Source organism: Algoriphagus sp. PAP.12 (assembly GCF_026652115.1).
Classification (GTDB): Bacteria; Bacteroidota; Bacteroidia; order Cytophagales; family Cyclobacteriaceae; genus Algoriphagus.
Genome location: NZ_JAPPSQ010000003.1, coordinates 57,672 through 115,342, shown reverse-complemented (window position 1 = coordinate 115,342; position 57,671 = coordinate 57,672). Strand labels below are relative to the sequence as shown.

Genomic DNA, 57,671 nt, shown 5'->3' with positions numbered 1-57,671 from the left:
AAGGCTGTTTAAGAAAAATACTGTTGAGGCATAATATTTTATTTTCGGAATAATAACCTTACCTTTGTAGCTGTTTTAATTAATTTAGCTAAACATGTATTTAACATCAGAGAAAAAACAAGAGTTGTTTCAAAATCATGGACGGTTAAAATCTGCTACTGACACAGGATCTCCTGAGTCTCAGATTGCTCTGTTCACTCACAGAATCAAGCATTTGACTGAGCATTTGAAGTCAAATAAAAAAGATCACTCCACAAGACTTGGCTTATTGAAGCTAGTAGGTAAGAGAAGAAGCTTGTTGGACTACCTTCACAAGAAAGATATCGAGCGATACAGATCAATCATCGCCGAACTAGGAATCAGAAAATAATCCTTGGTAAGGTTCTCTTTGTTGAGAACCTTACTTTTTTTCTTTTTAAGCTGGATGCCTTTATTTTTAAAACGAAAGAAGAATTACTAATAATTACTTATGTTACCAAACTTAATCACTAAGACCATCACCTTGTCAGATGGTAGAGAAATCACCATCGAAACCGGAGCTTTAGCCAAACAAGCAGATGGTTCTGTAGTAGTACGGATGGGGAAGGCCATGTTATTGGCTACAGTTGTTTCAAAGAAAGAAGCTCAAGAAGGAGTAGACTTTTTACCACTATCTGTTGATTACCAAGAAAAATTCGCTTCCTCAGGAAAAATCCCAGGAGGCTTTTTGAAAAGAGAAGGAAGACTTTCCGATTATGAAATTTTGATCAGCCGTATAGTTGATCGAGCGATCAGACCTATTTTCCCGGATGATTATCATGCGGATACCCAAGTAGCAATCACCCTAATGTCTTCTGATGAAGATGTGCTACCTGATGCATTGGCTGGATTGGCTGCATCTTCAGCTTTGGCTGTTTCTGATATTCCTTTCAATGGACCTATTTCAGAAGTCAGAGTTGCGAAAATTGATGGAACATTGGTCATCAACCCAAGTCCATCTGAATTGGAAAAAGCATCTTTGGAATTCATCGTTGCTGGTTCTTTGGATTATATTTTGATGGTGGAAGGTGAAGCTAACGAAATCTCTGAGGACGAGATGGTAGAGGCTTTACAATTTGCCCACGAAGAGATCAAAAGACATTGCGAGGCTCAAATCGAGTTGACCAAATTGGTTGGTAAAGAGACCAAAAGAGAGTATTGTCATGAGAAATCTGACGAAGCTCTTTACGAAAAAATGAAAACTGAATTGTATGAAAAATTGTACGATTCTGTAAGCAAACAAATTGCTAATAAATCCGAACGTTCTGAATTGGTGAAAGCCATTAAAGATGAGTTCGTTGAAAGTTTGGGAGAAGAGCATGAGTTTGAAGCTAGCTTGATCGGACCTTACTTCCATAAAATCCATAAAGAAGCTGCCAGAAACCTGACTTTGAATGAAAAGAAAAGACTGGACGGAAGAAAATTAAATGAAGTAAGACCTATCTGGTCTGTTGTTGATTACCTTCCTTCAGCTCACGGTTCTGCAGTTTTCACAAGAGGTGAAACTCAATCTATCACCACATGTACTTTGGGTACCAAAATGGATGAGCAGATGATTGATGGTGCTGTAATCTCAGGTTACAACAAATTCTTTTTGCATTACAATTTCCCAGGATTCTCAACAGGTGAAGTTAAGCCAAACAGAGGTCCAGGTAGAAGAGAGGTTGGTCATGGTAACTTAGCCATGAGAGCTTTGAAAAAGGTTCTTCCACCTGAAACTGAAAACCCATACACTATCCGTGTAGTTTCTGATATTCTTGAATCCAATGGTTCATCTTCCATGGCTACAGTTTGTGCTGGTGCTTTGGCAATGATGGATGCTGGTGTTCAAATCAAAGCTCCAGTAACTGGAATTGCAATGGGAATGATTTCTGATTCGAAGACAGGGAACTATTCTATTCTTTCCGACATTCTAGGAGATGAAGATCATCTAGGTGATATGGATTTCAAAGTAACAGGTACAGCAGCGGGTATCACTGCTTGTCAGATGGACTTGAAAGTTGAAGGATTGGATTACAATGTTTTGAAAGAAGCATTGTATCAAGCGAAAGAAGGTAGATTACACATCTTAGATGAGATTTCTAAAACTTTGGCTGCTCCTAAAGCTGACTTGAAGCCTCATACTCCAAGATCTTTCACTATGTTCATTCCTAAGGAATTGATCGGTGCTGTGATCGGACCAGGTGGTAAAGTAATCCAAGAGATGCAAAAGGATACGAACACTACGATTGTAATCGAAGAGATTGACAATCAAGGAAAAATTAACGTATTCTCTGCAAATCAAGAAAACCTAAATGCAGCTTTGGCACGTATCAAAGCTATAGTGGCTCAGCCGGAAATCGGAGAGACCTATACTGGAAAAGTGAAGAATATTCAACCATTTGGCGCATTTGTGGAATTTATGCCAGGTAAAGATGGTTTACTTCATATATCCGAAATCAAATGGGAACGTTTGGAAAGCATGGACGGTGTCTTGGAACCAGGAGAAGAAATTATGGTTAAGTTGATAGACATTGACAAAAAGACTGGTAAATTCAAGCTTTCTAGAAAGGTTCTATTGCCAAAACCTGAAAAACAGGAACCAAAAAAGGAGTCTTAAGTTTCTATTGATTAAATTCATTAACTTAATTTCAAATACATCAATCAAAATTCTGAATGAGGCAGCTAAAAATTAGCAAACAGATTACCAATAGAGAGTCCCAATCATTGGACAAATACCTTCAAGAGATTGGTAAGGTGGATCTGTTAACTGCAGACGAAGAAGTAGTGTTAGCCAAGAGAATCCGTGAGGGCGATCAATTGGCATTGGAAAAATTAACCAAGGCAAACCTTCGATTTGTGGTTTCTGTAGCCAAGCAATATCAGAACCAGGGTCTTTCTTTGGGAGATTTGATTAATGAAGGAAACCTAGGTTTGATCAAAGCTGCACAGCGTTTTGATGAGACTCGTGGTTTTAAATTCATCTCTTACGCAGTATGGTGGATCCGTCAGTCAATCCTTCAGGCTTTGGCTGAGCAGTCCCGTATCGTAAGACTTCCATTGAACCGAGTTGGTTCATTGAATAAAATTTCCAAAACTTTCAGTGAGTTGGAGCAAAAGTTCGAGCGTGAGCCATCTCCAGAAGAACTGGCTGAAGTATTGGAAGTCACCGCCTCTGAGGTGGTAGACACTATGAAAATTTCCGGTCGTCACGTATCTATGGATGCACCTTTTGTACAAGGTGAAGAAAATAGCTTGTTGGACGTATTGGAAAATGATGGTGATGAAAAGCCAGATGATGGTCTAATGAATGATTCTTTGAGAAAGGAAGTTCAGAGAGCCTTGTCTACTTTGACACAAAGAGAAGCTGACGTGATCACTTTGTACTTTGGTTTGAATGGTGAGCATGCCATGACGCTTGAGGAAATTGGAGAGAAGTTCAATCTGACTCGAGAGCGTGTAAGACAGATCAAAGAAAAGGCGATTCGAAGGCTGAGACATACTTCTAGAAGTAAGACATTGAAGCCTTATCTAGGATAATTCAAAAAAGGGGTTTCAGACCCCTTTTTTTATTTTTACCCATTTCAAAATTACTAACTGGATTCCCATGAGATAAATATCACTTTTGGGAATTTTAACATATAGTAGTTTTGTTGCCAATTAAGAAATATCAAAATTTACCCGATTTAACGAATCCCGTTGATGAGTCAAGAAATTGAAAAAGTTAAAGTTCTGATTATTGGATCAGGACCAGCAGGCTATACTGCAGCTATTTATGCTTCTAGAGCAGGCTTGAATCCAGTTTTATACACAGGAGGGCAGCCAGGTGGTCAATTGACGATCACCACAGATGTTGAAAATTATCCTGGCTATCCAGATGGTATCATGGGTCCTGAAATGATGGAGGATTTCAGAAAACAAGCTGAAAAATTCGGTACGCAAGTCCGTTATGGATTAGTTACAGCAGTAGATTTTTCTGCAAGACCACATGTAGTTACGGTTGATGATCAGGTGACTGTTCATGCTGACACAGTAATTATTTCTACTGGTGCTTCAGCTAAATGGCTAGGATTGGAAAGTGAAACCAGATTGAACGGTAGAGGAGTTTCTGCTTGTGCTGTTTGTGATGGATTTTTCTTCCGTGGTCAAGAAGTGGCCATTGTGGGTGCTGGAGATACAGCATGTGAAGAAGCTTCTTACCTGGCAAATATTTGTAGCAAAGTCTACATGCTTGTAAGGAGAGAAGAAATGAGAGCTTCCCAGATCATGCAAAAGCGTGTTTTGAACAATCCTAAGATTGAAGTCCTTTGGAATACAGAGACTGAAGAAGTCTTAGGTGACCAGGAAGTGACCGGTATGAGGATTTTGAACAATAAAACAGGGGAAAAGAAAGAAATTGAAATTTCTGGCTTCTTTGTTGCTATTGGTCACCAACCAAACACCGAGGTATTCAAAGATTTCATTCATATGGATGAATCAGGGTACATCAAAACGATTCCAGGAACAGCCAAAACAAACATTGAAGGAGTATTTGCTTGTGGCGATGCTCAAGACAACGTTTACAGACAGGCAGTGACTGCCGCCGGAACAGGATGTATGGCAGCTTTGGATGCAGAACGGTATTTGGCCGAAACTGAAAATCACTAAAAGAATTCATGCGGTATCTCAAACTGATACTTATTCTAGGAATATTTTTGAGCATTGGACTAACTGAGTCCAATGCTCAAATTTTTCCTAAGATTATAAAGAAGAATACTTCTACCACCCCAGTAACACCTCAAGAGAGAAAGAATATTGAGCTGAGAGGATTTGATCAAGAGTCATATTTAAGGACTCTTTCTACTGTTACTGACTCTTTGATTTTTGAAAATAATGTGAATCTTGGAAAAGTCAGATCCATTATTTCAGAAGATCAAAATGTGATGATTTGGGCACCGACGAATCGTCTGGTAAAAGTTTCTGAACAAATTCAGATTGATAGTATCTGGGTAACTGCCTACGAATATTACTCCGCTTGGGATTCTAAAAAAGTTGATATCTATAATTTTGATATCAAGGACTTTCAGGATTCTGTCAACATCAGGCTTTACGACCCATTCTTTGGTTATGATTGGAAAATGCCTTTGGATGATGAGACTAGGAAGACATCAGGATTTGGTTATCGCTGGAGAAGATGGCATTATGGAACTGACCTAGATTTGGATACCGGTGATCCTGTTTACAGTACATTTGACGGGATTGTCAGAGTCAGATCATACGATAGATATGGTTGGGGATATTATGTTGTTGTGAGACATAAAAATGGTTTGGAAACACTTTATGGTCATTTATCCAAATTCGTAGCAGAAGTAGGACAGGAGGTAAAAGCGGGAGATATCATTGCCAAAGGTGGAAGTACAGGAAGAAGTACTGGGTCTCATCTTCATTATGAAATGAGGTATAGAGGACTCGCATTTGACCCCGAGAATGTTTATGATTTCGGGGAGTATAGGATTAAAAATCAGCTATTTACCATAACTCCAGAAACGTTTTCGCACATTGCTCAAGCAAGGGCAAGAGCTTATCACCGAGTGAAAAGTGGAGATACTTTGGGTTCAATTGCAAGAAGATATGGAGTGTCAGTTAGTGCATTGACTCGAATGAATGGTATTTCTTCTCGCAGTATATTGAGAATTGGTCAAAACCTTCGGGTAAGATAAAATAATTATGAAACTGGATATTTTAGTTTTTGCTGCACATCCCGATGATGCAGAATTAGGTTGTTCAGGTACAATTGCTGCTCATGTAGCTAAAGGACATAAAGTTGGTATCGTTGACTTCACAAAAGGGGAGATGGGTACCAGAGGTACGCCTGAATTACGAGTCGAAGAGGCTGAAGAAGCTGGTAGAATCTTGGGGTTGTCTGCTCGTGAAAATATGGGGTTCCAAGATGTGTATTATAAAGATGATGAAGCTCATCAGCTTGAACTGATCAAAATGATTCGAAAATATCGTCCAGAGATTGTTTTGGCAAACGCAATTCGTGATCGGCACCCAGATCATGGAAAAGGAGGTAGTTTAGCTACCAATGCCTGTTTTATGAGTGGATTGAGAAAGATAGAAACCAAGTTGAATGGTGAGTCTCAGGAAGCTTGGAGACCAAAATTCGTCTATCACTATATTCAGAACAATTACATTGAGCCTGACTTCGTGATGGATATCACTCCATTTTGGGATACCAAAGTGAAAAGTATTCTCGCATTCCAGTCTCAGTTTCATGATCCAAATAGCAAGGAGCCAGAGAGCTTTATTTCTACACCTGATTTCTTGCCTTTTATTGAAGCAAGATCCAGAGAAATGGGACATAAAATCATGAAAACCTACGGTGAGGGTTTCACCGTAGAGAAAATGATTGGAACAGACGATTTATTTGATTTAAAATAATTATGGCGCAAGGCGGGAGATAGTCCAACTTCCGCTTTCATTTTTTTCGAACATGATGCGGTCATGTAACCTGCTTGGACGTCCTTGCCAAAACTCCAATCGCTTTGGTAATATTCTATAGCCACCCCAATGAGGTGGACGGGTGATTTTCTCTCTTTGAAATAAACCCTCAAATTCAGCCTGCTTTTCATTTAATACTTCTCTAGATCCAATCTTTTTACTTTGAGGAGAAGCCCAAGCACCGATTTGTGAACCAACTGGTCGACTGAAATAATATTCATCAGAAAGCTCATCACTTACTTTTTCCACTCTTCCCATGATCCTTACTTGCCTTTCTAATTCAGGCCAGAAGAAAGTAAGGGAAGCTTTTGGACAAGCTGCTAATTCTTCACCCTTTTCACTTGAATAGTTGGTGAAGAAAACAAAACCGTAATCAACATCCTTCAAAAGAACGATCCTTCCATTAGGAAAACCATCTTTTCCGAGTGTGGAAAGAGTCATTGCATTCACTTCCAGAACTTTAGAGTCTATTGCTTCTTGGAACCAAGCGCTGAATTGTTGAAAAGGATCCTTGTTTACATTGTTGATATCCAATGACTTAAGGCTGTAGTCTTTACGTATTGATGAAATGTCCATGGTAGATGGGGCAAAAGTATTTTAACAGAATAAAAGTACGATGACCATTGCATTTATAAAATTTAGACATATATTTTTCCTTTCATAAATTCCAACTTGGTGCCTATGAGTGAAGAAAAAACTCCAAACCCCAATGTCGGTGATTTGTTGATCTCCGAACCCTTTTTGCAAGACGAGAACTTTTCACGTTCAGTAGTTTTGCTTTGTGAGCATAATGAAGACGGAAGTTTTGGCTTAGTTTTCAATAAACCATCCATACTTAGAATAAATGAAATTCTAGAGGATTTTGATTTTCTTGACTTAGAGGTTTATGTAGGTGGTCCAGTTGAGCAAAATACGCTTCACTATGTTTATTGGGGAAATAAGGAGTTGGAAGGAAGTATTCAGATTGGAGAAAATCTCTGGTGGGGAGGTGATTTTGAGGAGTTGGTATCCAGATTGAAAACAGGGACCTTTGATCTAGAAAACATCCGCTTTTTCTTGGGATATTCTGGATGGGCTCCTGGCCAATTAAAAGATGAATTAACTGAGGATACTTGGATTATTTGTAAAGAGGAGGTCGATAGGGAGACCTTTCACCTGACTCCTGAAGAATTGTGGAGAAATCTTTTGAAAAACATGGGAGGGGAGTTTAAGGTAATTGCAAATTATCCCATGGACCCAAGATTAAATTAGGCAAAATCCCTACTTTTGCCCATATTGCCTTGAAATAGTTCCGTTTTTATGACCGAGAAAAGTAATGATTTGTCCGACAAGGACAAGGTGACCCAAGCTTCTGAAAATTCAGAGGTAAAGGGTAAAGAACAAGAAGTAGAAAATACATCCACAGAAGAGGTTTCTCCAGAAGAAACCGTGGAAGCTCCTAGCCCTAAGGAAGAGCCTGTTGCAGAAGAATCTGTAGCAGCCGAAGCGTCTTCAAGTGAAACTCCAGCTAAAGAAGAGGAAGCTACTGAAAAAGAAGTAGTTGACTCTGTTGATTCTGAGGAAGAATCTTCATCTGATGATGAGGAAGAAGAGGAAGAACACCATGAAGAAGAATTGGACTTGGAAGGTCTTTCCAAGGCTCAACTTTTGAAACTCATCAAAGAAAAATTGGGTGAGGGATTGAGTCCTTTAAAATTGGATAAGACTGTTCATGCTATAAAGGCTGCCTTTGATGAGTTTACATCTAAGGAGAGAGAAGAGGCTTTGGAAAAATTCAAAGCTGATGGCGGAGCAGAAGACGATTTTGATTTTAGACCTTCCGATGAGGAAAGGGATTTCAATACCTATTATTACGAATTCAAGAAGCAAGTTTCCTCAATCCGTAAGGAGGCTGAGAAGCAAAAGGATAAAAACTTGGAGGTAAAAACTGAAATCTTGAATAAACTTCGAGAGTTGGTTGATGGAGAGGAAACCACTTTGAGTATGAATGCCATCAAGGCTATTCAGGAAGAGTGGAAATCGGTAGGACCTGTACCTTCTTCACAAAACAGAAGTCTATGGGCTAATTACAATGCATTGATGGACCGATTCTATGATAACAGATCGATCTACTTTGAGTTGAAAGAGCTTGATAGAAAGAAAAACTTGGAGAGTAAGTTGGAGTTATGTGATAAAGCAGAAGCTTTAACTGAAATTGCTGATTTGAAAGAAGCGATTAAAACTTTAAATGAACTTCATGAAGAATTCAAGCATATAGGTCCAGTTCCAAGAGAGGATCAAGAGGCGCTTTGGCAACGATTCAAAACTGCTTCAGATGCAGTTTATGACAGAAGAAAGGAATTCTATGAGGGTCAGAAAGAAGTCTTCAAGAAAAATCAAGTTGAGAAAGAAGCTTTAATCGAGAAATTGGCCGTATATGCTGATTTCAAGGCAGATAGAATCAAGGAGTGGAACTCCAAAACCAAGGAGATTCTAGAAATACAGAAAGAATGGGAAAAAATTGGTCCTGTACCTAGAGAATCTGGTAGAGAGATCAATAAATCATTTTGGACTGCATTTAAGAAGTTCTTCCACAATAAGAACATGTTCTTTAAGGAGCTTGATGAAATCAGAGCTACTAACCAAAGTAAGGCAGAGGGTCTCATCGAAAAAGCTGAAGAGTTGAAAGACTCAACAGATTGGCAAAATACAGCTAATGCTTTGATTGGGCTTCAACAAGAGTGGAAGAAACTAGGTCCAACTCCAGAAAAGAGCAGAGATAGCTTATATAAGAGATTTAAGGCTGCATGTGATACGTTCTTTGATAATAGAAGAAACTCCAATAAGCAGGCTAATTCTGAGTATGAGGCAAACTACAAGAAGAAGCAAGCAATTTGTGAATTGATCGTAAGTGCTGCTGAAGGAAATCCAAGCGAAGATGAATTGACTGGTTTGGTTGATCAGTTTAATGAAATTGGATTTGTACCTAGAAAGAACATGAAAGATATCCAAGCTCAATTCAAGGAAGCTGTGGATGTTTATTTGGAGAAGCTAGATGATGGCTTTGACAGAGAAGATTTCTTGTTCCGTTTGAATTTGAACCGTATTCAATCTGATCCTAATGCCAATAAGACTTTGAATAAAAAGGAGCATGGTATCAGAAAGCAGATTTCGGATTTGGAAAACAATATTACTCTTTGGAAAAACAACTTGGAGTTCTTTGCAGCTTCCAAAACTGCAGATAAATTGAAAGACCAGTTTGATGTTAAGATTCAGAAAGCTGAAGATGAGATCGAAAAATTGAAAAAGAAGCTTTCGATCTTAAGAGAGTTTTAAAATTTTTCTCTCTCAGAATAAGGAAGATAGGAGATAGTTCTAAATTTTAATTTCTGAGAGTTTGGAGTGAATAAAGGGAAGGCCTATATTTGCACCACGTTAAAGGAAAAAGCCTCTTTAGCTCAGCTGGTAGAGCAACTGACTTGTAATCAGTAGGTCGCTGGTTCGATCCCGGCAAGGGGCTCAAAAAACCACTCAGAAATGGGTGGTTTTTTGCTTTTATGGAGTTTTTTAAATTAAAGAAAGGATATTGAATTTTTTGTTTACTCCTCTATTCTCCAACAATTGATACTTATTACATTGGGCAAACCACCCATCTAGAGGAGAGGTTAGTTCAGCATAAATATCGTTTTAATCTTCTTTATTCAATATTCCTCATTCTTCATTGAATATTTATGGAACTTACTATTTCCTCCACTATTCCATGAATCTTTCAATTATCCCTTTGTTTAAAATTTTAAGCTTTACGTTTAATCTTTCTTGAAATTTTTACGCAACTGGTTGCCCTCAACAAGGAATAATCCCATAATTTGTAGATCCTTTTAATTGGAAGGATTGGGATTCCTGATCCGAAAGAATTTTAACCCATTACCATTATGCGTTTTAGCAATAAGGCCCTTGTTGTATCTGCTTTGATTTCTGGTATTGCTTTTTCATGTGAGCAAAAGAGGTCTCCCTTTGATGTAAGCCCTGCCGAATCAATGGATCCTTCTAGATTGGAAGAACCATTCCCTGTAGTACAGTTGCCGGAAGGAATTGATATGGAATCTCCTATTTGGAAAGGGATTGATTTGAGTCCCAAACCGCCAGTAGTTCCTCTTTCAGCAAATGAGCAGAAGAAATCTTTTGTACTGCATCCGGGATATCAAATTGATCCTGTTCTTTCTGAGCCTCAAATCAAGGAGCCAGCCGCCATCCAATTTGATGGCAATGGTAGAATGTATGTTTTGGAGTTAAGGACTTACATGCAGGATTTGGATGCAAATGGAGAGCTATTACCAACCTCCCAAATTTCAAGATGGGAAGACTTGGACGATGATGGGGTTTATGAAACGGGAACAGTATTCTTAGATAGCTTGGTATTTCCTCGCTATGTGGTTCCATTTGGCCCAAATAGTATTCTTTCCATGGAATCCAATGAGGATCATGTTTACAAATACACGGATACAGATGGAGATGGTCAGGCGGATAAAAAAGAACTCTTTGCATCCGGACTGGGAAGATCTGGGAATGTGGAACACCAAACGAGCTTTTTAACTTGGACATTGGACAATTGGATGTACAGCACCTATAATTCCAAGAGAATCAGATGGACTCCAAACGGCGTAGTGATTCAGGAACCCAGTGGTAATCCATGGGGGCAATGGGGAGTAACTCAGGATAATTATGGTCAGCAGTGGTTTCAGGATGGGGCAGGAGGAGTTCCTCAAGGTTTTCAATTCCCAATTGTTTATGGAAATTTCAGTGTAAAAGGTGGCTTGAAAGAAGGATTTAGAGAGCCATTCAGTTTGGTGAAGCTTTTTGACTTCCAACCAGGTATGCAAGAGGCAAAACCTGATGGTTCATTGAGGAATGTTACAGGGGCTGCTGGAAATGATGTTTTCCGGGGAGATCGTCTTCCTGCTGACCTTGTCAATCAATATATCTACGGCGAGCCTGTAGGACGTATAATTCGCCGTATTGAGACGGAAAAGGTAGAAGGACTGTCATACCTTCAAAATGTTTACCGTGAAGAACAGTCTGAATTCATTCAATCTACAGACCCTTTATTTAGACCTGTAGATATGGCTACAGCTCCTGATGGCACGCTTTATATCGTCGATATGTATCGAGGCATTATCCAAGAAGGGGAGTGGACTCAGGATGGAAGTTACCTTCGAACTAAAATTCAGCAGTATCAAATGGATGATGTCATTGGAAATGGTAGAATCTGGAGATTGAGCTATGAAGGAATGCCAAGAAATACCGAAAAGCCTAGAATGTATGATGAAACCAGTGCGGAGTTGGTTAAGCACTTAGAACATCCCAATGGATGGTGGAGAGATATGGCTCAGCAGATCATGGTCATGAGACAGGATAAATCGATAGCCCCTGCTTTGGAAGAAATGGCTAATAATTCTGAAAATGAATTGGCTCGAATTCATGCTATTTGGACTTTGGAAGGTCTTGGAGAATTGAAAGCTGAGTTGGTTCAGTCTTTAGTCAAAGATTCAAGCCCTAAGGTTCAAATGCAGGCAATGAGAGCTGGAGAAACTTTATACAAGTATGGAAATAAGAGTTTGGCTGAGATTTATCGTGAAGGAACCAAAGATCCAAATGTTGATGTAGCGCTTCAAGCCCTTTTGAGTGCATATATTTTGAATATAGATGAGGTGGAAAGCCTGATACAATCCACCATGAAATTCAATTCAGCAAATGGTATTCAAGTTATTGGAGCTCAATTATTGGAAAAGATGGAAGAAGCCAGAAAAGTGGCGAATACCAAATTTGCTCCTGAAGAACAGGCTTTGTTCGTTCAGGGTAAATCTATTTTTGATAGTTATTGTTCTACTTGCCATGGTCCAAAAGGACTCGGATCACCAGCTGGTGAAGGCAAATTAATTGCTCCGGCTTTCTCAGGTTCTCCAAGGATCCAGGGGCATCCAGAGTATGCCGTTAAAACCCTTTTGCATGGTCTTACAGGTGACATTGAAGGAAAAATGTATGAAGGTGTCATGATTGCCATGAATTCCAACGATGATAAGTATATCGCGTCTGTGATTTCATATATCAGAAATGATTTTGGGAATAGCGGAAGCTTTGTGACTCCTGAATATGTGGCCAAGATTCGTCAGGAAACAGCAGATAAAGAGGGAATGTATACCTATGAAGAACTATCAGCTGGAATTCCTAAAGCTTTGACAGCTTTGGATACTTGGAAAGCAACAGCCAGTAGTACAGCTTTAAGAGGTGTTGGTTCCACCAGAGATGCTTCCTATGGCTTTTCTTTCAAAGGTTGGAAGACAGATGGTAATCAAGAAGCTGGTATGTGGTTCCAGGTTGAATTACCAGAAGCTAAAATATTGACTGAAGTTCAATTTGATTCAGGAAATGAAGAATTCCCAGTAGAATATCAGGTATTGGTTTCCAATGATGGTACCGAATGGACTGCTGTTACAAAAGAAATTGGTCTTCCTGGAGTAAACTCTTCAAGCTGGGATGCTACAGAAGCTTTCAAATACTTGAAGATTCAAACCACTCAAAGTGGTGACAAAGCTTGGTTTATGAAAAATTTGACTTTGTTTGCTCGTTAGGCTTTTGAATAAATGAATTTGTTGGAAGGAGTGGAGTAATCCACTCCTTTTTTATTTGGTATTTTTGATATTTGTCAATCAACTATTTTGCTTAGGTTGTTTGAACTTAATTTTATTATTGTTTCATTTGGATATAATAGAATATTATTTAATCCAACCCAAAATGCCATGAAACTCAAAAACTACACATTCCTATTCAGTTTAGTATTTATTTTTTCTTTGATGTCCTTCCATTTGCCTTCCAGTGTGGAAGAGTCTTTTGATGGAAAATGGGAAGTTTTGGTCAAAGATACTCCCCAAGGAAATGCGACGATCCCTATGCGTTTTGAAACTGTGGACGGTGCGACAAAAGGCTATTTTTTGGAAACTCCAGATGGAGAGGAAAAAGCAATGTCTTCAGTAACAATTAAAGAAGGTAAACTGACAGCTTATTTTACTATTACTGGCTATGACGTGTATATCAGCCTTCAAAAAATAGATGATGACAATGCTTCTGGTTCATTGATGGATATGTTTCCTGCTGAAGGGAAAAGAGTCAAATAATTCCATTCTCTTAATGCCAAAAAAAGGCAGCTTGAAACCAAGCTGCCTTTTCCAATTCATATTAAACCCAAATTATTTTTTCAAAGTAAATTCTGGAAGGTATTTGATCTTTCCACCTTCCATGGCTGATTCATGAGCCAAAATACCTACACAAGTAATGTTGGCAGATTGTCTTGCATCTGGATAAGGAGCTCTTTCTGTATATAGTGCCGAAAGAAACTCATGAACCAAATGTGGATGTGAACCTCCGTGACCTGAACCCTGGATAAAGGACAAGTGTTGATTGTCATCAGAGTCATACACTCCCTGTGTGGTAAATCCAGCGATTTCATCCGGCAGTAAATGCGCGTAATCAGGGATTTTTACTTTCTCAGGAACCTCACCTGTATGGATTACTGAGTCTTCATGCTCGATCAAAGTCCATTCGAAGGACTTTTCAGAACCATAGACATCAAAGCTTTCTCTGTATTGACGTGCTGTATTGAATAGAGATCTGGTCACTTCTGCAGAAAGATCAGAATCTTTCATTTTGATATGACAAGTCTCAATGGCAAATGGAGAACCGTATTTAGGAATCAGGTTTTCATCAATCGTTCCTGATCCGAAGCATGAAACGTATTCAGCTTCACCTTTAGGCAATGCCAAAACAGGTCCTACGCAGTGTGTGGCATAATGCATAGGAGGGAGCCCTTCCCAGTATCCTGGCCAGCCTGCCATTTCTTGTTGGTGTGAACCTCTCAAGAATTGAAGTTTACCCAATTCTCCTTTCTCATACATCTCTTTGATGAAAAGGAATTCCCGGCTATAAACCACTGTTTCCATCATCATATATGTCAATCCAGTTCTTTCACATTCTTCTACGATCTTTTTACAATCTTCAACAGAAGTTGCCATTGGAACTGTACATGCCACATGTTTGCCTGCCTGAAGCGCCTTAATGGACTGCTCTGCGTGATTCTGGATCGGAGTATTGATATGAACTGCGTCGATGTCTGGGTCTTTTAGCAATTCGTCGTAATCGGTATATACTTTTTCGATTCCGAAAGCCTTACCGATTTCCTCTGCTTTCTCTTTATTTCTTTGGCAAATTGCATACATGTTTGCCCATGGGTGCTTTTGGTAAATCGGAATAAATTCCGCTCCAAAACCCAAGCCGATAATTGCTATGTTGATTGGTTTCTTACTCATAATCTATTTTAAAAAAGGGTTATTGTATGGTTAATTGACTCTTATTCTGCTGCCCAGGATTTTAGAAATTCATATCCTTCTTTGGCAAAACCATCTTGACTTGGAACCAATGGTTTCCAGATACAAACTGCTCCAGCAAGTTCTTTCACTTCCGGAGTAAAGCTTTCGATGGAGATCGTTCCTTTGTAATTGACAGCTTCCAAGCCTCTTTTCCAAGCTGCCCAGTTAGTCTGCCCAGTTCCAGGAGTTCCTCTGTAGTTTTCGGAAACCTGAACATGGATCAATTTGTCACCAACAGTTTTGATAGCTTCTTCGATGCTTGGCTCCTCGATATTCATATGAAATCCATCCAAAAGAGCTTTGGCTTCTGGCTCATTGATATCTGTGATCAATTGCTTGAGTTCTCCAGCTGTATTGATTAGGTCGGTTTCAAATCGATTTAAAGTTTCGATTGCTATATCCAATCCCTGAACTCTGGCTCTTTCACAAACTTTTCTCAAGTTGGTAACTGCCAAATTCCATTCGACTTTCTTCTGCTCAGGAGAAACCAATCTTGCTTTTCCCACAGCTGAATACATTGGGCCAGCTACAAAACCGGCACCTAATTGGGCTGCGATATCAAAGCATCGATCTAGGTAATCAAAACAGGTCTGATGAAACTTAGGATCCTCATTGGTCAAATCACGTGTAGGTCCAAATGCCCCGCAAATAATGGGCGCTAACCCATTACTTGCTAAAGCATCTGCTACAACAGGTATGTTTATTAAGTCAGGATCTTCTACAGGGATTTCCACTGCATCATATCCGTATTCTTTGATCTTAGGAAATAGAGCTATGGTTTCTGAGTTAAAAGGGGAGGTCCATAACCAAGTACTGACTCCAAATTTTACGTCTAATGCCATTTTACTCTACGATCATTGTTCCAAACATAATTCTCCAGTGTCCAGGGACTGTACATACAAATGGATATTCTCCTGGCTCTGTAGGTGCAGTGAAGACGATGGTTTCTACTCCTTCAGGATCAACCAGCGCAGTTGCCGCAATCACTTCAGGGATATTTGGAACATAATTTTGTTCAGCTCCTTTTGGATCTCTTGCCAATTCATCAGCAGCTTTACCGATGATTTCCATGGTGCCTTTTTTACCTATTACCAGGTTGTGCTGCATGAAATCAGGGTTTTCTACATCGATTGTTACTTGAGAGCCTGCTTTCACAGTGAAAGTAGACTTGTTGAATTTCATCTCATGAGGAACAACAGCGATTTTCACCATAGAAGTACCATTGGCATTGGATGCTGAGGTATCTTCTGAGCCAGAAGCCATTCCAGAACCAGGTTTTTTCAAGCCCAGAGTAGATTTGTTACTTAATCTACCGTTGAACCACCAAGTTCCTTCGTATTTACCAACCACATATCGACTGTCATTGGTACCAGCTCTTACTCGGCTAGGTGTCAATTCTTCTGTAAACAATCCGGCAGTTTTTCCTTTTGCTACTTCAGCTCCATCTATTTTAAGCGTCATAGATCCATCTTCTACCAAAGTTGCATCGATAGTAAACAATTCTTCAGGAAGTCCTTTTGGAGAGCTGATGATGGTTTGCTTTTCATTCTGAGCTACTGCGAAATACAATCTGTCATCCATGACGTATAAGCTATAGCCATTCGTATTATTTCCTTGAGCTACCAAAACTCCTTCCAAAGGATCATTCGCCTTGGAAATCATCATTCGGATAGAGATTTCTTTTCCTCTCGCATCTGGAGGGAAAAGGATGGAGTTACGCTGATCCAAAGGATATTGCTCACTAACCAAACCTCTTGCAATTTTCTCAGTCAAAGTCAATTCTTCCTCTTTGTCAAATGCAGGATCCAAGTCAACAAACTCTGTTGGATGAGCTAAAACAGCTGAGAAAATGGCTTGTGGCAAATAAGAATCGTCGGCGTTTTCAGCATTTGCAGCAGCTTTTACCAATTGCTTGGAGGCTTCTTCGGAGAAAGGCATTTCTGAAAGTGTCAAGAATGCATATTTTCTAGTATGAAGATCTTTATCCTCTAGGATTCCCGAACCCAAAATAGCTTTCAAAGTTTCTTGAGTAGGAGGAAGGACTCTCAACGCATTCTTTCTAACTCCAGCTGATGGATGCTTCAAAGCTTTCTCCACAATCATATCTGCTTCTCTATTACTTCCATCCAATTGGCCTAGACCATGCAAAGCCCAAAGAGCATTGATTGCAGGACCATTGATTCCGATTTCGTCAGTGGACTGATCAGAAATGATTTTATACAAATCAGAAAGGACTTCAGTGTTTTTGTTTTCTACGATCAAACGCTGAGCAGTCAATCTCCAGAACATATTTTCGCTCTTCAGTGCCTCAATAAGCTCTGAGTTGGAAGCATCTTTCAGGTCGAAAGTTTTGGATGGTGTACCACCTTTATAAACTACGCGATAGATTCTACCATGTTGACGGTCACGCATCGGGTTGATATAGGCATTACCTTCTCCATTTTCCCAGCCTCTAGGAGTTGGGTTGTGCTGGATAATAAAGTTATACCAATCAGCTACCCAAAGTGCTCCATCAGGACCTACTTCTGCGTGAACAGGAGAGAACCACTCGTCTGAACTCGCTAGAATATTGAATTTGTTCTTTTCGGTATATCCAGAGCCATTTGCATTGATTTGGGCATTGTGAAGCACACGTCCAGTTGGCTCAGCTACGAAAGCAATTTTGTTCCAATAAGATTCAGGGAAACTTCTAGCAGTGTAGAAATTGTGTCCAGCAGCAGCAGTATAAGATCCATGCCAGTCAACCTGTCTCAAGAATGGAGTCAAATGAGGCATATCATAGTGGGTATCGATACCATGAACTGTATTAGCAGATCCTTGGTAAATAGGTCTCTTGATATACTTATTGGCCATGGAGTAATACACTGAGTGTTGTCCGTTGGCAGTAGAGATAAAAGTTTCGAAATCTTCGGTGAAACCCAATCCCCATGTGTTGTTGGAGGTATTTCCTAGGTATTCCAAGTTTTCGCCAGATGGCTCAAATCTATAAACACCTTGTCCAAAAGAATGTCTTTGGCCGCTTACTTCACCATTGAAGCCAGAGTAACCTAAAACTCCCCAAACTTTATTATCAAATCCGTATTTCAAGTTAGATGGACCTGCATGAGTATCTGATTTACCCCAGCCAGTCATTACTACTTCTTTTACATCTGCTTTGTCATCTCCATCAGTATCTTTCAAGAATACAAAATCCGGAGCCATAGAGATCAAAACACCCCCGTTAACTGCCATAATAGAAGTAGGGATATTCAATCCTTCTGCGAAAATGGTCACTTTATCAGCTTTGCCATCCCCGTCGGTATCTTCCAAAATTTTGATTTTGTCATCGCCTCCTTCTTTTCTGATTTCATTTGGATAATCAGTGGTCTCGATCACAAACAATCTACCTCTTTCATCCCAAGTCATCGCAATTGGGTTGATGATCATTGGTTCAGAAGCAAAAAGCTCCAATTCAAAGCCAACAGGCACCTGAACCAATTTCATGCTCTCTTCTGGAGAAAGTGGATGCTGGAATCGTGGAGCTGGATCTCTTTTTTCGTAGTTAGGAATCTCCGCATCTTCGAAAGTAGGAGTAGGGATATTGTAAGCAGTCAATAGCTCATTGACTTTATCACCTACAGCCCATAGAATACCATTTGCTACAAGCTGCTGGAATTCTTCTTTTTCCCATGTTTTTTCATTGTGCCCATAGGCAGTATAAAATACACGTCCTTTTCCTTCATCACGGGTCCAAGTGTAAGGCTCACGATGGTCACCTTCCACTCGCTCCATTAATACATGCATGTCAGGATTTACTTTGGAATGGACATAAGTCTCATCCCAAGTTTCAAATTCCTCAATTCCATCCATGATAGGATGCTCAGCATCTATTATATCCACAGTAAAATCTCCCACACCATGTGTGCTAAATTGCCCTCCGACGGCTGATATGTACCAATCAGAATTTTGGAAGCAAAAAGAGGCGCTGTGAACAGGAATTAAAGCTTTACCACCTTGAACATAGTCCTTCAGAGCAGATTCTTGATCTGGGGAAATTTGGTCGTGGTTGGCATAAATCATCAATCCGTCATAGTTGGCAAGGGTACCTGGATTGAGGTCATTGGGATCGGTTGTGTAAGTTAGGTTGATCCCTTTTTGAAAAAGAGGAGTTTCTAAATACATCATCAATTTCTCAGAATTGTGATGTTCACTCTCGTGTCCTAAAACCAAAATCTCCACTCTACGTGGCTCGGTCATGGAAAGGAAGCTCTGCTCTTTTTTGCAGGCGAATAGCAGGGTCAAGAAGGCTAAGACAATGAAACCTCTAAAACCCGATTTGTTGTAATTACTCATCCTTTGGGTTTATGAATTTTTTTAGGCTACTATATTCCTAATTTTAGAAGAGGAAATCCAACTGTATACTTTTAAATTCTGACTGTTTTTTGATATTTATTTTTACATTGTAAGCAAATCTTATCAATAATCAGGAATGAAACCTGTTCAAAAGTCAAGAATTCCAGCAAATAAAGCGTTTATAATCAGGGAGTTAATTGCTCCATACTTTGATAATAAGTGGCATTTTCATTCTGAGTTTCAGCTCTTTGTGGCTTTGAAAGGGAAGGGTACCCGATTCATCGGCGACAATATGCAGTCTTTCGAGGAAGGAGACATGGTCATGACCGGTCCCAACTTGCCTCATCTCTGGAGAAATGACCTTGAATATTTTGATTCCAATTCAGGCTTGGAAACCCATGGGATCGTCATTTATTTTCCTGATACGTTTTTAAACAACTCGGTATTTAAGCTTGAAGAGTTCAGTTTTATCTCCTCATTGCTTCATAGGTCTTCCCGAGGAATTCAGATTACCGGCAAAACCAATTTGGAGGTTACTAGCCTGATGAAGGAGCTTTTGGAAATTGAGGGGATTGAAAGTATCATCCACTTATTGAAGATTTTGCAAAAAATAGCCGTTTCAGAAGATTGTAAACTGATCACAGAGGCTACCTATATCAACACCCATAAGGAATCAGAAAAAGATCGGATGGGGATGGTTTTCGATTTTGTAATGCACAATTTCAGGGATAAAATCTCCTTAAAAGAAGTCGCTGATATCTGTAATCTCTCAGAAAGTGCTTTTAGCCGCTATTTTAAAAGTAGAGCCAATCAGTCCTTTTCAGATTTTCTAAGCCAAATCAGGATCAATCACGCTTATAAATTGCTGCAGGACGAATCCATGAATATCAGTCAAATCTGCTACGAATGCGGATTTTTCACTCTTTCTAACTTTAATAAGCAATTTAAAGAGCGAAGCGGTAAGACTCCTATAGAATATAGAAAGGAATTTACCACCCGCTACTAAACCTATATAAGGAGTTAGGCTTTGAATTTTTCCTGAATCCCGTCCAAATAGGTCGAGCTCACCGGAACAGTATGACCTTTCAGATGCAATTGATGTCTTTCAATGCGATTGACCAATTGGGCATTTGCCAAAAAGGATCGATGAGTCCGGATAAAATAGGAGGGCAGCTCCTGTTCCACCTGGGCCAAAGTCATTCTGCTGATTACTTTTTGATCTGCCAACTGGAAATTCACATAATTTGCTTGGGACTCACAATACAAGAGATCCTGAAAATCTACCCGAACGCTTCCCTCATTGGTTTTCACAAAAATATGAGAAGGCTCATTGCCGGGTTGAAGAGAAAGCCATTCCTGTGCTTTTTGACAAGACTTGAGAAATCTGGAAAAGGAAAAAGGCTTTAGCAAGTAATCCAAGGCATCCAGTTCAAATCCTTTCACCGCAAAATCAGAATAAGCTGTGGTGAAAATTACCTGGGTTTCCGCAGGAAGTAATTCTGCCAAATCAATACCCGAGATATCAGGCATATTGATATCCAGAAAAACTAATTGAACGGGACTGGCTTTCAGATATTCCAATCCCTCAACTGCATTGGTAAAGTATTCTTTTACTTCTATAAAAGGAACTTTGGAGGCGTGCGATTTGATCACCTCCAAAGCAAAGGACTCGTCGTCGATGGCTATTGCCGTCAGCATAAATTAATGTAGTTGGATGGAAAAATGTACAAAGAAATCAGAGTCATTGGAAACAATACTGAGTTCGTGTTTATCAGGATAGGTCAATTCTAGTCGTTTTTTGACATTTTCTAAGCCTATTCCTGATTCTTCACGGTCCTGTTCAGATTTAGATTTTTCTGGGTGAACGCTATTCACTACATCCAAATGAAGAGATCCGGCAATGCATCTCAAATTGATTTTGATCCAGGATTTCTCCTTGGAACTGATTCCATGTTTGAAGGCATTTTCTACAAAAGGAATAATCAGCATGGGAGCTATGTTCCCTGAACATTGGTTTTCATTGATCTGAATATCTACGTCCAGATTTTTCTGAGCTCCAAAACGAAGCATCTGCAGGTCCAGGTAGTTTTTTAGATAAGTGATTTCACGGCTAACCGGGATTTGAGGCATTTGATTTTCATGCAACATAAAGCGCATCATATCTCCAAGCTTCTGAATTCCATCAGATGTCTTTTCTGCATTTTCCATCAAAGAACTCGCATAAAGAGTGTTTAAGGCATTGAACAAGAAATGCGGATTGATCTGAGAACGCAAAAAGTCCATGCTGGCATTTCCCTGATTGACTTGGGTGGTCAAGGTCGATATTTGACCCACAAATGAATCGTATTTTTTGAAGATCATATACATCAATGGATACACAATCAGCAGTAGGAATGCAACTACACCGATTCCGGCTAGAAAAATCAACTCATTGTTGTCTTCAGCTGAAAAAACAAAAAAGACAAAAAGAATGATGGTCACCAGTCCCCAGTTAAACCAGCGGGACTTTTTGATTTTACCTTCCAATTTGTTTTTGTAAACCAAATAGTACTGATAAATGCCCAAAATCAGAATTCCCGGGACTACCATTCCCAATATCACCAAAGGACCTGGATTGGTTATTGGAATCATTTGAAACAAAAACAGGATGGTAAACAAGTAAATTGTAAATAGACGGGTGATATTATAGACTTGGAAATCCCTGATTTTGGGAGGAGTAAGAGCTTGTTCTAGGATATAAGCAGTTATTAAATAGGAACCATAAAGTACAATGGCCCCTACATAAAATGTCGGAAAAGGGGAATTAATTAGACCGGAATTGTATCCGAAAAGGATGGAAATAAATAGGCTGACAAGTCCAATTAATATGGTATAAAGAATGATTGGAAGAGGTTTTTGGTTGCTTTCATATTTTGGAATCAATACCATGTGAATCAAGTGGAAAGCAACAAATAAAGCTACGGGTACTACCAATCGGGAAATAAATTTGAAAATTACAATATTGGAGTTTTCATATAACCCGGGTCTATAACCAAATAAATTGAATAAAAAGATGCAAAGGAAGGCAAGGGTGATCACCCACCATTCAATCTGTCGAAAGTCTAAACTTTTGTTTTTCATGAGATTAGCTGAAAGAAACTAGCGTGAATAATTGATACAACAGCGCCAGAAGCATCAAAAATAAGTATCCACGGTTGGAATCCTTTAGATGGTTAGGTGTTTCGCTGCTTTTTGTTTTCATGAAACAAGAATACAGCATACCGACTCCTTACTCAATTAGGTGGGATGAAATAGGGGATAGGTGGGATGGAAATTTATAGTCCATAGTTATTAGACTTTGGTCCATGGATAAATTTGAAAGTAGTAAATGGTTTTGACTTAAGCCCAAAGGACCGCAATTTCCCCAGGTAGCGCAAGTCTCCTGACTTGTGCTGGAATACATTACAGTTTTTAACTGCTGATATTGCTGAAAATTGATTTAGTTTTTGGACTTTTTGCAAAGAAAAGCAGTCAGGAGACTGAATAATGATAGGTCCAAGTCAGGAGACTTGAACCAAAGTAAGATTTAAAACCCCTAAAACCTAAAAAGGATACATCTCCAAATCGATTCCCCATAAAACAGGTAATAGGAAGTAAACCATCAGGGTTACCAGGATAATGGACAGGATATTGAGCCAAAAGCCGGCACGTACCATGTCTTTCATCTGCAGGAATCCCGAACCAAAGACAATCGCATTGGGAGGGGTGGCAACGGGTAGCATAAAGGCACAACTTGCTGCCAATGTTGCTCCAACCATCAATCCAAAGGGATGCAAATCCAGTTTGATAGCCACAGAAGCCAAAATAGGCAATAACATGGAAGCCGTTGCCACATTGGAAGTGACTTCAGTTAAGAAATTTACCGAGGCAATGATGACTAAAAGCAAAATGAAGAATCCAACACCTTCTATTAAAGTAAAGCGCTGACCGATCCACTCGGCTAAGCCGGTTTCCTTAAATCCTTCTGCCAAGGCCAAACCGCCACCAAAAAGGATCAAAACTCCCCAAGGAATCTTTTCAGCAGTTTTCCAGTCCAATATTCGACCTTTCTTTTTAGAATCAGGAAGCATAAAGAGGATCACAACACCCGTCAATACGATGATCGTGTCATCAATTCCAGGTATATAGATCGAAAGAAAAAAGCTTCTGGTGATCCAGGCCAAACAAACCAATGAGAAGACAATCAATACGTTTTTTTCCTCGTAGGTCATTTTACCCAATTCCTTTAAACGATCAGAAACGATGGATTTGGCATTTTCCAGGTTGAATCGACGGGGGAGAGGATTGGCGAAATTCACCAGGTAATACCAACAGATAAAAATCAGAATCACGGACAAAGGAAAGCCAAATAGCATCCATTCATTAAAACCAATCTGGTAATCGTATAAATCTGAAACCACCGCGGCTAAAATCGTATTAGTTGGAGTTCCGATCAAAGTTGCCAAACCACCAATAGAAGCACTATAGGCAATTCCTAGCATAATATTTTTGCCCAGTTTGTCTCCAAGCGCTTCATTTTCAGCACCAAATTGGCTTTGGAATTGCTTGACAACAGCCAAACCTATCGGTAACATCATCAAAGAAGTAGCTGAATTGGAGATCCACATGGAAAGAAATCCTGTGGCAAAGATAAAACCTAATACTATAGTTCTCAGATTGGTTCCAATCAAATTAATGATCGATAGGGCGATTCTACGATGCAAATTCCATTTTTCAATCCCTGTAGCCATCAGAAAACCTCCCATATAAAGCATTACTGTCGGATGCATATAGTTGGCAGAAACACTTCCAATCTTGAGAATTCCCATTGTTGGCATCAAAACTAATGGCAAAAATGCTGTAGCAGCAATAGGCAAAGCTTCGGTAATCCACCAGATGGCCATCCAGACAGCCAGTGCCAACATGGATTGAGCTTGAGGATTCAAATCTGGAGACTCTACCAAAAAAAGAATTGCTAGGAATGCTAGAGGCCCGGCAAATAGGCCAAGAGTTGAAAGATTAATTTTCATTCAGCGCTTTAAGAGTGGTGGTTTTAAAATTTGCTGAATTTATAAATAATCTCGGAAAAGGGAATGTCTGAAATATTCTAGTTAACATAATATAAATTATGTAACATTTCAATCAGATTTATAATTGGAATACCTGATTGGGAACCTTTCATTCCAAAAAAGCTAGCCTCAGAAATGCCACTTGGATCTTAATTAGAAAAATGGACAAGATTTATTAACTTAAAATAATTTTCAGGGTATACGTGGGAAACTGCATTGGGAAATGAAAATAGTAAAATCGATAACAAATGGATTTTTTAAAAAAGACTGTTTCTTTACAACGTAATATATGGTCGAAAGATTTAACTAATAGAACGATTGAAGAAATTCTCTCAAGTATTAAATCTGATCATTATAAACAGATCACATTAAATTTAAGAAAATTATTGAAAAGTGATCCAGAGAAATACAAAGCTGAAAAATTGAAATTAAATGCTGTAACCTTTACTGCATCATTCTCCCAAAGAAGAAAAATTGAAAATATTGATAAGTATAATAGTTTAATTGTTATTGATATAGATAATTTAAAAAAGGATTCAATTGTTGAAGTTTATGATTATCTAAATACTGATGAATATGTTTTTTCATTTTGGAAATCTCCTTCCGGTCATGGGTTTAAAGGATTGGTTCCTATTAACTATAACTTTGATATTGCAAAATTTGATTTACCGGAAATCCATAAATATTCTTTTTCATGTTTGAGAAGTTATTTTTCAGATACCTATGATATTGAACTTGATGCAAGCGGCAATGACATTCCACGTCTTTGTTTTCTCTCGTATGATTCTAATTTAGTTATTAAAAAAAAATTATACAATTTTATGATTGAAGAGGATCTTCATGCAGATTATATCAATAATTCACTTTCAAAACATGAAGATGGCTTCGCTTCTCAAACTAATCAGAATTTTAAATTTGAAAATGATAAAAGCAAAAATAATTTACTTTATAGGCAAGAGATAGGTTCTATACTTAGATTCTTGAAAAGAAAGAATACATCGATAACCAATAATTATAACGATTGGTATAGAGTGGCAATGGCAATTGCTAATACATTTGATGTGGATGAAGGTTTAAAAATATTTAGATCATTTAGTGAATTAGATAAGGATAAATTTAACCCTATAAATTGTGACATATTTCTAAGAAATTGTTATAAAACTTCTAGAAATAAAATTTCATTCAATACCATAAGATACTTAGCGAGTAAAAAAGGTTACATGTGAAATAATGAGAAAAAGAATTTAGATGGGCACTAAATCGATTTTTATAAAATTTTCGATATTAAATCAGTTGGGAATTGCTTTTAGGTCTTTTGGCTTTTTCCCCTATTCACTACTAGCCCATCTCTCCTATTTTCAGGTACTTATAAGGTAAAGAATGCTTATCTTTTCCTATGCCGAGTCGAATCCTTCCCCCAATTCTTCTTATTTCAATTGTTTTCTTTTTTTCCTGTTCTCAGCCTATTGAGATTCCTGAAGGTTTCCAAATAGAACCGGGATTTGAACTGACCCGAGTGGCTGCTGAGCCTTTGATTCAGGATCCGGTGGATTTGGAATTTGATGAATTGGGAAATACGCTGGTCTTAGAGATGCCCGGATATCCTTTTGAGGATCAACAAAGTAAGATCAAGGTACTTAAGGATTTGGATGGAGATGGAATTTACGATGAGTCTCAGATATTTGTAGAAAATCTTCAGTTGGCCAGTTCTTTTTTACCCTATAAAAAAGGTGTTTTGGTTGCCGCTCCCCCCTATTTGTTGTTTGTCAGAGATGATGATCAAAACTATATCCCGGATCAGGTAGATACTTTGATGGGAGGTTTTTCCACCGGAAATCTCCAGCATAATTACAATGGTTTGACTTTGGGCCTGGATAATTGGGTCTATGCAGCCAATGGTGGAAATGACGGTGCTCCTTATTGGTGGAATGATTCCACTACCAAAATGGATTTGCGAGGTCAGGATTTTCGATTTAATCTGGAAACGAATACGCTGGAGCGATTAGGAGAGTCATCAGGTGGATTTGGTTTGGGTGTGGATGAGCTCGGTCGGGTATTTGAAACCCATAATTTGATTCATATTTCCCATCTGGTAATTCCAGATCGCTATGTTCAAGGCAAGCAATTATATCAGAATATATTATTGGATAATGTTTCAGATCATGATGAGAATGGTTTGTCGCGAATCTATCCGATCGGAGAGCAAGAATCCCGGGTGAATCATCCGGAGCAGTCAGGTTTCTTCTCTGGTTCTTGCGGCATTACTCATTATGGAGGAAGAGCTTTAGGTGCCGGTTTTGATCATACTGTTTGGGTGGCAGATGTGGTGTTGAATTTGATTCATGTGGATCATATTTCTGCAAATGGTGCCTCCTTTCAGGCTTCTCGTGATGCAGAGAAACGAGAATTCTTGGCGAGCACAGACCGTTCCTTTAGACCTGTAAATATGGCCGTGGGACCCAATGGAGCTCTATATGTAGTAGATATGTATCGAAAAGTCATAGAACATCCGGAGTGGATACCAGACGAAATAGAGAAGACTTTGGACTTGGAAGCGGGGAAAGATCAAGGAAGAATCTATCAAATCCAGAAAGAAGGAAGTAAAGAGAATTTTGATATTAAACAGTTTCAAAGTGCTGAGGGATTGATTGAAAGTTTGTCCAGTCCCAACCAATGGGTTAGGATGACCTCCCAACGGATTTTGTTACAAAGTGAGCTGAATGATTCTGTTATCTCCTCATTGAGGGAATTGCTCAATTCATCCAATGAAATGGCCCATATCCATGCTTTGTGGATTTTAGATAATTCGGGTGAAATTCAGAACTCTGAATTACTGAAAGCTATGGAAAATTCATCTCCAGCCATCCGGGAAACAGGCTTAAAAATCGCTGAAACAAGATTGGATGTTGATAAAGAATTGATTCAAAGGATTGTGGAATTAGTAGCTGATCCCAATCAAAGAGTCGCTTTACAGGCTTCATTGGCACTTTCAATCCTTTCTCCTTCAGTTTTTGAAGAGCATCAGGATAGAATTTTGAATCAAATTCAAAATGTAGGGATAAAAGCTCAAGATTCTTGGCTCATTTCTGGATTGACATTGGCCACTCATGATGCCTCGGCAAGTTTATTAGCTGATCTATTGGAATCTGATGATGTAAATACCTATTCATTTGAATTTTTAGCCTCTATTTCCCATTCAGCCGGAAATCAGCGGGAAGTAGGACAGGTTTTTTCTTCTTTGGCCAATTCCTCTTTATCTGCCAGTAAAAAGCAAAATCTAATTCATCAGCTGAATTCCCAACTGAGAGACTCCTTTCCTGTTTTGTTGGCTTCCATTCAAGCTTTGGAAAAGGGAGGAAATCCGGGAATTATTTCAGAATTGGCTGTAACCAGAAATCAATTGAATTTACCTCCTTCCAAGGAATTTTTGGAGTACAGCAGAAATGCTTTGGCTACGGTTATGGATGAAACCCTGGCTGATTCAATTCGATTGGAACAATTGGAATTGATCAAATTGCTCCCCTATTCCGAAAAATCAGAAGTTTTGTTTGAAGGATTGGGACAATCACAACCTTTGAAAATCCAGGACAAATCTCTGGAGCAACTTGCAGTTCTGAAAGAGCCTGAAATTGGCTATAAACTGGTTGAAACCTGGAATGAGTTGAGTCCCCAAACTCGTCGTAATGCCAGTGATTTGTTGCTGTACAATGCCATCCACCACGATGCCTTGTTGACAGGATTGGAAGATGGCACTATCAATATCGGAGAGATGAATTTTGACTTGGAGAGGAGAAGAGAATTGCTCTGGTGGACGGATAATGAAGAGACCAAACGGAGAGCTGAATTACTTTTTACGGATTCTGGGGTGAGTAATCGTCAGGAAGCCATTGATCAGATGAAACCGGCTTTGGAAATGACTGGAATTCTGAAAACTGGAAAAGTAGTCTTTGAACGGATTTGTGCTACCTGCCATCAGTATGGGACGATTGGAAATGAGGTGGGGCCGGCATTAACCGAAATAGGTAGAAAGAGCAAAGAAACGTTGATGCATGATATTTTGGATCCGAATGCCGCTGCTGATCCACAATACATCAATCATCGATTGGAAACCAATGATGGCACGATACATATGGGAATTATCGCACATGAAACGGACGATGAAATCACTATCAAAAAAATGGGAGGAGAATCTGTCACCATTCCCAAATCGGAAGTGAAATCCTTTCGTTCTTTGGGTACCTCCCTAATGATGGAGGGACTGGAAAATAGCATGACTGCCCAAGAAATGGCAGATTTATTGGAATTTTTACATAATGGAAACCTGTGATATGAAATACTCTACACTGCTTTTGACGTTGATGGCATTCATTTTTGGAGCATGTTCTGATTCTGAATCTGTGACTTATATTGGGAGAACGCTGGAATATCAATATGGTGAAAGCATCTATCATGTTACTTTTGACTCGGATTCAGAAATGCATTGGGAGGCTGTTGCGGGGGATGAAGCAGGTGCTAAAGAATCAGAAACGTACAAGGCTGAATGGGTTGATAGTCAGAAGCTTTTTATCACCTGGGGTGAAGCCAATGGTATCGGAGTGAGCCAGATTTTAGATTTTGAAAATGGAACTGTTTACAATCACCTTCTACGAGATCGTGAGGTAAGTATTGGGGTTGGGGAAATACGTTGGGTTGAATAAATTAGAAATAGGCTTTGCGAAATACATTGTAGTTACGGCTCCGCCGAGATTTACTTCCCTTCGGTCATAGCCTTTCCTCTTTAATTTCCTTTCTCCAATTTCCAATCCATCAAAACCCAAGTGTTCGGATCAAGGATGATTTCTTCTGGTTCTTCATCTAATTGAATCCCAAATTGATTCTCTTTACTATCTACCCAAATTAACTTTTCCTCAGTTTTATCCTTTGTTTTTAGAGCAACTTGGATTGGCATACGGAATTCACTTCCATCATTTTGAACCTGGTCCAAATCGATTTTAACCAATTTAAGAGCTGGATCATAGGTCCAAGTTCCTTCCAATTTCAAGGTTCCTGGATTGTATAACCATTGCTCAAAAAACCATTTTAAATCCTTTCCAGATGTTTTTTCCATCTCAAATCGGAAATCATCTGTCGTGGCATTTTTATTTTGATATTTGGCATAATAGGCCCGGATTCCCTTCCAAAAATTTTCAGTTCCCACCACTCCTCGCAGCATATGTAGTATCCAACTTCCTTTTTGGTAGGTATGTGAACTTACAACTTTACTCATATCGCTGAGATTGTCATGCACTATCCGATAATCTGGATTTTTCTCATGAAAAGAGTCAACGGTCTTTTTGCTATTGGCCAAACCTTCCAGAAAGTCATCCCTACCGTATGCATGTTCCCGAAAAAGCAAGGTGAAATAGGTAGCAAATCCCTCGCTCAACCATACATCATCCCAGTCATATTCGGTCACTGCATTCCCAAACCATTGGTGAGCTATCTCATGGATAATCACATTTCTCCATCGGGTATTTCTATCACCTACGACAGAGTTTTCACTATACAAAATTGCAGAGGCTGCCTCCATCCCACCACTGACACTATTGGATTGAATATTGGCAAGTTTCTCGTATGAAAATGGGCCAATGTAATCGCTATAAAACTCCAAAACCTGCTTAGTTGGGACAGCGAAATCATAAAATCCCTCTTCCCGATCCTGATAATAAACCCATGTTTGAATAGACTTATGATTAAATTGATCTACTTCCTGCATGGCAAATCGTGCAACTCCCAAAACATAAAGCCAGGGTGCAATGGGAACAGATTGTTTCCAATGAGTGATTCGTTTTCCGTCTCCTAAGTCTGTTTCTTCGATTTTAAGACCATTGGAAACCACTTGATAATGTGATGGTGCTGTCACTATAAATTCACTGGTTGCTTTGTCATACGGGTGGTCTACAATAGCCAGCCAATTTCTTCCTTTGTCAGGCCAATTGTCACTGAAAAAGGTTCTATCCCCATACTTGTTTTCAGCGATCTTTAGCCCAGAGGCAGGAATTCCCGAATAAACAATTTTGTATTGCTTTTCTATATTGGTTTGTGACCTGGATGGAAGCTTTATTTGCAATTCTTCGTCTTCATGGATATAATCCAAATCAGCTCCTTCAGATTGGATGGATGAAATGATCATTCCCTTATTTTCTAAAGCCTCAGAAGCCTTTACAAGGTCCAGACGAAGGTTTTCGACACCTTCACCCAAGTATTTTACATCCACCAAAACTTCACATTTGATGACATCTGTGTCATCGGAAAGCTCAATTTTGAATTGATAATTCAGGACATCGACCTTGGGATTTTTAGGATAGGAATCTGTCCAGGAAAAACTGGCTGAGGATACAAAGCCAAACACCAAAATCAGAATATTCTTCAGGAACTTAGCGGGAGATATATAAACCAGCATGGCTTTATTTTAAAATGGAAAGATCGATTTCTGGTCTGAATTCAATCAGGCCTTTTTCTTGAATGGTAGCTTCTACATCTTCCAATTTGGAGGGAACAAAACTGCTAAGATTTTCTACTCCATTTTCGGTAACCAAAGCGATATCCTCAATACGGATATAGAGGTGCTCCTCATGTAGCCAAATCATGGGGTCTATGGTAAATACCATTCCTGCTTCCAAAGGTCTTCCACGTACTCTTCCCACATCATGGACTGCCATTCCAACTGGATGCTGAAAATGCCCTCTGAACTTCAACCCATCCTGAACAGCTTTTAAATGACTTTCCTTAACAAAAGTTTTATCCTCTAAATAGACTTTCATATCAGAAGCTGCATTGTCCAAAACATAATCAGCTGTCACTCCAGGCTTGATGTATCGAAATAAAGCATCTCGGTAGGCCACAATGAAATTGTAAAGCTCTGCTTGTTCAGCATCAAACTTTCCATTTACAGGCCAGATTCTGGTGACGTCACTGGTATAAAACTCATAATCCGGAGCGTAATCCATTAAGACCAAGTCACCATCTTTCAACTGATCTGTTTTGTGAAAATAATGGCCCATATAGGCATTGGTTCCCCCTCCGATGATAGACGGATAGCCATCTCCTTGCGATCCATATAGATAAAAAATATACTTGGCAGCTGCATCCAATTGATATTCATAGACACCTGGATTGGTCGATCTCATGGCCTCAATTATTGCCAAACCGGCGATATGGGTAGCTTTTTTAATTACCTTAATCTCCTCATCGCTTTTGATTAATCTCATTTCATCCAAAATCGGAGTCAGGTCCCTGATTTCATATTGAGGATATCTGTCATGCAGTTTTTCAATAAACAAAGCTTCTCGAGTGGGATTTCCATCCCATGGGTCAGATGCATTTCTAGCTTGCCCAAAAAGGATCTCATCTCTGCTGTCATTTCCAATTTCTGCAGGGCTAAATTCGGTAAACAGTACAGGCCCTGGCGGTTTGATCAATCCAGCACCAACCAGATCATTTGCTAAAAATTCAATGCCTTTCACCTGATCAATTCCAGTCAGTTCTTTCACTAATTCTGTGTCTTCGGCTGAAAGGACTTTCCCTTGGTTCCTTTCCATTCCTTCATCCCGATGAGGAAGGTATAGAATGGCCCTTTTACTTCTTCCGTTGAGCATTAAATAAGCCCTAGCTGTTTCTACTCCTGTGAGATAAAAGAAGCTATTGGATTGTCTAAATACTGAAAAACCTGGAATTCCACTTGCCCCTTGGATTACTGCGATTGCATTGTCCCCAATTTGATCAAAAATGGCATTTCTCCTTCTGGCAAATTCTTCCTTAGAAAACTCGGTTTGAAAATGTGGATCATCTTGAGAAAATGCTGAAAAAGACAAAGTAAAAACCAGGAATAAAATCAGACGACTTTTTTTCATAAAGTGTGAAGTTTAAAAAGGAATATATGAAAATTCTATCACAGAAATTTTACCGCTTAAAAAGTCTATTCTATCCTAAGAGCAATTGAGACTCGGAGCTTTTTCAGTAGACATTTTCTTGCTAAGTTAAAATTAAGCTTAGCATCCATTTACCCCTCAATGTCATGGAATTAATCGAATACCTTCAATTTGATTAAAAAAACACCCTAAAACATAAATAATTCACTTTCATATAGGCTTTTTGAGATGAATTCAAGGCCTCTTTTTTATATTAGTCCATTATCACCAAAACCATCCAACCAGCCTTATGAAAATTATTGGAAAATTACTTTTAGGCATAATTGCCTTGATTGTAATCCTTGTGGCAATCCTGCTATTCAACACCTTTAGGGTATCCTCCAAGCAGGTCGATCCAGATCCGATTGACCCCATTGCTATTTCTGATTCTTCTTTTGTTCACCTTTCTGGAGCCATCCAGTTTCCTACGATTTCATTCAACGAAGATACTCCACCAGATTCAGCCATTTTTAATGGTTTTCACCGGTTTTTGGTAACCACCTTCCCTCAGGTTCACCAAACCATGGAGCTGACCAAAATCAATGAGTATAGCCTTTTATACACTTGGAAAGGTTCTGACTCCAACCTAAAGCCAATCATCTTAATGTCACATCAGGATGTGGTTCCAGTAGATGAACCGACTTTGGGTCAATGGGAAGCTCCTCCTTTTGAAGGTAGAATCACTGCTGATCATATAATCGGCCGCGGAACTTTAGATGATAAAAGCTCGCTAATGGCCTTGTTGGAAAGTGCTGAGATGTTGATCGGAGAAGGTTTCGTACCAGCGCAGACGATCTATTTTGCATTCGGACATGATGAAGAAGTAGGTGGTCCTAAAGGCGCAGCCAAAATCGCTGAATACTTGGAAAAGCAAGGTGTTCAGGCTGCCTTTACATTGGATGAAGGAGGAATGATCGCTGAAGGAATGATCCCTGGAGTGGATCAACCGGTATCCATGATCAATGTGGCTGAAAAAGGTTTTGCTTCTTTTCGGTTAATAGTAGAGACCCAAGGTGGGCATAGCTCATCTCCTCCAAAGGAAAATACGATTGGAATGCTAGCTCAGGCGATTGTTGATTTGGAAAACAACCAATTACCCTATCGATTAGTGGAGCCTGTTGAATATCAATTGGAATACCTTGGACCGGAACTGCCCTTCCTTCAAAAGATGGCTTTTGCTAATCCTTGGCTTTTGAAAGGTCCAGTTTTAGAAGCATTAAATTCCCATACCTCTACTGCTCCTACGATTATCGATGGAGGCTTTAAAAACAATGTGATTCCAACCGTTGCTGAGGCGACGATTAATTTTAGAATTCTTCCTGGAGAAACGATTGAATCGGTTCAGGAGCATATTGAAAGTACAATCAATGATAAAATTCGTGTGGAACCCGTTGGCTTTTTAACCAACCCCTCTCCTTCTTCAAGCATTGAATCAGAGGCATTCAAAAAATTAGAAAAAACTATTCGATCTGTATTTCCGAGTTCGGTGGTGATGCCTGGTTTGATTGCCGGTGGAACAGATGCTCGTTATTTCTATGGGATTTCAGAGGGAGTTTATCGCTATTACCCAATTCGGATTAGCCCTGAAGCGATGACTCGTTTCCATGGAATAGATGAGAAAATCTCCAAAGAGAATTACAAGGAAATGATTCAGTTTACTTATCAGCTGATGAAAAGGTTTAATGAGAATTGAACTAAATTGAAATATGCTTTGCAAAATAAGGTGGAATACGCCTTCGGCGAGCTTTCGGGCTTCACATTTAAATGTTTCCCCGAGCCAAGGCCAAAAGCAATACAAGATTATAAATGAGATTTCCTTGAAGGAAAAAATAAAAAGAAAATCCCCGATTCCGTCGGGGATTTTTGTTTGGGTTTCTATACTGAAAGGGTACTCTGAGTATAGGTTTTTTCAGGTTTGTATTGTGATTACCAGATTTTGATTCTTTCTGATTCCGGTTTGTAATTTTGATCTGTTGGCTGAAGGTCATAAGCGCTGTAAAATGGCTCAAAATTCATCAAAGGACCATTTACTCTCCACATTGCCGGTGAATGAGAATTGGTATTTACATAGGTTCTCATAAACTCATCTCTTGTTTTTACTCTCCAGATTCTAGCAATTGAATAGCAAAATCTTTGGTCAGGAGTATATCCGTCAATCGGGGTATTTCCTTTTCCTTGATCCGTCATTTTGAAAGCATCATAAGCAATGTAAATTCCTCCATTATCTGCAGTATTTTCTCCGATGGTCATTGCTCCTTTCACATGAACAGAATCCAAAACTGTAAACGTATCATATCGCTCGATCAACTGTTGTGTTTTGGCTTTGAATTTCTCATAATCCTCCGCTGTCCACCAGTTCTTTAGATTTCCATCTTTGTCAAATTGAGCTCCCTGATCATCAAAAGCATGAGTCAATTCATGCCCTATCACCATTCCTATACCTCCATAATTGATAGCATCGTCCGCATTTTGATCAAAATATGGATACTGAAGGATTCCAGCTGGGAATACGATTTCATTTAGCGATGGATTGTAATAGGCTGTCACGGTGCTTGGGGTTGTTCCCCACTCTGTCTTGTCTGGAGCCTTACCAAATTTATCCAATTGATATTTGGCAGCATCTTTTCTCAGTTCCACCACATTTTCAAAGTAGCTGTCACGGTCTATCGTAACTTTATATTCTCTCCATTTATCTGGATATCCGATTTTCTTGGTAATGGAATAAAGCTTTTCTTTTGCCTGGGTCTTGGTACTGTCACTCATCCAATCCAGTTCATTGATTCGGTTTTCAAAGGACTTTTGAAGGTTATTAACCAAATCCAAGACTCTTTGTTTGGCGTCTTCATTGAAATAGCGCTTGACATACAATTGTCCCAAATCAAACCCGATTTGTCTGTCAACTTGTTGCACCATTTCTTGAGCCCGGGTCAATTGTTTGGATTGACCGGAGACTACTTTGGAATACTCAAATGATGCCTTTTCAAATGGTGAGCTTAGGAAATTGGCATAGGAAGAAAGCGTATGGGCCTTCAGGTATGTTTTCCAATCTTCTAAAGGAACAGAAGCCAACATTTTATCCAGTTTTTCATAATATGCCGGTTGGCGGATATCCAAAGAATCAGCCTTTAAGCCTACATTTTCAAAAATTGAAGACCAGTTGATTTGAGTATGGTCTTTATCCAAATCAGCAACAGCTACTTTGTGATAGTTCTCTTTTACCACCCGTCTTTCAATTCTGGTTTTGTGAGACTCTGCCAGATCCTTTTCAATTCCATAAACTGTGGTAGCTGCTTTTTCTGCATCTGCTGCAGAACTTCCAGTCAATTCAAATAAGGTCGTCAGGTAAGTTTGATAAGCTTTTTGAATGTCCAGAGTGGATTCATCAGTTTTGAAATAATAGTCCCTATCAGGCAGCCCTAGCCCAGTTTGGCTTAAATGAATGATGTTGATGGTACTATTTTGATCATCAGGAGAAACTCTCATTCCGATCAGAGATTGATTGTTGGTTTTGATCTCAGAAGCAAGAAAAGCCTCTAAATCAGGTATACTTTGGATCTGATCAATCTGATCCAAAACAGGTTGAACGGGTGAATATCCTCTGGCATTAATGGCGGCTGTATCCATCCCAGAGGCATAGAAATCTCCTACTTTTTGCTCAATAGAGCCTTTGGGATGCTCTGGAGAAGCAGAAACCTCTTCCAAAATATTTTCCAAAAGCTGTTTTTGAGGGATATTCAAAAAGGAGTAAGACCCCACTCCTACCTGATCATCCGCAATTTTGGCGGTATCGTACCATGTGCCGTTGACTCTCATAAAGAAGTTGTCACCTGGACGAATAGTGCTGTCTACTGCAGCCACATCTACAAAGTGTCGTTCTTCTGTCATATTATCTCCCGATGGGTCAGAAGTACATGCTGCACCCAAAGCAAAAAGGGGTAATAGGAGTTTATTTTTCATAGCTGGTGGTTTATTTGACAGGAAGTTAGGAGAAATTCCAATGAGTTATCAAGCCACTGATGTAAGAGTATTGATTATTGAAAATTGGAAGATCAAAAATTGAAAAATTAAACTCAAATAGATTGAGGAGTGAAGTAATGGATATAATTGAAATATGCCTTCGGCGAAATACATTGACTATAGCTGGTCCAAGTCTCCTGACTTGGATCCTTTTCAATGCAGTCTCCAGACTGCTAATTCAAGCTGGTCTATAAATAAATTTGCCCTGATTTTTTGGATGAAAGCAGGTACAAAAGTAAAAAAAGCACAAGTCATAAGACTTGCGCTAATAATATTTACGAAGGACTTTTGTTTACATTACTTAAACAAAACCCAGGCATCTCCATTGGCTGGAACCGTAACTTCAACTTCTACAGAGTAGTCTCTGGCAAGTTGCATATTCATTTCTTGGCCATTGCTCATGGTTACTTGAGTAGCGTCGGTTAACCCCGTATAGTACAGAGGGACTTTGATTTTTTTGATGATCAGTTGGTCTGTTGGATTGTAAACCATCAACATACCTTTTTCATTTCCCTGTGGATTGACATTCAACCAATAATCCAAGTCATGTCCTGTCGCTCTTTTCAGGTGGATGATGTTTCCTTCCAATACCTCACGGTGATCTTTGTACCAATCCACCATGGATTTAACCATGATTTTGGTTTCTTCGGTATCAAACAGCCTTGGACCTCTGTAGCAAGCCTGAACTCCAGCTCCCAAATTGGACGAAATCATATTTTGATAATGAGCCAAATGCTCGTTTAAGGGTTCGATAGTGGCTGCTGCTCCCCCTCCGTGATATTCGGTCAATGGAACAAACATCCAACCCATGGTTGAGGTCTTTTCCCAAGTGCCATCGAAGATATTTTGTCGTGCGTGCACCAACTGCTCATTTCTAGGAAGACTCCAATTGACTTCTCGGTAACCCATTGCAATTTTGCTTCCTCCGGTCATAAAATAGAAATCAGGAATGTTGAGGTATATTCCCTTTTCTCGGCTCCATTTATAGAAATCTGAAATTCTCTGATACTGATTCCAGCGACTGTCAGCTAGCCCTTTATGGCCTGGATGGTTTTCAGAGATACAAATATCTCCTGGATACGACCCATCATGCTCTAGCAATGTAAAACCTGATTTTTCGTAAAAATTGTAAAGCTTTCTAAAATATTCATGTCCCCATTCACTTTCCAGGCAAGGAGAATTCCCAAAAGTTGGTCGCTTCCCTTCCGGCATGACTACATCGTCTTCAGGACTGATTTTTCGAGAAGCTAAAAGTGAATAACCGCCAATTTCTACTCCTTTGCTTTTTGCATATTCCGCATAGGACTTCATTTTGGCGATGTATTCTTCGCTGTCGTCTTCGATATTGAAACCACTTCCGAAAGTCAGAATTACCATCTCAAAACCTACCTCTGAAGCCTGGTCAATGGCCAATTTAACCTGTTCCCAATCTGCAAATCGAGCATGCATCATCAAGGGATTCTCGGAAGACCAAGGAGCCAGAGTCTGATACAATTTACGAAGTGCTAAGCCCTTTCTTTCCCTCTCATAACTATCATGAGGCAAGACAAATGTCCTGAAAGATTTAAACTCCTCTCCTGCTTTCAAATCATACTCAGGTCCATAAGTAGGGCTCACTTTCAAAAGTGCCGGATTTTGTCTTAAGTAATTGACTTGGGTCTGAAATTCAGGGTCCGGTTCCCAATGAACCACATGAGCATTGGCATCGTCTGCAGACATACTGGCAAAAGCCATATCCGTTTCAACATGAATATTTGGCTTTTGGAAAACGGTGCTTTCACGCATTTCAACCTTGGATTCATATTCCACGGCCGCAATGATTTCACTGGTAAAATCATTGATTGTAAAGGTTGAGTTGCTGTTGTTTTTAACGGTCAGCCATTTTCCCATGACCGGAATCCCGTCATAGATTTCATAATGGACTGATACAATCAAATCTTCCGGTTTTAGTCCATTTTCAATTTGATCATCCAATCCTCCATAGGTAGCAAAATCAATCACCTGCAATCGAACTAGTTCTCCTACTTCCTGTGCATCCTCTCCATTTCCTTTTCCATTAGTTTTACCTATTCTGACTTTTTCAGGGTAAGACGAGAATACCGGAAGTTTTTCAATGGTAGTCCATTCTCCATTTTGAGGTTTTGCTTCACAAAGAACAGCCTCATCAGTTATCCTAAATCTCAAAGTCCAAGGCGATGTCATGTCCAGTTTTTGTCTTCCTCCAGCGGCTTTGATCTCCTTTTCTCCGTCCCAAAGCCCAAACATCGGGATGTCCTGGTCATATTCATTGCCTCCAGGTCTCAAGTAAAATTTAATGGTCTTTTCAGGCCAAACCAATGTGATACCCGGTCCGAATTCTTTGGCTTTATCAGTACCTGTATTAAAGGTGGCTTCAATGATTTTTGAGGAAGGATTAAGCTCTTTTTCTATATAAACAGTGGAATTCTGTAGGGTGTAAATCTCTCCCATTTTCCCTTCGTTTTCGAAAGAGGATCTTGGATGAGATTTGGACTGATGCCTCGTCCACTCTGGATCCAATGATTTGAAATCAGATTGATAAATGACGTTTCTCCCAAGAAAACTCGGAAGAGGGCTTTCACTGGCCAAGAGGTTTTGGGCTTCTGGTAATTGAAAATCCAATCGAAGATGTTTTCCTTTTGGAGGCCATTCGGCATTTTCATCTCCATATCTGATTCTAGCCCAATCAAAAGGCATTTCAGGCTCTGAAATTTCATAGTCCACAAACTGCATGGCAGCTGGATTATTGGTTAATTCTGGAATCCACTCTTCTTTCAGGAAAGCATAATTTGGTTGGCCTTTTAGACCTCCAATTTCGTAAGTGATTCCGTTGATTTGGATTTCTCCTTCAGGCTTCACCCCTCTTAAAAATGACTCCCCACTGTATAAATTGTCCAATTTAATGGTCGCTGCATTAGGACTGATTTTGATTACTCGCTGGATCAGGCCATTTGTTAGAATCAGCTGATCACCATTTTGCTCTACTTCTGATTTATAGCTTGAATTATCTATTAACCAGTCTGTTTGAGCAAATGAGGATGGTGTATAAATAAAAAATAGCAGGAGTCCTATTAGCCCTAAAAAGGAGTTGTTTTTATACATAGGGGATTGTTTTTGCGATTCGGGTGGATTGATTTGTTATTCAAAATCAAAAGTTAGGAAAAAATCCGAATTCATTTTGGCCTTATGGCCTAATTATAACTTTTTCTAGTTAAAATTCGAAGAGTCATAATCTTAGGTATAAAAAAGGAGATGATTTTACGAACAAAGTCATCTCCTTTATCAGGTTTTATTTAAAATTTATATAAAATCCCTTTTTCCTACCTCTAGGGCACTGCTGACTTCTTGGACAGTAGCAGGTGCATCTAATTTGAAAAAGCCCGAAAGACCTCTTTCTACTCTAGAATCACGAATAGCAGACTTGATCGCAAAGAATACTGAAGTTGCTAATACCAAAGGCGGTTCTCCCACCTCTTTAGAGGAAAAAAGTCCATTAGGATTCTCAGGTACTTCTTTGGAATTGCTTCTTGGATAGAGATAGGTATTCATCTCCAAAGGAATTGTAGTAATCGCTGGTGGCTTATAGCGCCAAGTATTTAATGTATTCAATTGTCCTTTATGCTCACCTTCTGGTTCAAAGACCAATTTTTCGGTCATCACATAACCAACACCTTGAACAAATGCTCCCTCGACCTGTCCAATATCAATTGCCGGATTGAGACTCCAGCCCATATCATAAACGATATCGGCTCTCAAGATTTTTACCTCTCCAGTCAAAACATCTACTTCCACTTCTGAGCAAGCTGCCGAATAAGTAAATCCAACGAATGAATCTACTGCTCCTGCATTAGAAGGGACATCTGCTATCGAAATTCCCGGAATTGGTTTATTCTCTTCCACGGTCTTAAAAGTCATGGCGGGAATAGGAACTGTCCCACCTGGAATAGGTGCTGTAAAGGATGAAATCAAGTCCACTCGATACTGATAGGCTAAAGCCACCAAATTTTGCCAAATCAACTTTGGATGCTGGTCGCCGGGTTTGGTGACGGAGGAAGACCAACCTTCTACTCCATAGTTCCAAAAATCAATTCCCTGCTCCTTACACCAATCGTCCCCATTGTCCTTGAGCAATTGGTATCCGAACTCAGTCATACGCTTGCGCATTTTTTCACAAGCTTGCTTAACAGCCTCTCCGTTGTATGCCGTACCGGTTGAACCGCCAGTACTGGTTGGATTTGGAATGATCCGGGTATTTGGTCCGTGAATCTGTATCAGGTCCATTGGGACGTTTAACACATAGGAAGCAACTTGCTCCACTTTGGTCATCATTCCTTGTCCCATATCTACTCCACCCTGATTGATGGAAATACTACCATCTCCGGAGTATACAGAAACCACTGCTGCGGCCTGCTCAATCATTACTAGATTATATCCTGAGCCATATTTTACTGGAAGCATATATATGCCCCGCTTTTTCCATTTATTGGTTTTATTAAATTCCTGGACGGCTTTTAAACGATTGTGATAATTGCTTTTTTCAGCTACATAATCCCAAACATCTTTCATGTAGCAAAAAGAAAGGGCTTGGCCGAAGGGAGTCACATCTCCCCTTTCGTACATGTTTTTGAGTCGGAGTTCTGCAGGATCCATTTTAATGGCATAGGCAGCATCATCTATCGCATTTTCCAATATCAATTTACCTTGAATGTCTCCAAAAGCCCTCATCGCTGTGTTGGGAGCTTTGTTTGTTCTACAAACGTCCAATTGGCTTTCGAAATTTTGGACCCTATAAGCATTGTCTATTCGGAGCTGAACACAATTACTGACGATATAGGAACAATCATAGAAAGCCCCACCATCTGCCCACATTTTGACGAAAAAGCCGCGAATCAATCCTTTGTCTTCAGGTCTTAGGTTCCCTTGATCAACTGCTATTTGGTATTGTCCATAATAGCCGTGACGCTTACCGATCATGGCCGTATCATGTTCTCGTTTCATGATAAGGCGAATCGGTTTATTAAGCTTTTTGGCTGCCACAGCCACTGGCCCGACAATGAATTTGGTTTGTTCCGTTTTACCTCCATATCCCCCACCCACTTGATGGATTTCCACTTGAACCTTGTTTTGCTCGGCAGCAAGGGTGCTGGCTATGGTTTGGTGCATTTCCATAGGACTCTGAGAAGATGGATGCACTAAGATTTGATTATTATCTTGCGGAAAGGCCACACAGGACTGGGTTTCCATGTAGAAATGGACCTGTTCTCCAGAAATTTGGGTGTTTTCTACCACCAAACAATTTGCACCATCCAGCTTTTCTTTTCTAAGTGTTGGTGTTTTATCCAAAGGATCCTTTTCTAGATTAGCCCAATACAACTCTGTTCCTGGTCTTGTAATCTTCCAAATATGAGTTGTAAATGGAGCTGTACTTGGACTGTCTGGGAAGATACTTCCCTGCCTGATAGCATCATCGATTGAAATGATGGGTTTCTCCCAACCTGTATTTGTTGGAGTTTCCCCTCCTTGCCAAGTGATTGGACTATAAGCCACGCAGTATTCAGAAGCATATTCACCGATTTCTATTGCATCTTTTTCTTGCTCGGCTATGACCATGGCAATCACCTGTCCTGGATACATAATGTTTTGGGTTGCAAACATGGGTTGATCATAGCCCATTCCCTGCAGATTAAGTCCGCCGACTGGGATATCTTTTGCTGTGATTAATGTGTAAAATGAAGGGAATTTGTCAGCTAAAACATCTTTTAGTTGATCTGCATCTATTTTTTCCTTGGAATCTGGATTGATGAAATAGTAATCTGCCAGAGATCTGGTGGATTGAATAAATGCTGCATTTTTACCATTGGGTGGAATTTTGATTTCATGGGTATAATGAACCTGTCCCATTGCTTGATGAAATGCCATTAGTTTGATGTATGGCTGAGAAACTGGTGCTTTGAAATCTTGATTCTCATAATACTGCGTGCCTCCAGTTACTCCCCAATTACCCCAATTGATTTCTCCTGCCGATTTTAAATACTTTGGAACGGACATAGGCTTGGTCTCCAGCAAGGTCTTTACGATTGCCTTATACAAAAAAGAATTGGAGAGGTTGATTCGATAGGTATCTGTAAAGCCTTCTGAAGGAAGTCCTTTATTGCGCCCTTTTTCCTCCCAGTATGCCAGTTCTTTATTTACTTCTCTATTTAGGACGCGAAGCAGGCCTGGTAGCAAATCCAAACTTAGTTCCTTCCCTTTCAGCCACTGTTCAGAATTGGAAGCATGCCAGGTGACTGGGGCTATTCCACCAAAAACAATACATGCTTCCGTTATTTCATAGTTTTCATTGAAAGAGATCCGTGTACAATTGTTTACAATTGAATGGGAATTGACTTCTCTTAAAGCCACTTTCTGGGAAAGAGCTACTTCATTTTCCTTTCCGATAGGCAAATGGTATTTCAAGATTACAATATCCTGTGCCCAGGAAGGATTCTTCAAGAGCTGATTTACCAAATAGGAAACCTTCCATTTAACTTCTTTTCCCGTTTTGATCCTCAATAAACTAATCTCAGCATCACAGGCATCCAAAGCGGTAAAAAGATCGGAAGGGAAAGCTTCTCCTTCAAAAATATGGTGTAAAACCAACATGGTATTTCCTGCCAATGAAGCTGCATTTCTAACGATCATTCCTGCGGTACGATGACACATAAATTCCATAGCTCCTATTGTGGAGGTTGGAGAAAGATCATTCTTTGAAATATAATTTTCCAAAAGAGTCAATAACTCTGAATAGGTTGTTGATGCTCCAACCTCTATTTCCGATTCAAATTTTTTTATTCCATAGAAATCCGGAATCAATTTGATATCCACAAAAAGCTTTACCTCTGGGAATTCATCGGCATAGATTCCAAAGGAGGTGTTACCAAATACAATTCGAGTACTTTCAGAAGGATTTTTTCTCAAAATGCTTTTTAACTCGTCTAGTGACTGTGGAGTAACCCAGCCTTGATGGCTTTCTATCACATTAACCGGTGGCAATGGAGCTTTTGCAGCTTCTGGGAATGGAATGTTAATCGTGTCATGGATCATCACTTCCTCACATTTATCCTCAGTGACACATTTCATCCGGTTATCTTCATCAAGCGTTGACCAATCGGAGGCAAAAGTCTTCATTCCTGTCAAAATTGATCGGTACCCTGTGCAGCGACAAATATTCCCGTCAAAAATCTCTTCAATTTGTTGCTTTGTAGGGCTTGGGTTTTCTGAAAGAAATGCTGACATATTCATTACAAAGCCGACAGTGCAATAGCCACATTGCGTGCCGTTGTTGATAGCCAATCGGTGAGCAACAGGGTTCATCCCTTCATGAACATCAGAATTTTCCGGATCTGAAACACAGGTTGTCGTAATTCCATTCTGAGAAGAGCTCTTGAGTTTCTTAATAGACTTGTCCAATTTATGTTCTTGGAGGTTCATTAAGCTTGCCTTCGCTTTATTCCATGCTTGAGGTGGTGGAACTTGGCTGGGCAATATTCCTCTCGATCCTGATGGAGTAAATGTCAAGTGTTTATTCTCTGGTCTCTCTACTCCACCTGTTCCTTCGACGGTAGTCACGCTAAGTCCACCCAAAGCACAAACTGGCCTCAGACAAGAGTTGATTGACTTGTGTTCAACTTTGTTTTTTTCTTCATTCCAATTGGATAAAATCACGGTGCAAGCACCACAACCGCCTTGGCCACAGCCTTTTTTGGCTCCAATCAGGCCAACTTCTTCGGATCTAATGTAATCCAGCAATAGTAAATTGGGCTTTGGGTTTTCAATGGTAACAGGTTTTCCATTGAGAAAAAATGAAACGGAATTTTTCATAATTAAAATGTAAAATGGAATCAAGAGGTCTTCTTAGAACCTGTTGATTTGGTATTAAAAATTTGATTGAAATTCTTCTGGATATACGTAAGTGGATGCTCTTTTTGACTAGGTGTTTTCCCACTTAGTTTTTGGACCATACTTGACATGGTCCGGTGCAGGTCATTGATATGGTCTACATCTACTTTGGTCGTTCCAGAAACTGGTTGTACCGAGGGGAAGTCGGTCCTTGGAGTCGCTAAATTCAAAACTCCCGATAAACTTGGAGCAGCCTTATCCCTTTCTGTCAAGTTTCCTTGAAGTTGGAAACATTCCTGAATGGTTTTGATCACCGAAGTATGATCATATGGAGTATATCCACTTGGTCTAGCTATCAAACCTTCCTGAATATATGGATTTACTAAGACGCATGGAACTCTCACACCGAACCTATTAAAAAGAAAACCATCTTGCCCTGGAGCATTAGTTGGATCAGGGTTTTGCGCTTCTCCTGGTGGAGGAACATGATCATAGCAACCTCCATGCTCATCATAGGTGATGATCAGAAGAGTCGACTCAAAACAAGGGGATTGCTGCACTGCGTCATATATGTCTGCGATGAGTTGTTCGCCTGGACGTATATCAGTTGGTGGATGTTGATCATTTTGGCCATCCCCTCCAAAACTTGGCTCTAAAAATGAATAACTCGGAAGTTTCCCACTTTTACATAGCTGATAAAATTGATCCAAATTCCCAAAATTCGAATTGAATTTGGGATCATGAAGCGCTGTCATACATAGTCGGGTCAGACTAAAATATCCCTCTCCAAACTCTCCATCGGCATCTTTTTCTTTTTGCTTTTCAGATTCTGGCATCAGATTGTTGCCAAAAATCCCCCAACTCAGATCAGTTCTGCCCTGTTCAATTGCCGATTGGATCTGATTGAAAATGGTTTGATGATCTGTAAAAGCGTTTGGATCATTGTTCACATTTCCTCCTGAGCTTGCTGCATGTATAAAACTCCGATTCGGCAATGTTTGGCTTGGTATAGAGCAATGGTAATTGTCACATACAGCAAAACCTTTTGCCAGTCCTGAAAGGACCGGAGTTTGTGCTGGTGTAAAACACTTCATGATATTCCTGGGATTGCTCGGTTTATCACCAAAAGTGTAAGCTCCATATAACATGGCATTCTGATAATTCTGCACGAAACCCATATTGACTGGGTCAGGAGGATAAAGTTGGGCTACATTGTAATGGCTGAACAACTGGTGATTGGTGTCTTTAAACCCTTCTCCAGGATCTGGATCTGGCAAACAAAAGTTTACAGGATTGTTCACCGGTTTTCCATAACTGTATTTCACCTCCCCGTTTTGTTCTATAGGGACTTTTTCAATGAAAGGAATTCCATCCGAATCAATGTTGTTCAAAGGATTCCAAAGGCCATAATCCAACCCTTCAAAATCTTGTCCATTCGGTGGATCCTGATCATGGTATAACCATCCTAAAAGATTGTCAAATGACCTATTTTCCAGCATCAAGACTACTATGTGCTTGATGTTTTGCTGCAAACGTGCGGTTTGATCTTCTAAATATTGGCTCATGATCAATCTGGTTGAGGTACATTGATTTTTAAGGAGCCGTCACGATTCATTTCTACAGGTAGTCTTTCAAATTCAGAAGTCCAATACCCTTTTACCTCCTCATCCTTCCATTCTGTAAAATATCCCAGTGCCAAAGAGACCTGAAGAGAAAAATCACAAGACGTTGCATCTGCTGTGTATGGGGTTGCACATTCCAGATTTTTAAAATACTCAATGAATTCTTGAGCTTGGGTTTCTGTCAATTTGGTTAATTGTCCCAAAGCATTGGTGTCTCCGATAAATGATTCTTTCGGTACCAAAGCTGCAATCTGAGGGAATTCGGCAGTTGCATGACAAGACATACAAGAAGAAGTATTCAAATCTACCGGACCATCCAGCCTTCCCCCCCAGCCTAAGTGTTGTGGAGGCAATTGGGTAGAATCCGGATTGATTTTGGTTTGTTTCAGATTAGGATTGATGATAGTTTTAGTCACCGGATATGGATTGATGAAATTTGTGGTGTCCTGAGGATCATTTCCAAATTGAATCCCAACAGGAACCAAGTTTTCAGCTCTAAAAGAGCCTTCTTTTCCATTATTCAATTTGCCATTGTAGCAGAAGGTACCAAACACCCAACCAGTACCATATTGATCAGCTCGAGGATCACGAACCATCACATCCATTTGAATCAGATGCATTTTTTTGACAATTCTTCCTGTATCCAATCCATTATTCCATGTGGGTGTGATATAGGCGTTCCAAGTCATTGGATTGACCAAATAATCCACCTCAGACTCATCTGCGTCGGTAAAAAGTAATTTGAAAATCACAGTGCCAACTGGGAATCCATTGGGTTTCTGAGTAGCATAGGGATCAGGATTATCCTTGTCTTTCCACATTTGAGCCAGTGTATAGCCTGCAAATTCATTGTAAAAACCCAAAGCATAGGTTTGATGAGACGTTTTTTGATTAGGACCTAATTGGTAAGGTCCGATTTCTGCTTCCTTGGCTAGTCCATGGAAACCTTCAGAACCCTGTGGCCCCCAATGCATCCAAGGCATATGGTACCAATTCCTGACTTTTGATTCCTGTGCAATGAAATCCACATCAATCATCCCTTCGAACGCATAATCTCTAACAGCATTAATGTATTCCATCCATCTTTCATCATCATCAAATGGAATATCAAAAAAGCTTGGAATTTGCGAATCATCAGGCATCTCCAAAGGATAATCCTGACTCAGTTTGAATACACGATCGTTGGGATACTTAGTGTGGAACTCTGCAGGACTGATCATCCTACCGAAATCAGGAAAGTTATTTTTGACAACCTTTCCGTTTGTTTTTCCAACTGTTTCAGTAGAGGTGCTTGGAGGAGAACAGGAATCTAAAATGAAAACTGTACAGGCTAAATACAAAAGGTATTTAACCCTTTGGGGAAATTTGAAATAATACATATCTAAAAGATTTATGGTTAATAAAAAATGAACTTAAAATGTAATCTAATTTAACACTTTTAAGTCACTAAAAATCAATAGGTTATAAATAATAATTAACGGCTTTTTACTGTATTTGAATTCAATAAAAATGTATTTGTATTATGAAAAATTAGAGAAAAAATATGGTTTTAAAAATCTTTTATGGATTAATTATATTTTATATCTAATTAAAAATCAGTCGTTTATTGGAAGGGTTTAAAAAAATTTGAACCCCTTTTAAAGCAAGATTGCAAATACGATTATTCGTAATCTTGCCAGAATTAAAAGGTTAAGAAATAACTTTAAAGATCAGGACTTGCGAACTTCGGTCATCTATCTTCCGGCCCTGATCAACAAAGGAAATCGGGGTTGTGGATCAAAAGTGGATATACATTTAAATTAATTGATACTTCCAAGATTTACACTTGCCCCTCCTCTTCTTTTGCTTTCGTCTGCTGCTTCCATAAAAGCATATATTTCTAAAGTTTCAGCGTCAGAAACTGGAGATTTTCCAGTCTTGAAAAATTGCGCAATGTGTATAGCTAAAGGCTCGTATCCTTCATAATTTCCTAAAACGAGATTTCCTTCAGTTCCAAAAGCAGTTCCTCCATATTCATGTTTTCCAGCTCTCATTCCTCGGAAAGTTCCGATTCTCCCATCTTTCCATTTCCCTACGACCACCTCAGTATCAGGAGTTTGAAAACGTGTAACTGATTCACATCCTGGACCCATCACCGTAAAAAGGATTTCTACCCCATGGATCCCATACCAGAATAGATCAGGATGTCCCGGTTCCAATGTGGCAGGACTAAATGCATCACATCCCAGCACTTTTCCGATTTTATTATCATTTCTTACCGCTTGTGCATTGCTCAAATAGCGCAAAGAGGAAGCAGAAAATATGGGAACTCCATTTTTCTCGGCCTCTTGGTAAATTTTCAAGGTATCTGTATAGCTAGAAGCTACCGGTTTGTCTATGAAAAATAGCTTCTTAGCTTTAATCACCTGAAGAGCTTGTTCCAGTCTCGGTTTTCCATCGTTCGTTTCCAAAAGAACTACGTCCACTTTGCTTAATAATGAATCAATTGAATCCACGATTTCCACTCCTAATTCCTCTACTTGATGAATGTAGTCTGGAATCCTTTTATAACTCGATTCTATGTCCTTGCTACCATAGGGATAGGCGGCCACAACTTTAAAACCTGATAATTCAGGTTTTGGATTTTCAGCATTGAAGAGTTTGGTGAATGCCGGAGAGTGTGAAGTGTCCAATCCAATAATTCCAATTTTTATCAGCGCATTTTGAGCTTTTCCATCTTTGGAAAATGTAAATGTTCCTATACTTGCAGCGGCTCCCAACACCATGGATTTTTGGATAAAACTTCTTCTTGATGAATTCATAAACTATTGAATAATAAGTTTTTAAAATGCTATGTTTAAATTTTTAATTATACTTTAAAGAATATCTTTCTTTTGTAGAGAAAATATAAGAAAAGCCAAACTAGAAGCAATGCTCCCAAGCTTTCAAAAACAGGCATCCAGTTTTCTCCGAAAGGCTTATAAAGTCCTTCGAAAAGCATCCTGGAAGTAAAGCGGAAATTGACAAATCGATAGACTAAGTAAATGGTCAAACTATTCATGCCAATCACAACAAAAAAGAAGGTCCACCTCTGGAATTTGAGGATATCAATCACCCAATAAAATAATCCTAAAACGATAAAGGCCATGCCACCAGTAAGCATGATAAATGAACTAGTCCACATTCTTTTGAAAATCGGGAAATGGAAGTTCCAGATAAAGGCAATCAATAAGAAAGAAATACCAAAAAACATCAATTGCTGAAGCTTTTTGCTATCAGTGCGATTGGGATCTTTTAGTATCTCACCGGCTTGGGCTCCAAAAATGGTCAAGCAGATGGCAGGTAAGGTGGTCAGAATTCCCAATTCATCGAAATTACCCTGTAATAGTCTCCCAGGAAGAAATGTTCTGTCAAACCAACCAATCAAGTTTCCGTCAAAACTGAGGTCTCCAGCTCCATAACCCGGGACAGGAACCAGAAAGACAGCTGCATAATAAGCCAACAGAATCAATGCAGCCACCCCTAGCCTTTTGACCGAATCTAGATTTAGGTATAAAAAGACGGTAACCAGCCCGGCAATCCCTATTCTTCCTAATACGCTTCCCATCCTGATCTGATCCCATTCAAAGAATGGAAAGGGCGCGTTTTTATAGAGCATACCCAAGGCAATAAGAATCAAAGCCCGGATCGCAGCCTTTTTATATATTTCCTTTTTGGGAAGGTTTTTCTCTTTGGCTTTTTTCAATGAAAAAGGAATAGAAACACCTGCTAGAAAAAGGAATAGAGGGAAAATGAAGTCGTAAAAAACAAAACCTATCCATTCTGGATGTTCAAATTGTTCTGCCAATCCATTGAGCCAAGGCCAATTTGTTTTGCCATGTAAACTCATAAAAAAGGCATCGGCACCACAGATCATCAACATGTCAAAGCCACGAAGTGCATCTATAGAAATCAGTCGTTTTGAGGGTTTATTGAGTTCAAGGTCCATGGCTTATAAGGTTGGTTCCCATCCAGGTTGATAGTCTCTCCCCCAGAGTTTCATCGCCTCTGAATCGTTTTTAATTTTTCCTGTTGACGTATCGATATTTAAAGCTCTTCCGGTTCGATAAGAGATATTGCCCAAATGACAGAGTAACACACTTTTTTTGATTTCTGGATAAGGCGAAATAAGCGCATCGCCTTTATCTATCGCATTGATAAAGTTTTGAAAATGATCAACATCCATGTCAAAACCTGCTCCTTTTTGATCCACCACGATATTGGTGGTAGGTTCGGCACTTTTGATCAATTCATTTTTATTGTCATAGATTTTATAGGAATTGTTGAGGAGTTCGAGTGTGCCATTTTCTCCATGAAAAGATACCCCTGAACCCATTCCGTTGATACTCCTAGCATTACAGCTCCGTCCCTCCCATAGGATTGATTTTCCATCTTCAAAATCATACGAGGCTGTTTGTGTATCCGGGGTCTGCCAATCATCCTGATATTGATACCTTCCTCCATTGGAGTAGACTTTTGAAGGATAATTGACTTGTAATCCCCATCGAGCTAAATCCAAAAAATGAACCCCATTGTTCACAATTTCGCCTGTCCCCCAATTCCAGAACCAATGCCAGTTATAGTGAATCAAGTTATCCTTGAATTCTTGTCTAGGAGCTGGCCCTTGCCATAATTCAAAATTCAACCAATCTGGAATACTTGCCTGTTTTCCAAAACCGATAGAAGGTCTTGTGTTCGAATACCAAGTTCTCGCATAATAGACTCTCCCTAATGTTCCAGAATGCAATTCATTCATCGCTTCACGCACTCTTGGCCAAGATCTGCGCTGATTTCCCATTTGGACTACTTTCCCATATTTCTGGACGGCTTCAGTTAATAGATCAGCTTCAGCGGGATTGTGCGATCCTGGCTTTTCGATATACACATGTTTTCCTGTCTGAAGCGCCAACATTGCCGCTGGCATATGCCAATGGTCTGGCATGGCAATGGTCACAGCATCCAAAGTCTTATCATCCAAAGCTTTCCTAAAGTCTTTTTCACCTTTTGGAGGATTTGAACTTCCAGATTTTAAGGCCAGATCAATTCCTTTTTGCAATGCATTGGAATCCACATCACAGATGTATACAATTTCCACATTTGGGATTTTTGAAAGCGCCTGAATATGCTGGCTCCCACGGCTATTTACTCCTATCACAGCTACCCGGTACTTATCTTTTAGAGGATAAGATGAAAGAATATTAAAGGAAAAAGCTGGGGCAACCACACCCATTCCAAGAGTGCCGGTACTGACTGTTTTTATGAATTTGCGACGATTGGATTTATTGCTCATAGTTTATGGATTGTATGGTGTTTGGAAAGGTTTCTTTTCCCGATATAAAAGTTTTATAATGGTCAAATTGAGAATCTTTAGATTTTTTGAGGATGATGAATTCCTTCTTTTTATCTGCGTACCAAGGTTCAGTTTCTGTGAAGATGTACTTTTCAGGCCTTTGAGATGCCATTTTCCAAGCTTCTTGAATAGACGCCAGATTATTTTTAAGTAAAAAATTGAATCCTTGAAGTAGGTTCATGGCTGATCCTGCAAGCATTCCAGGTTTATCTTTGAGGTGTAATTTTCCTTCTTTGGTAAGGCTTACTTTTCCACCAACAGGTGTTTCATAATCACCAGGTTTCATGCCTGCCAAAGCAACCGAATCACTTACCAAGAAGAGTTGATCTCCTTTTACTTTTTGGAGAACTTTGATGACTTCTTTGGGAAGGTGAAACCCATCTGCAATGATGCTTGCACAGAGTTTCTCTTCAGCTAATTGGGACCATATGTAATTAGGATGCCTTGGAAGAATCCCGTGTGCTCCATTTCCCAAATGAGTTGACAAACTTGCCCCGGCTTTTACAGCACCCTCTATTTGTTGTTGATTGGCAGATGTATGACCAATAGAAACTTTAACCCCAGATTCCACACATTTTTCTATGAAAGAATTACTACCCTCCCATTCCGGAGAAAGTGTGATCAATTTGATTCTTCCTCCTGCGATATCTTGCCAATACTGGAACCAGTCCCAATTGGGTGCACAAACAAATTCTTTGAAATGGGCTCCCCTGGGGCCGTCTTCTGGGGAAATAAATGGTCCCTCTAGATGGAAAGCTGGAATACATTTCTGATAAATGTGATTGGATTCCAACAACAATGTCAATTGGTGAAAAAGCTTTCCCAATTGTTTTTTGCTATTGGTAATTACTGTTGGTAAATGCCTCGTAATTCCCTTTTTTGAAAGTTTTTTAGAGATTTGACCTAAATTCAAAAAATAATCTTGAACCAAATTATAATCATGTCCTGCGTATCCATTGACTTGAATATCAAAGAATCCGGGACCAAAATAGAACTCTGGAATTTCCTCACTTTCAGTAATTACGATTGATTGGATTTCATTGTCCTTAATGGTAATCTCATAAGGCTTACCATCTTGGATATTTTGGGCAACTAGCTTTTCCATGACTTAATTTGATGACCTTTCACAGCATAAAAAACCAAATACAAATAGCAGGGAAACAATACCCAATAGGCCATTTTAACTGTGTATAAATCAGCGAAATAACCATAAATCATAGGCATGATAGCATTTCCACACAAGCCCATGATCAAGATCGAAGCACCTACCTTGGTAAATCTTCCCAATCCATCGAGAGCCAAAGGCCAAATACCCGCCCAAACCAGTGAATTAGCCAGACCCAGCAAAACCACAAACAAAATTGAAATATCGACGGTCATTCCCCAAAATTGGATCGGGCCACTGGCAAAGACGATGAGCAAAGTGAGTACAGTTCCCAAAAGGGTACAAATCCTTAAAACATTCACCTGAGAGATGAATTTTGGGATCAGGGATATCCCGATCAAATAGCCCAAAATAGTAAAAGCCAAGGTAAACGAAGGGAAAACCTTTGCATCCAATAAGGAAATTCCAAATGAATTGGCATAGGGAATCACAGTGTCGATAGCAATTACTTGGGTGCCTACATGAAGAAAAATTGCAAATGCCCCCAAAATCAAATGAGGAAATTGAAGGATGCTTGTTTTTCCAGAGTTCGCTTGAGCTACTTCCTCTGATTCATGTTCTGTATCTATTTCAGGAAGTGGAGAAAACCTGACAAAGATTCCCAATACAACCAATACAGTTCCAACCACAGCATAAGGATTGATCACCCTTCGAATTAGCTCCGTGGTAGCGGCATCTTTGGCTTCGGGGCTCATCTGATCCAGTTGCTGGAACAATTCACTGTCTCCCACCCGAAGTACGACTGCAGCAAATAGAATGGGCGCCAAGATTCCTGCTCCCTTATTGAAAATGCCCATGATACTGATTCGCTGAGCAGCTCTTTCTTTAGGTCCTAAAATGGTCACATAGGGGTTGGCTGCAGTTTGTAGGACTGCAAGTCCTGTACCTAGCGTGAAAAGTCCGAGTAAGAACAATTCATACGTCTTCGTCAAAGCTGCAGGAATAAATAGATAAGCACCAACCGCCATGGCAAAGAATCCGTACATCATTCCTTTCTTGAACCCCACTGCTTTGAGTAGATAGGAAGATGGAAGAGACATGACCAAATAGGAAATGTAAAAGGCAAAAGCGACTAAGTAAGAGTCAAAATTGCTGAGGGTAAAAGTGATTTTGAAATAAGGAATCAGGATTGCATTTACCCAGGAAACAAATCCAAAAATGAAGAAAAGCATGCCGATGATACCTATTGAAATCCAGGCATCTTTTTGACTAAGTGACTCTGCTTTTACTGCCGCGGGGCTTGAAGACATAAAGAATACAGATTGATTGAGTTATTAGGGGTTTTCGAAATGATTTTTCGGTTTTCCTATAAATACAAAATTTTCATTCAATCAAACAAGTCTTTTCACATCAAGTGCTGGAAAGTAAGGATGAAGATTCTTGATCCAGAAAAAGCCTGCAATCAGGATGATCTTGTAGAATTGATGCTGGATGCATAGGATTAACTGTTCCTTCCAAGCAATCTTTGACCGCTTGCGCTTTTCGTTGATCCGGAACAGAACAAATGATAAATCTGGACTTCATAATTTGATGAACTGACATTGAAATCGCTTTTTCCGGAACTGCTTCCAAGCTAGGAAACCAGCCTTCACCCAATTGTTGCTTTCTACAAGCTTCATCCAAATCGACAACCAAATAGGGCTTTTTGGTCCCAAAATCTGCAGGAGGATCATTGAAAGCCAAATGTCCGTTCTCTCCTATTCCGACAAAAGCCACCTCAATGGGATGTTTTTCGATTAGGCCTGCTAGCCTTTCACATTCCTTTTCTGGGTCATTTTCTCCATTGATCAAATGGTATGCTTTCAATTCAACCTTATCAAAAAATCGTTCTTTGAGATATTTTCTAAAGCTCGCTGGATGGGAAATGGGCAGACCAATGTATTCATCCAAATGAAAAACAGTCACTAAAGACCAATCAATATCCTTTTCCTTTAAGAGTTGATTGAGAGTTTCAAATTGGCTTGTTCCTGTCGCTAAAATAATGGAGGCTTCCCCTTTTGAAGCGATAGTGTTTCTAATCATTGAAGCTCCAATTTCGCCAGCCATTTGGCCCAAGATTTTTGCGTCTTTTGTTATGGTTTTGTGGATCATAAAAGTATTCGTGGCTTTGTTCCCTTCTATGATAATGGAATTTTTTGAAGAATGCATCCTTTACCCTAATTAGAAGAAAATTCATGTAAAAAGAAATGTTCTGGCTCTGGAGGAATCACCTTTCATCAGAAAGTCAGTCCAATCTCAAAAAGCTACATTAATCACTAACCTGAATTTCGTAATTTCAGCTAAGATCAACTAACCTTAAGAGAATGAAAAAGAATTACCCTTACCCATGGGCCTTGGCGGGCCTATTTGGGCTATTTTTGTCCCCTTCATTGGGACAAGCCCAAGATCAACTCCCCGTTGATACAGCCTTTTACAGTAGTTATAAATGGAGAAATATCGGTCCGGACAGAGGAGGTAGATCACTTGGATCTGCAGGAAGTCCAAGCAGACCTAATGAATATTATTTTGGAGCCACAGGAGGTGGATTATGGAAAACAGTTAACGGAGGAAATGATTGGTTTCCTGTAACAGATGGCCAGATTTCTTCTTCAAGTATAGGAGCTGTTGCAGTAGCTGAGTCTAATCCTGATATAGTTTTTATTGGAGGAGGAGAAACCCAATTAAGAGGTAGTATTACACAAGGAGATGGAGTTTATAAATCTTCAGATGCTGGAAAGACTTGGACTCATATGGGTTTGAAGGAAACTCAGGCCATTTCAAGAATCAGAATTCATCCTAGCAATCCAGATATTGTTTATGTAGCAGCATTGGGTCATCCTTATGGAGAAAATGAAGAAAGAGGCGTTTTTCGATCCAAGGATGGTGGTGAAACCTGGGAAAAAGTTCTTTATGTCAGTGATAAGGCTGGTGCAGCTGATTTGATCATTGATAGTACCAACCCTGATGTCCTATATGCCTCTACTTGGCAGGTTTATAGAAAAGCCTGGAAAATGTGGGGAGGTGGTCCTGATAGCAAACTTTGGAAGTCCACAGATGGTGGAGAAACTTGGATGGATTTGACTTCTAATCCCGGGATGCCTGAAGGCCCTATCGGAAAAATTGGAGTAACCGTCTCCCCTGTCAATCCTAATCGGGTTTGGGCAATAGTGGAAGCAAATGAAGGAGGAGTTTTCCGTTCGGATGATGCTGGTAAAACTTGGGAAATGGTGAATAATGAAAGAAAGCTTCGTCAGCGAGCATTCTATTATTCTCGAATTTATGCTGATCCAAAAGATCCAGAAACGGTTTATGGATTGAATGTTGATTTTTGGAAATCTACAGATGGAGGAAAGACTTTTGATAAAGAAATCACAGTTCCTCACGGTGATAATCACGACCTCTGGATTGATCCCAATAATCCAAAAAGGATGATCAGCTCAAATGACGGTGGTGGTGTTGTCACCATTGATGGAGGGGAAACTTGGACAGAAGAAGACTATCCAACATCTCAGTTTTACCATGTAATGGCTACTTCAGATGTTCCCTATCATGTAGCAGGTGCTCAGCAGGATAATTCAACTTTAGCTATGCCTTCTGAAGGCTGGAATCACATGTCTGGTAGAGGTCCAAGTCATGGTTGGCATTATGCAGTAGGCGGCGGAGAAAGCGGTTGGATTACCCAAAGTCCTACTGACCCAGATGTCTTTTATGCGGGTTCTCAAGGAGCGCTTTTAACTCGATACAATAGAGCTACAGGTCAGGTTAGAGACATTCAGGTCTATCCTAGGTTCTTTTCCGGAGAGCCAGCTTCTGCCCTTCCTGAAAGATGGCAATGGACATTCCCAATAATGTTTTCTCCTTTGGATCCATCCATTATGTATACCACTTCTCAGCATATTTGGAAAACGACAAATGATGGACAGACTTGGGAAAAAATCAGTCCTGATTTGACTTATGCGGATCCTGAAACACTTGGTAAAACAGGTGGCGTGATCACTATGGATATGAATGGGCCTGAAATCTATGCGACAGTTTTTGCCTTGGCTCCATCGCAACATGATGTCAATACTATTTGGGCAGGCTCTGATGACGGAATGGTTCATATCACCAGAGATGGTGGGAAAAACTGGGAAAATATCACCCCTCCAGATCTTCCTAAGTTTTCAAGAGTAAGTATTATCGATGAAGGGAAATTTGAACCGGGAACCCTTTATTTGGCAGCCAATCGCTATCAAGTGGATGATCGTCAACCATATGTATTCAAGACTAAGGACTTTGGTAAAAGCTGGACCAAAATCATCAATGGTATCGAAGATGGGCATTTTGCAAGAGCTATCAGAGAGGATCTGGAAAAGCCAGGAATACTTTATTTAGCCACTGAGCATGGAGTTTATGTTTCTTTCAATGATGGAGAAATGTGGCAATCCTTACAGTTAAACTTGCCGGACACTCCTATCCGTGATTTGGTATTGAAAAATGATGATGTAGTACTAGGGTCCCATGGACGAGGATTCTGGATTTTGGATGACATCAGACCACTTCGTGATGCGATGGAGGTAGAGAAAACCAATCAAGTCACTCTCTTTCAGCCTGCGAATCCAATTCGTGGAGTCTACAATGCAGCCATTCAGTATTATTTACCAGAAGAAGCTGATTCTGTAACTATCCATATCAAGGATCAGGAAGGGAATTTGATTCAAACATATGTAGGTAAAAAGGATAGCAAAGGGAGAAATAATCCTGGTTTGAAAGCTGGTTTAAATACCTTCACTTGGGACATGCGCTATCCAGGATCTACTGTTTTTGATGGGATGATTATTTGGTCAGCTAGACCACAAAGGGGCCCTATGGCACCAATTGGTGAATATCTGGTAGAATTGGAAGCTTTGGGATCAAATCCAAAAACTTCCTTTGAACTAGAAATGGATCCTAATTTGGAGGGTGTTTCTGCTGGAGATATTCAGGAGCAATTTGATTTGGCCATTCAGATCAGAGATAAGGTTTCAGCTGCCAATGAAGCTGTGATTTTGATCAGAGAAATTAAATCTCAAGCTGAGGGAATCGAAGAGTCTGGATCCAATCGAATTTTGAAAAAGTTGGATGAGCTATTGTCTAAGCTTCAGGTAGTCGAGGAAGATCTTTATCAGGTGAGAAACCAAAGTGGTCAAGATCCTTTGAACTTCCCTATCAAATTGAACAACCGATTAGCATCCCTTCAAAGAAGTGTTGAAAGTGGTCAAGCCAAGCCCACGGATGCTGCTTATGTAGTATTTGAGGAATTAAGTCAGGAACTGGAAGGTCATCTAAAGAAACTAGATGAGATTCTTCAGAATGAATTGAAAGATTTGAATGAAATGCTTCCTGAGAAGATCGACTT

The 57,671-nt window shown here is 39.7% G+C and carries 37 protein-coding genes and 1 tRNA gene (2 of these 38 cut by a window edge); 18 read left to right on the top strand and 20 right to left on the bottom strand.

The genetic code is table 11. The features are described from left to right. From O0V13_RS05440 to bshB1, 7 genes are all read left to right on the top strand, one after another. Positions 1–34, top strand: partial view of an LptF/LptG family permease gene (locus tag O0V13_RS05440; protein ID WP_268033980.1) — the final stretch only. Its footprint begins 1,760 nt before the window's first position; only the last 34 of its 1,794 coding nucleotides appear in the window; the start codon falls outside the window, past its left edge; it ends in the stop codon at positions 32–34. Positions 35–94: 60 nt separating this feature from the next. Continuing rightward, positions 95–370 carry a 30S ribosomal protein S15 gene (gene rpsO / locus O0V13_RS05435; RefSeq protein WP_073570156.1) on the top strand — a complete coding sequence of 92 codons (276 nt, stop codon included), beginning with the start codon at positions 95–97 and terminating at the stop codon, positions 368–370. Positions 371–469: 99 nt separating this feature from the next. Further along, on the top strand, positions 470–2,617 hold the full coding sequence (gene pnp, locus O0V13_RS05430; protein ID WP_268033979.1) for a polyribonucleotide nucleotidyltransferase: 2,148 nt from the start codon (positions 470–472) through the stop codon (positions 2,615–2,617). Positions 2,618–2,673: 56 nt separating this feature from the next. Continuing rightward, complete coding sequence (locus O0V13_RS05425) at positions 2,674–3,537, top strand: sigma-70 family RNA polymerase sigma factor (RefSeq protein WP_026954085.1); 864 nt, start codon at positions 2,674–2,676, stop codon at positions 3,535–3,537. A gap of 162 nt (positions 3,538–3,699) precedes the next feature. Further along, positions 3,700–4,644: a thioredoxin-disulfide reductase gene (trxB, locus tag O0V13_RS05420; protein ID WP_268033978.1), complete on the top strand. Its 945-nt coding sequence runs from the start codon at positions 3,700–3,702 to the stop codon at positions 4,642–4,644. Positions 4,645–4,652: 8 nt separating this feature from the next. Next, entirely contained in the window at positions 4,653–5,696 is a 1,044-nt protein-coding gene (locus tag O0V13_RS05415) for a M23 family metallopeptidase (RefSeq protein ID WP_268033977.1), read from the top strand. Between the two features lie 7 nt (positions 5,697–5,703). After that, positions 5,704–6,420 carry a bacillithiol biosynthesis deacetylase BshB1 gene (gene bshB1, locus O0V13_RS05410; RefSeq protein WP_268033976.1) on the top strand — a complete coding sequence of 239 codons (717 nt, stop codon included), beginning with the start codon at positions 5,704–5,706 and terminating at the stop codon, positions 6,418–6,420. Here the strand turns inward: bshB1 and pdxH are convergent, their stop codons facing one another. Next, positions 6,421–7,056 (bottom strand): pyridoxamine 5'-phosphate oxidase, encoded by a 636-nt coding sequence (gene pdxH / locus O0V13_RS05405; protein WP_268033975.1) that lies wholly within the window; start codon positions 7,054–7,056, stop codon positions 6,421–6,423. A gap of 105 nt (positions 7,057–7,161) precedes the next feature. Here pdxH and O0V13_RS05400 point away from each other — a divergent pair, with 105 nt between their 5' ends. From O0V13_RS05400 to O0V13_RS05380, 5 genes are all read left to right on the top strand, one after another. After that, positions 7,162–7,731 (top strand): YqgE/AlgH family protein, encoded by a 570-nt coding sequence (locus O0V13_RS05400; RefSeq protein WP_268033974.1) that lies wholly within the window; start codon positions 7,162–7,164, stop codon positions 7,729–7,731. A gap of 48 nt (positions 7,732–7,779) precedes the next feature. After that, on the top strand, positions 7,780–9,795 hold the full coding sequence (locus O0V13_RS05395) for a DUF349 domain-containing protein (protein ID WP_268033973.1): 2,016 nt from the start codon (positions 7,780–7,782) through the stop codon (positions 9,793–9,795). Positions 9,796–9,906: 111 nt separating this feature from the next. Further along, positions 9,907–9,979: transfer RNA gene (locus O0V13_RS05390), tRNA-Thr, on the top strand. Positions 9,980–10,391: 412 nt separating this feature from the next. Then, positions 10,392–13,088: a DUF7133 domain-containing protein gene (locus tag O0V13_RS05385; protein WP_268033972.1), complete on the top strand. Its 2,697-nt coding sequence runs from the start codon at positions 10,392–10,394 to the stop codon at positions 13,086–13,088. A gap of 168 nt (positions 13,089–13,256) precedes the next feature. Further along, positions 13,257–13,631 (top strand): hypothetical protein, encoded by a 375-nt coding sequence (locus tag O0V13_RS05380; protein WP_268033971.1) that lies wholly within the window; start codon positions 13,257–13,259, stop codon positions 13,629–13,631. Positions 13,632–13,703: 72 nt separating this feature from the next. On the opposite strand, the gene O0V13_RS05375 is transcribed toward O0V13_RS05380, so the two are convergent. Genes O0V13_RS05375 through O0V13_RS05365 form a run of 3 tightly spaced genes read right to left on the bottom strand, consistent with a single transcriptional unit; the run spans position 13,704 to position 19,211 of the window. Continuing rightward, a complete protein-coding gene (locus O0V13_RS05375; protein ID WP_268033970.1) occupies positions 13,704–14,819 on the bottom strand; it encodes a Gfo/Idh/MocA family protein in 1,116 nt (371 codons plus the stop codon). A gap of 41 nt (positions 14,820–14,860) precedes the next feature. Continuing rightward, positions 14,861–15,721 (bottom strand): sugar phosphate isomerase/epimerase family protein, encoded by an 861-nt coding sequence (locus O0V13_RS05370; RefSeq protein WP_268033969.1) that lies wholly within the window; start codon positions 15,719–15,721, stop codon positions 14,861–14,863. 1 nt (position 15,722) lies between these two features. Continuing rightward, positions 15,723–19,211: a PVC-type heme-binding CxxCH protein gene (locus O0V13_RS05365; RefSeq protein ID WP_268033968.1), complete on the bottom strand. Its 3,489-nt coding sequence runs from the start codon at positions 19,209–19,211 to the stop codon at positions 15,723–15,725. 136 nt (positions 19,212–19,347) lie between these two features. On the opposite strand from O0V13_RS05365, the gene O0V13_RS05360 reads away from it, so the two are divergent. Then, positions 19,348–20,217 (top strand): AraC family transcriptional regulator, encoded by an 870-nt coding sequence (locus O0V13_RS05360; protein WP_268033967.1) that lies wholly within the window; start codon positions 19,348–19,350, stop codon positions 20,215–20,217. A 14-nt stretch (positions 20,218–20,231) separates the two neighbouring features. Here O0V13_RS05360 and O0V13_RS05355 read toward each other — a convergent pair whose 3' ends face one another. From O0V13_RS05355 to O0V13_RS05345, 3 genes are all read right to left on the bottom strand, one after another. After that, positions 20,232–20,909, bottom strand: coding sequence for a LytR/AlgR family response regulator transcription factor (locus O0V13_RS05355; protein WP_268033966.1), 678 nt, complete (start codon positions 20,907–20,909; stop codon positions 20,232–20,234). 3 nt (positions 20,910–20,912) lie between these two features. Further along, positions 20,913–22,331 carry a sensor histidine kinase gene (locus tag O0V13_RS05350; RefSeq protein WP_268033965.1) on the bottom strand — a complete coding sequence of 473 codons (1,419 nt, stop codon included), beginning with the start codon at positions 22,329–22,331 and terminating at the stop codon, positions 20,913–20,915. Positions 22,332–22,792: 461 nt separating this feature from the next. After that, entirely contained in the window at positions 22,793–24,259 is a 1,467-nt protein-coding gene (locus tag O0V13_RS05345; protein WP_268033964.1) for an SLC13 family permease, read from the bottom strand. Positions 24,260–24,546: 287 nt separating this feature from the next. On the opposite strand from O0V13_RS05345, the gene O0V13_RS05340 reads away from it, so the two are divergent. The 3 genes from O0V13_RS05340 (at position 24,547) to O0V13_RS05330 (ending at position 28,995) form a co-directional block, all read left to right on the top strand. Then, positions 24,547–25,524: a BT4734/BF3469 family protein gene (locus O0V13_RS05340; protein WP_268033963.1), complete on the top strand. Its 978-nt coding sequence runs from the start codon at positions 24,547–24,549 to the stop codon at positions 25,522–25,524. A 170-nt stretch (positions 25,525–25,694) separates the two neighbouring features. Next, complete coding sequence (locus tag O0V13_RS05335) at positions 25,695–28,625, top strand: PVC-type heme-binding CxxCH protein (protein ID WP_268033962.1); 2,931 nt, start codon at positions 25,695–25,697, stop codon at positions 28,623–28,625. Position 28,626: 1 nt separating this feature from the next. Continuing rightward, the gene (locus tag O0V13_RS05330; protein ID WP_268033961.1) at positions 28,627–28,995 is read left to right on the top strand and encodes a MoaF-related domain-containing protein; all 369 of its coding nucleotides are present in this window, start codon (positions 28,627–28,629) and stop codon (positions 28,993–28,995) included. A gap of 80 nt (positions 28,996–29,075) precedes the next feature. Here the strand turns inward: O0V13_RS05330 and O0V13_RS05325 are convergent, their stop codons facing one another. Both O0V13_RS05325 and O0V13_RS05320 read right to left on the bottom strand, forming a co-directional pair. Then, positions 29,076–30,740 (bottom strand): M1 family metallopeptidase, encoded by a 1,665-nt coding sequence (locus O0V13_RS05325; protein ID WP_268033960.1) that lies wholly within the window; start codon positions 30,738–30,740, stop codon positions 29,076–29,078. A 4-nt stretch (positions 30,741–30,744) separates the two neighbouring features. Further along, on the bottom strand, positions 30,745–32,190 hold the full coding sequence (locus O0V13_RS05320; RefSeq protein WP_268033959.1) for a M24 family metallopeptidase: 1,446 nt from the start codon (positions 32,188–32,190) through the stop codon (positions 30,745–30,747). Between the two features lie 307 nt (positions 32,191–32,497). On the opposite strand from O0V13_RS05320, the gene O0V13_RS05315 reads away from it, so the two are divergent. Beyond that, on the top strand, positions 32,498–33,940 hold the full coding sequence (locus O0V13_RS05315; RefSeq protein WP_268033958.1) for a M20 family peptidase: 1,443 nt from the start codon (positions 32,498–32,500) through the stop codon (positions 33,938–33,940). 233 nt (positions 33,941–34,173) lie between these two features. Here the strand turns inward: O0V13_RS05315 and O0V13_RS05310 are convergent, their stop codons facing one another. The 11 genes from O0V13_RS05310 to O0V13_RS05260 form a co-directional block, all read right to left on the bottom strand. Then, entirely contained in the window at positions 34,174–36,204 is a 2,031-nt protein-coding gene (locus O0V13_RS05310; protein WP_326492707.1) for a M13 family metallopeptidase, read from the bottom strand. Positions 36,205–36,561: 357 nt separating this feature from the next. Further along, positions 36,562–39,384 (bottom strand): hypothetical protein, encoded by a 2,823-nt coding sequence (locus tag O0V13_RS05305; RefSeq protein ID WP_268033957.1) that lies wholly within the window; start codon positions 39,382–39,384, stop codon positions 36,562–36,564. A 198-nt stretch (positions 39,385–39,582) separates the two neighbouring features. Then, the gene (locus O0V13_RS05300) at positions 39,583–44,142 is read right to left on the bottom strand and encodes a molybdopterin cofactor-binding domain-containing protein (protein WP_268033956.1); all 4,560 of its coding nucleotides are present in this window, start codon (positions 44,140–44,142) and stop codon (positions 39,583–39,585) included. Positions 44,143–44,162: 20 nt separating this feature from the next. Next, the gene (locus O0V13_RS05295) at positions 44,163–45,725 is read right to left on the bottom strand and encodes an alkaline phosphatase family protein (protein WP_268033955.1); all 1,563 of its coding nucleotides are present in this window, start codon (positions 45,723–45,725) and stop codon (positions 44,163–44,165) included. A gap of 2 nt (positions 45,726–45,727) precedes the next feature. Beyond that, positions 45,728–47,161: a hypothetical protein gene (locus tag O0V13_RS05290; protein WP_268033954.1), complete on the bottom strand. Its 1,434-nt coding sequence runs from the start codon at positions 47,159–47,161 to the stop codon at positions 45,728–45,730. A 420-nt stretch (positions 47,162–47,581) separates the two neighbouring features. Further along, the gene (locus tag O0V13_RS05285; protein ID WP_268033953.1) at positions 47,582–48,583 is read right to left on the bottom strand and encodes a Gfo/Idh/MocA family protein; all 1,002 of its coding nucleotides are present in this window, start codon (positions 48,581–48,583) and stop codon (positions 47,582–47,584) included. Positions 48,584–48,630: 47 nt separating this feature from the next. After that, complete coding sequence (locus O0V13_RS05280) at positions 48,631–49,749, bottom strand: acyltransferase family protein (protein WP_268033952.1); 1,119 nt, start codon at positions 49,747–49,749, stop codon at positions 48,631–48,633. A gap of 3 nt (positions 49,750–49,752) precedes the next feature. Beyond that, positions 49,753–51,090, bottom strand: a complete 1,338-nt coding sequence (locus O0V13_RS05275; RefSeq protein WP_268033951.1) for a Gfo/Idh/MocA family protein — start codon at positions 51,088–51,090, stop codon at positions 49,753–49,755. Continuing rightward, entirely contained in the window at positions 51,080–52,255 is a 1,176-nt protein-coding gene (locus O0V13_RS05270; protein WP_268033950.1) for an N-acetylglucosamine-6-phosphate deacetylase, read from the bottom strand. The genes O0V13_RS05275 and O0V13_RS05270 overlap by 11 nt, the downstream gene beginning before the upstream one ends. Beyond that, positions 52,243–53,565 carry a sugar MFS transporter gene (locus O0V13_RS05265; protein WP_268033949.1) on the bottom strand — a complete coding sequence of 441 codons (1,323 nt, stop codon included), beginning with the start codon at positions 53,563–53,565 and terminating at the stop codon, positions 52,243–52,245. The genes O0V13_RS05270 and O0V13_RS05265 overlap by 13 nt, the downstream gene beginning before the upstream one ends. A gap of 100 nt (positions 53,566–53,665) precedes the next feature. After that, the gene (locus O0V13_RS05260) at positions 53,666–54,406 is read right to left on the bottom strand and encodes a glucosamine-6-phosphate deaminase (protein ID WP_442780910.1); all 741 of its coding nucleotides are present in this window, start codon (positions 54,404–54,406) and stop codon (positions 53,666–53,668) included. A gap of 212 nt (positions 54,407–54,618) precedes the next feature. Here O0V13_RS05260 and O0V13_RS05255 point away from each other — a divergent pair, with 212 nt between their 5' ends. Next, positions 54,619–57,671, top strand: the 5' portion of a protein-coding gene (locus tag O0V13_RS05255) for a VPS10 domain-containing protein (RefSeq protein ID WP_268033947.1). The gene runs 13 nt beyond the window's last position; only the first 3,053 of its 3,066 coding nucleotides appear in the window; it begins with the start codon at positions 54,619–54,621; its stop codon lies off the right edge, out of view.

Coding starts and splice junctions, on each gene's coding strand:
- rpsO (WP_073570156.1), top strand. CDS start 95: ATGTATTTAACATCAGAGAAAAAACAAGAGTTGTTTCAAAATCATGGA.
- pnp (WP_268033979.1), top strand. CDS start 470: ATGTTACCAAACTTAATCACTAAGACCATCACCTTGTCAGATGGTAGA.
- O0V13_RS05425 (WP_026954085.1), top strand. CDS start 2,674: ATGAGGCAGCTAAAAATTAGCAAACAGATTACCAATAGAGAGTCCCAA.
- trxB (WP_268033978.1), top strand. CDS start 3,700: ATGAGTCAAGAAATTGAAAAAGTTAAAGTTCTGATTATTGGATCAGGA.
- O0V13_RS05415 (WP_268033977.1), top strand. CDS start 4,653: ATGCGGTATCTCAAACTGATACTTATTCTAGGAATATTTTTGAGCATT.
- bshB1 (WP_268033976.1), top strand. CDS start 5,704: ATGAAACTGGATATTTTAGTTTTTGCTGCACATCCCGATGATGCAGAA.
- pdxH (WP_268033975.1), bottom strand. CDS start 7,056: ATGGACATTTCATCAATACGTAAAGACTACAGCCTTAAGTCATTGGAT.
- O0V13_RS05400 (WP_268033974.1), top strand. CDS start 7,162: ATGAGTGAAGAAAAAACTCCAAACCCCAATGTCGGTGATTTGTTGATC.
- O0V13_RS05395 (WP_268033973.1), top strand. CDS start 7,780: ATGACCGAGAAAAGTAATGATTTGTCCGACAAGGACAAGGTGACCCAA.
- O0V13_RS05385 (WP_268033972.1), top strand. CDS start 10,392: ATGCGTTTTAGCAATAAGGCCCTTGTTGTATCTGCTTTGATTTCTGGT.
- O0V13_RS05380 (WP_268033971.1), top strand. CDS start 13,257: ATGAAACTCAAAAACTACACATTCCTATTCAGTTTAGTATTTATTTTT.
- O0V13_RS05375 (WP_268033970.1), bottom strand. CDS start 14,819: ATGAGTAAGAAACCAATCAACATAGCAATTATCGGCTTGGGTTTTGGA.
- O0V13_RS05370 (WP_268033969.1), bottom strand. CDS start 15,721: ATGGCATTAGACGTAAAATTTGGAGTCAGTACTTGGTTATGGACCTCC.
- O0V13_RS05365 (WP_268033968.1), bottom strand. CDS start 19,211: ATGAGTAATTACAACAAATCGGGTTTTAGAGGTTTCATTGTCTTAGCC.
- O0V13_RS05360 (WP_268033967.1), top strand. CDS start 19,348: ATGAAACCTGTTCAAAAGTCAAGAATTCCAGCAAATAAAGCGTTTATA.
- O0V13_RS05355 (WP_268033966.1), bottom strand. CDS start 20,909: ATGCTGACGGCAATAGCCATCGACGACGAGTCCTTTGCTTTGGAGGTG.
- O0V13_RS05350 (WP_268033965.1), bottom strand. CDS start 22,331: ATGAAAAACAAAAGTTTAGACTTTCGACAGATTGAATGGTGGGTGATC.
- O0V13_RS05345 (WP_268033964.1), bottom strand. CDS start 24,259: ATGAAAATTAATCTTTCAACTCTTGGCCTATTTGCCGGGCCTCTAGCA.
- O0V13_RS05340 (WP_268033963.1), top strand. CDS start 24,547: ATGGATTTTTTAAAAAAGACTGTTTCTTTACAACGTAATATATGGTCG.
- O0V13_RS05335 (WP_268033962.1), top strand. CDS start 25,695: ATGCCGAGTCGAATCCTTCCCCCAATTCTTCTTATTTCAATTGTTTTC.
- O0V13_RS05330 (WP_268033961.1), top strand. CDS start 28,627: ATGAAATACTCTACACTGCTTTTGACGTTGATGGCATTCATTTTTGGA.
- O0V13_RS05325 (WP_268033960.1), bottom strand. CDS start 30,740: ATGCTGGTTTATATATCTCCCGCTAAGTTCCTGAAGAATATTCTGATT.
- O0V13_RS05320 (WP_268033959.1), bottom strand. CDS start 32,190: ATGAAAAAAAGTCGTCTGATTTTATTCCTGGTTTTTACTTTGTCTTTT.
- O0V13_RS05315 (WP_268033958.1), top strand. CDS start 32,498: ATGAAAATTATTGGAAAATTACTTTTAGGCATAATTGCCTTGATTGTA.
- O0V13_RS05310 (WP_326492707.1), bottom strand. CDS start 36,204: ATGAAAAATAAACTCCTATTACCCCTTTTTGCTTTGGGTGCAGCATGT.
- O0V13_RS05305 (WP_268033957.1), bottom strand. CDS start 39,384: ATGTATAAAAACAACTCCTTTTTAGGGCTAATAGGACTCCTGCTATTT.
- O0V13_RS05300 (WP_268033956.1), bottom strand. CDS start 44,142: ATGAAAAATTCCGTTTCATTTTTTCTCAATGGAAAACCTGTTACCATT.
- O0V13_RS05295 (WP_268033955.1), bottom strand. CDS start 45,725: ATGAGCCAATATTTAGAAGATCAAACCGCACGTTTGCAGCAAAACATC.
- O0V13_RS05290 (WP_268033954.1), bottom strand. CDS start 47,161: ATGTATTATTTCAAATTTCCCCAAAGGGTTAAATACCTTTTGTATTTA.
- O0V13_RS05285 (WP_268033953.1), bottom strand. CDS start 48,583: ATGAATTCATCAAGAAGAAGTTTTATCCAAAAATCCATGGTGTTGGGA.
- O0V13_RS05280 (WP_268033952.1), bottom strand. CDS start 49,749: ATGGACCTTGAACTCAATAAACCCTCAAAACGACTGATTTCTATAGAT.
- O0V13_RS05275 (WP_268033951.1), bottom strand. CDS start 51,090: ATGAGCAATAAATCCAATCGTCGCAAATTCATAAAAACAGTCAGTACC.
- O0V13_RS05270 (WP_268033950.1), bottom strand. CDS start 52,255: ATGGAAAAGCTAGTTGCCCAAAATATCCAAGATGGTAAGCCTTATGAG.
- O0V13_RS05265 (WP_268033949.1), bottom strand. CDS start 53,565: ATGTCTTCAAGCCCCGCGGCAGTAAAAGCAGAGTCACTTAGTCAAAAA.
- O0V13_RS05260 (WP_442780910.1), bottom strand. CDS start 54,406: ATGATCCACAAAACCATAACAAAAGACGCAAAAATCTTGGGCCAAATG.